This window comes from Photobacterium sp. 270122K, from assembly GCF_059941365.1.
In genome coordinates this window covers 1-57,671 of the sequence record NZ_JBPOEN010000005.1, presented here as the reverse complement: position 1 = coordinate 57,671, position 57,671 = coordinate 1, and the positions used below count along the sequence as shown (strand labels likewise).

The following is a 57,671-nucleotide window of genomic DNA, read 5'->3' as shown; positions in this document are numbered from 1 at the left end:
GAAACCGATGTACCTGCCGCCGTTGTGGTGATGTCACCGAGTGCAATTGCATTGCCTGACCTACAAGCGGGGGATGTGGTGTATGGCGAGTTAACCTTAACCAATCACGGGTTATTGCCTGCCGAAAACGTGTCGCTGGCATTGCCGCCGTCGGATGAATATGTGCAATTTTCGTTTTTGCCTTCCGCGATTCCCTCGTCATTAGCGCCTAAAGCACAAGTAACAATCCCGTATCGTGTCGTGAGTTTAAAAACCCGTGCTGACAAAGCTCATGGTGAACTGGTTCACGGTGATCCGCGCAGTAACGCAAGTTGTTCGACGTATGCACATTGTACGTTGGGGACATATCGGTTTACGTCCACCTTGTCGGTAATACGACAGGCCGAGGCAAAAGCGTGCTTTATTACCTCACCCGCCATGAACAGTGGCTGTGGTGGTTTGAGTACGGCATTAGATTCAACATCGGGTTCAACGCCAGCACAGATGCCGTTGTCGACGTTGCCCTTTGATAATCCGTTTGGCTGGTATGGTACGACCTTCGGCAATCATGTCGGCAGTGACCCGTTGCAAGGCGATTTTTCTACTCAGTTAACGCCCACTCAGCTCGAGAATAAGGGACTGCCCGGTTGCCGAAATGATGGTGATACGTGTCAACAGCGTGGGAACGGTGCGGCTGATTAACATGAAGCCCGTTGAAGTTCGTATTAAGTCCGAAAGATGACAGAGTAAGTGCGTAGCAGGATGATGATGAAAAAAAAGATCGGCCTGATCTTGGCCATGGCGACCCACCTTGTACCGACAATGGCTTTTGCTACCAAGGTCATTGAGCAGGCGCCTGCGTATAACACGGGGTTAATGCAACAACGGGTGGAAGATTTGCGCATCGCCGTTATGGGGGGCGACATCACTTGGCAACGTGAATTCAGCCAAGGACACTGGGCGTTTAACACGCAGTGGGCCAATCTGTATTATGGCAGTTTGCGTGCGGTTGACCAGAGCAAGCAGAAAGCCAAAGAGCACGCCTCGACCCATCATGATAAAACGGTATTACTGCGTAACGGGTATACCTATCGTCTAGATCGCCAAGCGGCAGGCCGTATCTACCGTTATGATGCCAATAAATATATCGAGCAAACTGACGACGGCTTTATCTGGCATAACCGCGAAGGCGACTGGATCCGTTACGATCAAAATGGACGCATTGCTGCTTATGGCCAAGGGACGCAAGTGACCGCGACGTTTGAGCATAACGCGATGAACCAATTGGTGGCGGTTAACGATCGTCATGGGCAAACGGTGTTAACGCTCGACTATGTCGATAACCGACTTGTGGCGGTGATTGACCGTGTCGGGCGTGCCGTGCGCTATCAATGGCAAGGGGCTGCGCTGGTGGCGGTGACAGACGTAAACAGCCAAGTGTGGCGATATACCTATGACAACACGTTCCTCGCGTCGCAGAACAACGATAGCAGCAAGGCTACGCACGAAAAGACGCTCAGCCCAAAGGCAGAACAACATACGCCTTACGCGTTAGCGTCGTTCACGGATCCTGAAAACAGGACATGGACTTTCATTAATGCGGTTGTTGGGGGAGAGGTCGCACACATCTGTGCGGATCGCGGCCCACAATGGCGCTTGCTGGAGCGACAGGTTGGCGGGCAGGATGATCAAAAGCAGCCGCAAACATCAATATCAACACCAATATCAACACCAACGGCAACCGGTGTGGTGACGATTGAAAAAAGCATACTGCCCGGCACCGAAAATTGTCAGGCATTCACCATACCGCGTCAAATGATCACCCAGTCGGTGACAAACCCCGATGGGCGCACCCAACGCTACGCGTATGCCTACCATCTGGCACAACAAGCGTATTACCAATTACAGATCGACGCGGCCGGACAAAAAACACAGACCTTCTATGGCAGTGACGGCGCGGTGACGCAAGTACGCATTGATGATCAGACCGTCATTCGCCGAGTGCGCCAAGGCGATACACTGTTCATTCAAGATCAGGCTGTTCGCGACAACGCCATTACTGGCAAAACTGGGCAAGATCAGGGCAGTTCCTATTTGAACACTCAAGTTCGGATAAGCCCCAAGGGCAACAACCCGCTAACAACCGTCACCTTGAATCGTTTTCAACAGCCGATCAAAGTAACCTATCCTGATGGCCGTTATACGGTGTCTGAATACCATCCACAACGTAATGTACTGACCCGACAGGTGGATAAACATGGTGTTATCACCACGTTTTCATACGATGATACTGGGCTATTGACGCAAAAGGTGAGTGCTCAAGGCTTGCCCGAGCAGAGTACGGTGGATTATCGCTACAACAGCGACAAGCTGTTGAGTCAGGCGACATATCAAGGCGGTTCGTCACACCACATCGTCAAATATGATTGGGTGTACGATCCCATGGGTAACGTGGTCAAAACTGTGATCAATGATGCCATCACATGGGAATACCGAGATTTCACGGCGACGGGACAGCCGCAGACCGTGATTGATGGTCGCGGGAAAACGTGGACGTACCGGTATGACCCTATGGGACGCCTCACGGCAGAGATTAACCCCAACAAGCACGAAAAAACGTATCAGTACGATAACGTCGGCAATTTGCGCACGATTGTGGATGAAAATCAGCTAAAAACGCAGTTTACCTACAATGGCAATGACCAGTTAGTGACGGTGATTCATCCTGACGACACCATGCGCACCTACCATTATGAGGCGGATGTGCTGGTGGCCATTACTCGTGAAGATGGTGAGCGTATCGCGGTACCGGTAGAACCCGTAGGTCACCCTCGTTTATCGGATTCGGTGGAGGGGGATCTGGATCATCGTTATCAGCACGCCTTCTTGGATACGCCGACACAGATTGTAGACGATGCCAACCGCGCGGTGGATATGGAATATGACCCGTGGGGACGGCTGGTTCGACAGGCTCGAGAAGGGCTTGGTGTTTGGACGTGGCAGTACGATGGGAATGGTAACGTGACGCGCGTTGCTGACAGCAATCGGAGCGTGATTGACTTTGTTTACGATGACGCCAATCAACTGCGCCAAGAAAAGTGGTATACCGCCACGGACTCTGCCGTTGTTCAAGATAAGCAAACTAAGTCAACGAAGGTAACGCCCGACAGTACCGTGGCGTACCGTTATGACAAAACCGGTCGCTTACGCAGTTGGTCTGTGACGACTGGAAACGCCCAAAAAGGAGCACAGCACGGCAGTATACTGGCCGGGGCCTTCACCCATGACAAGCAAGGGCGAATAACCTCAGAAACCGTCGACTTTGGGCCGTTCAGTAAACGCTATCAATACCGTTATTATGCCGACGGCATGTTACAGACCCTGATCATGCCAGATGGTCTTGAATACCATTATGACTACGATGAGCGCAATCGCCTCACGCGCATGACATTGCCGGGCGAAGGGGCGATTACTGTTCGGGGCTCTCATCACGATACCTTGCCGACAGAAGAACTGCTACCGGGCGGCGTGGTGAGAAAAACCCGCTACACAGACCAAGGCAACCCCCTGCGTGTGACGTTGGAAAATGCATATCAACAACCGATTTTGACGCTGGGTGACACGCCGTCGGTCGGGCATGCGTTGAACTCAGGGCTTTTGCGATTAGAAAGCTTAACGCAAGAAATGGCTCATAACGTGTTGGAGATGAATTATTTGTCTACCGGGCAACTCAGCCAACGAGGGGACATGACTTACCAGTATGATGCACAAGGTAATCTCATCCAGCAGCGCATCAATCATCAACATCGCGCCACGCCGCAAGACTCGCTGCAAGAGAAGACATCAGCGACACTAGAAGCGGGATCTGAACGGTTGCCAAATCGTGCATTTACCTATGATGCACGGGACCGCTTGATTGCTGTCGTCGATCATACACAAGCTAGTGAAAAACGAACCACTACACATTATCAATATGACCCGTTTGATCGGCGAGTCAGTAAGACTGTTTATAGAAAAGCGACCAATGGCAAAGCAACGGATGTGAAAACGGGCAATGGGGAGACTGTCGATGGGGAAATCATCTATTACTTGTACAGCGATGTTGGCCTGTTAGCGGAGTACGATCAAAAAGGGAATCTATTACGCAGCTACGGTTATCGTCCGACAGCTAAACAAGGCGATATGCCTCTGTTTGTTCGCGTGCCTACCCCTGATTCTAATAACCACAATGTTAATCCAAGCGCGGCGACGGGTGAGGCTGCGGCGGCAGATACTGCCACTTACTATTACTACCATGCGGATCCACAAGGCACCCCGTATGCTCTAACCGATCGTACGGGGCAAGTGGTGTGGTCACTGCCTCAAGTAGATAACCATCGACGTTCTGCAACTGAACAGGTCGTTGAAAATAATATTCGCCGCGCGGGTCGGTATTATGACCATGAAACCGGCCTGCATTACAGCCAAGCACGTTATTACGATCCAGAAACCGGTCGCTATACCACGCCGGATCGCCATGCCTTTACCACTGCTGATAATCTATACACGGAAGCGGGTGCAGCTACTGGCGTAACAGCACGTTCCACCACGCCGATGCTTGCCATGGCGAAAAATACGCGTGAACAAAACATGCATGCTGATGATGTGTTAACCGCATTCATCGGCGATGCTCATCGTCAGATGACATTGCATGCTCAGCCTTTGGGTAGGGATGCGAGGGATGTGGGTGGCGAGGCAAGCAGCCAACACCTGACAGCCTGTGCGTTGTCGTCATCTGCGAGGGCATTCACCGCTCTGTCACCGTCACCATCAACACAGGCAATAACACCGTCAACAATATCGGCACAAGCAGCGTGGTATGTCGCGCCGGAACAAATTGTGTATACCGACGCGGGTGTCACACCGATCACGGCGATTGCTGTGGGTGACCGCGTGCTGTCATTGGATAAATGGAGTGGACAGGAAAGCTACCAGCCGGTCACCGACATTTTGACGCGATCAGAACGCCAAGAATACGTGGTGTTGTCACTGGCTAACGGTGACACCGTCACGGTGAACCCAGAACAGACGTTTTATGTCTCGCCGGTTTCTCCGCTTTCTAACAAAAACAATGACAAGGTACCGGCCGCAACATGGATGAAGGCAAGTGAGTTGGCTATTGGCGATGGCCTGCATATGAAGCCAGATCACACGACGGCCGTTGTGAATGTGGCTCGCAAAATCACACATTCAACCCGTTATAGTTTGGATGTTGCCAACACTCATACGTTTTTTGTCGGTAAAAACAAGCAATTAATCGATAGAATTGCTCTAGATAGCCGTGTGTTACAGAGTACTGCGTCAGCCCCCATAGTTGTTCGGGGTGAGCCGGTTGATCGCATGGCAAGCAAAGCACAGGTGTCGTTCATTAACGTCACTCAGCATTAATCCCCTAAAAATGCCGTTTAACAAAGGATGTTATTCGTGGAATCGCAATTGACGCAATTTAAAAAGTTAGCGGTGTGTCTTCTGCTTTGTGCAGGCTCGTCTGTGCAGGCGAGCGAACGCAATCTGTGTGCCGTTGTTGAACTTGAGATCAACCAAACGCAGATCCTTGAACGGCAGGGGTTTGAAGCCGTGATGACCATGAATAACGCGTTGGATCATCAAGCCCTGAACAATATTCATATCACCCTTCATTTTATTGATGAGCAAGGTAATCCCGTGATTGCCTCCTCTGATCCGGCACACCCCAACGCAGCGTTCTTTATTCAAGAAGCCCACCTGGAAGGCATCAACGATATTGCCGGTAAAGGCCAACTGCCGCCGTCACAACAAGCCACGGCGCGCTGGCTGATTGTCCCGGCGATGGGCAGTGGCGGGCAGGTGCCAACAGGCACGCTGTATTACGCGAACGCTTCACTGTCATATACCTTAAATGATCTGCGGGAAGAGATTGCGGTCACGCCCGATTCTGTGCGCGTGCAGCCCATTCCGATGCTGACATTGGATTATTTCTTACCCCGTGATGTGCATGGGGATGACCCGCGTACGGTCGGTATTGAGCCGGTTGAACCGTTTACGGTGGGGCTGCGCGTGCGTAATAGCGGCCATGGTGACGCGCGTCAGGTGAATATTGATACCGCGGTGACAGAGATCGTCGAAGATGCCATCGGGCAGCCCGTAAACTATACGATCACCGAGAGTTTTGTCGGGGATACCGATACGAGCAATTCGTTAATGCTGGCGTTAGGCAATTTGCCCGCACAGGCCAGTGTGACAGGGCGATGGCAAATGGAAACCGCCCGTACCGCTCGCCTCCGTGGTTTTGATATGCGGTTCAGTCACGCGGATCAACACGGACGTAAATTGCCGACGCTTGTTGGGGCGATACAAACCCATGAATTACTTAAAGACGTGCTGGTGGCATCGCCCGGGCACGATCACATTACCGATTTTCTGGCTTATAAAGGCGATGTGCTGACGGCGTTTGAATCCGACGGAAACGACATCCCTGTGGTTGATCATTCGTTGCATGCCCGTCTGACTGAAATGGCCACTCCTAAGGCTTCACCTGCCGCACCACTTTCTGCTTCTGATGCGGAAGGTAGCGCTGGATATGATGCAGAGGAAGCCCGCGATATTCTGATGTTATCCGCACCTTCTGCCGAATCTGCCGCAGTATCGCCTATGGCGTTTGATGCCGACGCGATCAAGGAACAAGTCAAGGGCAACGGTGATATTAATCATGCGAAGAATAACGATGCGGGTCGTGATGAGACGAAAGATAAGCACCCTGTACTTTACACCCATCAATTGAATTTCCCGGCGGAAGCGGGGGCGACGTATGTGCGTATTCCCGATCCATTCAACGGCGAGAAAGCCATTGTGCAAGTGCTGCGCAGTGATGGTCGTTTGCTGAATCTTAAAAACGTGTGGTTTTCCAAACAGTTTAATGAAGACACCAAGGTGTGGTCGTATGATTTACACCTGTTTGATACCCAAACCCCAGGCGAATATATCCTTGATTTCAGTGACCGTACCGAGCAACCGGCTGCGCCGTTGATGCGTTATATTCCCGATATGGTCGGCCATGAAGGCGGGATGTTAGATTTTTATATTGATGCAGAAGACATCAATGATGATCCGCTGATGTTATCTGTATCACCATTGCCCCCCGGTGCCACGCTGGTGGATATCGCCAACGGCAAAGCGCGTTTTAATTGGCCGATCAAGCCTGGACAAATGGGTAACTATCCGATCATTGTGTCGGCCAGTGATGGCGAACGTTATACCAATCAGCAAGTGTTGTTAGCGGTGAACCCGAGCTATGACATTGATGGCGACGGCATGGACGACGAGTGGGAACGCAAGCACTTCATGACGTTGGATCGCGATGGCATCGGGGATTATGACGATGACGGTATCCCTGATTTTGAAGAGTTTGAAACCGGCAGCAACCCAACCTTGGATAATGGCCCGCACACCCCAACGATTACGGCACCGCTTGCCGGTGTGGTCCTTGATCCTAAAGCCGCTCTGGCGGTAAACAATGCCGCTTATGCGGGCAGCAAAGCGATCACCTATTTCTTTGAAGTCTTTACCGATGCGGGCATGACGCAGCCGTTTGTGGCGTCCGGCCCCGTGGAAGAAGGCGAGCAACAGACGTATTGGCAACCGAGCGGATTATGGACGGAAAATCAGCACTATTATTGGCGCGTTCGGGCCTTTAATGGTGATGTGTACAGTACGTGGAATTACGGCGACTTTTATCTCAATCAAGTCAATGAGGCACCAACCGTTCCGCGTTTGAATTCGCCGTTGGACACCACCAGTGTAGATAGCTTTATGCCAGTACTTAGCGTGATGAATGCTGACGATCCGGAAGGGGGCGAACTGACGTACACCTTTACCTTGTACAGTGATGAAGGATTGACGAAACCCGTCGCGCAATCCAGTGCGATTGTCGGTGACGCAACAGGCGTTACGGCGTGGCAATCGACCGAATCGTTACTGGAAGGGGCGGATTATTTCTGGCAAGTTACCGCCACCGATCCTGATAGCGCAACGGCCCATTCTGCGGTATCGCAATTTACCGTATTAAAAGCCAATGCGCGTCCGGCCATGCCGGATTTGATTGCGCCGCGTCATGGCGACGTGATCGCGCTGGATCAGGCCGGGAGCGGCTACGTGGATATCGTGGTTTCACAATCTGATGATCGTGATGGCCACAGTGTCGGTTATGCGTTTGAACTGGATACCGTGCCAACGTTCAGCTCTGCGGCAAAACGCGGTCAGCTGATTTGGCCACAAGATGATGGTGATGTGGCATGGCGTGTTGATCAGCTACAGGCCGGCCAATCGTATTATTGGCGAGTAAAAGCGGTCGATGATAATGATGCCTATAGCGATGTGCTAAACGGCCAGTTTACGGTGGAACAAGCACAAACGGCATTACGACGACCTGTCGTGAAGAATCCCGGCCATGGTGCATGGGTGGCCAGTACGGCACCGGTATTGGAATTGCAGAAGGCCGAATTCAAAGGTCTCGACCGCCCTGCGTTCCTTGAGTATGAATTTGAAGTGTATGCGGAAGGGCTGTCGGCCAGCTTGGTGACCACCAGCATGGCGGCAGAACCGACGTTTCAGGTGAATCGCGCGTTAACGGATCGCACTTGGTACCACTGGCGTGTGCGAGCGCGTGATGAAAACGGCCGTTACAGTGAATGGACCGACAAATCCCGTTTTTACGTGGATGATCAATTGGCGGATACCGCCCCGACATTGCGTTGGGTGAAACCATACTCAGATATAGAAGTGAATGTGGGTGAGCCGATCACACTGGCGTGGCGCGATGAAGATCCAGACAGCAGTGCATCGGTTGATTTGTATTACACCAACTATGCGGACAGCATCGACACACCGACGAAAGGCGATCATTTTAGTGTTAGCGGTGCGGGTTGGGTAGAAGTGAACGCCGGTGAGCAGGGGCATTATTATGTTTTGCTGCAATCGGATGTGCCTTCTCACGCTAAATGGAACATGGCCGCCCCAGTGGCCGGTTATTACGAGCTGCAAACCTATTGGCCAACGGCAGAATACGATTACCCGCAAACGGTGAGTTACACTGTCACGGATAAGAATGGCGTTGCGTCGACTGTGAATGTGCAGCCGACCGAAGGTTGGGTATCGTTGGGCGTATTCAATGTGGCAGAGGGGGCACTGACGTTGCAATTGAATGACGACCAACCGGTGAATCATGGCTTGGGGCAACGCATTATTGCCGACAACGTGCGTATGTTGCCGCTGGATTCACCAAGCCAATTGATGGTCTCGGCGTTGAATGAAGATGATCTCGACAGTCGCTACCAATGGGATACCCATTCGCTCAATCCGGGCTTGTATAAAGTCACCGCCATCATTAAAGACGATGTGCATACCGTGGTGGTGCAATCACCCGCGACCATCAAGGTGAATGAATCGGCGTATTTGCTGGTGGATGATGCCATGGTTGAGGCGTCACTGGATAAAACCGCCACACTGGATGATCGCGTCAGTGGTTTCATCGGGCATGGTTACCATGTGATGCGCCATAACGCCGATGAGCCTGCGCGACAAAGTGAATGGCGATTGCGTATTCGTGAAGATGGCTGGTATGCCTTGGCATTTCGGGACCTCCCTGGTTTTGACAATGCGGCATTAACTTTTGGCCTGTCATCCCAATACGTGAATCACACGTTATCTGCTGCGTTTTCTGGGACGCTGTCAAAGAAAGAGGCGGCGCAAGAACAAGATGCAGGCAGTGCTTCGTGGGCCTCGTTAGGGAAATACTGGCTGAAGGCCGGTTACTACGATTTGACCGCGCAATTAGATCGGCCCGCAACCGTCGCGATTGATGCGATTAAAGTGCAAAAAGTGGCGGGTGCATCTCGTCATGCGTTAAAGGTGGATAACCATTCTATTGATTTCTCGGCTTCAGGTGCTGTCGATGTGAGCCAGCAGTATGCGGGCTATCAAGGGGATGATTACGGGCTGATGTGTCCGGGTATCGAGGGGCGTGCAGCATGGGATGTGGAATTGCATCATGAAGGCTTATATGAAGTGTTCACCAATTGGTCGGCACATAAAAGTCGCGCGTCTAATGCCCGTTATACCGTGTATCACAAGGCACCGACTGTGGCTTCATCTGCCTCTGCACGTTCATCTGCCTCTGCACGTTCGTCTACCTCTCTATTGAAAAATCAGCGCGTGGGTGGCGGGGAATGGCAGTCGCTCGGCGTGTACCATTTTGATGCAGGTATGGCGACCGTCAGTGTGAACAATGACGCGGTGAATGGCTGTGTGGTGGCGGATGCGGTGAAATTTGTGAAACGCGATGCCACGGCCATCATTTTGGATAACGCGTCGGAAGCGTTTCATGCCGCATCCGGTTCATGGACAAAAAGCACCCAAGTGGCTGGCTTTGCAAAAGCTGATTATGCCTATTCCCGTTGGGGTGATGCGTATTGGCAGGCGCAAATTGCCGAAGCGGGCACCTACCGTGTGGAGGCCATGTGGACGGCAGACGATGATCGCAGCGGCTCAGTCACCTATACCTTGTCGAATGCGCAATCACGATTGGACAGCAAAACGGTGTCACAGAAATTCAATGGCGGGAAATGGCGTCACCTCGGTGAGCTGAACCTGCAACCGGGGCCATTAAAAGTCAGTATTGAGAACGATTATTTCTGGGGCGTTGTGGTGGCAGATGCGATTCGCCTGACGAAAGTGGAGTAACGGGATGAACACGATGCCCGATGTAACGAAAAAAGCCATATCACGTCCGATACCGCGTCAGATTCTGAGTATGCTGGTGGGCGTAAGTGTGAGTGTGCTGAGCTTACCTGCTAGCGCGAACGATACACCAAGCCAAACGGTGTCGAAAAACGCATTGCATCAACATGCCGACGGGCAGCAATGTGATGCGATTACGGATGATACGCCACTGAATGTATTGTTTGATTTTGTCTTACCGGTTTCCAGTCATACCGAGCGCAATCCGGATTTGTATGCCATGACAATCCCAGATAACAAGGTAAGCTGGCATGTGGTGGATATTACGCAAGGGACGTATAACATTCCGGGCACACTCCGGCTGTCACTGCGCGCTATCAAACATAAAACCTACCTGCATGACAAACCGATCTTGCTGTTAGGCAATGGCATCAATTATCACGATGTCGAAATAGAAACCGCCAAACTTAATGCGCAATTGCGTTATCCGGTAAAAATCTTGCTAGGCGGTGTGAACGCGTGGCAGGCCAAGCAACATCAAGCGCAACATGAAGAGACGCGCGAAGAGAGACCTTTCACGATACCGAGTATCACGCCGGATAAGTTTGTCGCCGAATCGGAACTGGGCAGTTGGGGCTATATCTACACGGAACAACAACTCACGTCGTTGTTTTCACAAGCGGCCTATACCTTCAATATGGATCGCTATCTTCTGATGGATCGCGCTTTGGTGACGACGATGCAAACAAAACGAGAGACAGTGCCTGACACCTTGCGTGCCGCTTTGTTTGTGCTGGAAGGGGGCTTACCGGCGCTGGAACAATACGCCATCAATCAAAGTCAGATCTTATCGCGGGTGCAACAACGGAAACGGGAAACCGGCTGTCAGCCGATGTAAGTTAATGTACGAAGTAAGAAATGCATAAAGTCGAGCGCCGAATGGTATTTCGGCGCTGACCGAGTAAGTAAGAGGCTATTGCGCTAAGGCACTCAGCTTCGTGCGCTGATAATGCTCGGCAGAATCAGAAATATCGCCGCTGTCACCGGTTGTGATCCACTTTTTGATACGGCTCGCATCGCCCAGCGGCGTCCTTTTACCGTAGGCATCCAGCGTGATCATCACGTAGTCCTGCTTATCTATGTTGGCAATCATCGCTAGACAGTGACCTGCAATATCGAGATAACCCGTTTTACTCAGGGTAATGTCCCATTTATTCCCACGCACCAATGCATTGGTATTGGTGTAGCCCAGTTTGTAACGTGGCTTTTTAAAATACGCTGTATGTACGACGGTCGTACTGAATTTTTTGATCTCAGGGTATTTGCTTGCGGCCACGATCATCTTGTGCACATCGGTCGCCGTCGAGACATTGTCGGGGCTTAAACCGGAACTGTCGACAAAATGGGTCTGCATCATGCCTAACTGCTTAGCTTTTTTATTCATCGCGGCGACAAACGCGGTGTGTCCACCGGGGAAGTTATCGGCTAACGCGGCTGAGGCCAAGTTTTCAGAAGACATTAAGGCAATACGCAGTGCTTCACCACGGGTAAGTTGTGATTGCATTCTAATACGTGAATAGCCGTTATAGATGCGCTTTTTGTCCGTAGTATCGAACGTCAACGCCTCTTTAAGTGGCAACTTGGCATCTAACACCACGATGGCGGTCATCACTTTGGTGAGCGAGGCAATAGGCATCACTACATCGGCATTTTTCTGATACACCACATTGCCGGATTTGAGTTCACTGACATAGGCACTGACTGACGCGGTTTCAATGTTGCTGGCAAGTGTCGTAAAGCTGGTGGCGCTGACGACAAGGAGGAGTAAAGTGCGAAGTGGACGAATCAAAGTGTCTCCCGTTTCAGGTAAAATGCGGCGGCTGTTATTTATAAATTCAAGCGTATCGTGATTTCAGTGTCCTCGCTAGCGCCATTCTAATTAATTGGCATTTCTATCAATAGAAACTCAAAAGAAACCTTAATCTGGAGCCGTAAACATGGAACATACCGATCTTGTTGACTACCTTGCACAGCTACCGGAATCTGACAGCAGTTACCCGTTTGGTCCGGATGCGGAGGTGTTTAAGGTCTCCGGCAAAATGTTTGCGCTGGTTGCGCACTATTACGGGGAATGGCGAGTCACCCTGAAAGGGACGCCAGTGGACAATATCTTTCTAGCTGAGCAGTTCACAGGGATCATCCCTGGCTACCACATGAACAAACAACACTGGATCACCGTTTCGCTGGAGCAAGATGTACACGGTAGCATGATCTGTGATTTAGCCAAACAGTCTTACACGCTGGTGGTCAGCAAGTTACCGAAAGGCGAGCGAACCCGCTTGCAGATGTTGGAGTAGCGTGACTTGAAATATCGGAGAGGGATATCTGTGAAACATGCATTACTTCTATTGTCACTGGCTACAGTGTCGTCATCAGCAGTCAGTGGTCAACTGACTCAATCATATTTTCAAGAGATATTCGCTTGTCAGGAGAGTGGCGATAACTCAAATGAAGCTGCTGTCACGTCGACTTGCGGTATGGTCGAAGGCTATCAGGTCGAATTGCTACAGGTTTTACCTGACATCCAAGTTGTATCGCTGATTAAAAATGATGTGAAGAGGATGAGTTGGTTACATACTGTGACCAAGGAAAATCCGTTTGTTTTACATTTTCCTCTTCATTGGTTAGTCGAAGATAAGGAACCACGTTACTTACTTACGAAGCTAGAGATGGGTAGTGAAGAGGCGCCTTTTGATTATCAGCCTCATCTTATTATAAGTCGTGTAGATTCAGATAAAATTTGTCCAGTGATGACGTTAAAAACATCAGATCTGATTGAAGCCAAACAGTATGTTATCGACCATGCCAAAACGACGCTTGCACAACGCGCTTGTATTGCATCAAGCCTCTAATGTGTCGCGTATTAGTCATGTTGTGAACATGACAGAGATGGCATTTTTGTTTGGTAGTCTTTAATGGTATTTATTTAGATTGCTTCACTTGGCGGCGGGTATCAAGGTGTTGTTTTGAATTGCTATCAAAATAGTGATTTTTCAGATTGAACGCAATCAACAATCCATCACACTTTTCGGCTGATTTTGGACACAAAAAAGGGAGTGCCATCACGACGTATTGTCGGTGATAGCACTCCCTCTTGTTTATCTTGATAGGCTTATTAGCCTTGATTCGCTACTTGGCACTCCACATCTGCGCGCCAGTACGCTCAAACTGGTAGCCACCTAACTTGTCACCTTTGCCTTGCACTTCGGTATCCGCTAAGGCTTGCAGTAATTGCTGCGGCAGGGCACGGAAGTAAATGTTTTTCGGGATCACCAACTCAAACGCTTCGGTGCACAAAGGAATAAACCCGAGGCCAAACTCCCCAGCGGTACTCTGGCTGGCGCAACCCACATCGGCTTCACCACGGGCAATGGCAGAGGCCAACTCTCGCTCACTGTGACACACACCCACAGAGGTCAACATATCGACGGTATAAGCGTGATTATGGAGCCATTCGCCTAAGGCACGCATACTGCCAGCACCCTCCTGACGCAGCGCCCAACGCCAGCGAGACGCGATTAACTCTTGTGGCATTAACGAACGGTTATTCACGCACTCGGCGATTTCTTGTGACACCACTAAACCTTGCTTACGCTCAAAGGCATGCACCAACACCCAATTCTTATGACCCGCATACTGTTGTAATAACGCAGGATGACGTAACGCGGCTTCTTCGGCATGGCCCCAATGAATGGCACACATATCCACATGGCCTTTGCTTAACATAGACAAACCCTGGCGCGTGCCGGTAGAGGTGTAACCCACTAACGCGGTACTGCCGAGCTTGTTGGCCATATCACCCACTACCATCTGTAAGAGGGGATCGTCTGAACCTGCAATCAACAAGCGATCATTCAACGCACCGTTATGGCAAGAATCGAGCAACCATTTATCAAGCATCGCCTTGGGAAATAACCATTTACCCGTCACTTTTGTTGCAGGCAGTAAACCATCATTCGCGAGGGCGTAGACTTTCTTTTCGTTTAGGTCGAGGTATTCAGCCACTTGCTTGGCATTCATGAATTCGGGAAAGGGTGAGTCCATTACGCATCACCTCGTTTTTTCGCGGCTTGGTGTGCATCGGTATCTGCATTCACTTGTTTGTCTGTCGCGGCATCGCCCTTTACGTCGAGGATAAGATTCTCGCTGCCGTTATAGATTTGGAAACGGTGGCCTTTAGCGCGGGCAATCATGGTAATGCCCAACGTCTTCGCTAACTCGTAACCCATCTGTGTGGCACCCGAACGAGACAACAGAACGGGGATGCCCATCTGCGCGACTTTAATCACCATCTCTGAGGTCAAACGGCCTGTGGTATAGAAAATCTTATCAGCGCCGGTTTCGCCTTTTAGCCACATTTCACCGGCTAGGGTATCAACGGCATTATGACGACCCACATCTTCCACAAACGATAGAATGCTCGTGTCTTTACACACGGCACAGCCATGAACGGCGCCGGCGGCTTTATAGGTTTCGTTATGATGGGTTAGCGATTCCAGTAGGCCGTATAGCATCGACTGGGTAAGGGATGGTTGTGGTAACTGGACACCTTCGAGCTTTTTCATCACGTTGCCAAACATGGTGCCTTGACCACAACCCGAGGTCACCGTCTTCTTTGACAGCTTTTTCTCAAGGCCATCAGTATTCTCGCGCGTAATGACGGCGGCAGAGTTGGTTTCCCAGTCAATGATCAGCGATTCAATGGCACTAATGTCTTCAATAAAGCCTTGGTTTTTCAAGTAACCCAGCACCAGCGCAGAAGGGCGCTCGCCCAATGTCATTAAGGTCACGACTTCTACCCAGTTCAGGTAAACCGTTAATGGGTGTTCGCAGGCGATTTCTTTCTCCATCAAATCGCCATATTCATCCATCACTTGAACTGTCATGGTTTGCTTGACCGACGAGTGGGTCTTAATGATTTTTGGCAATTGGCTCATCAAACATTCCTGCTGTAAAAAATAAAAGTATATGCCGTGCTGTAAGAGACGCGAATTCGTCGATTCGCGAAATGAGTCAGTCAGACTATTCTCTAAAGTGATCACATTCAGCCACAGAGAACGCCGTTAAGCATTATGGATAAGTGTCACGTTGCCACGATGCTGTGAAGGCTGGAGTAACGTGACGGGGCTCGGCATAGGTTGTGCTAAATCTCACTGTAAGCAAAGTTACAAGCAAAGTTCATTCCACATCTGCTTGCGCTGGTGGATGAGGCACAGAGTCAGACCCAATAACGGGGGCTGACGCAGAGGCAAGCGAGGAGACAACAACCTGACAAAGTGATGAGAAAAACCGCAGTTGGTCGTGTTGATGGTATGGATAATAAAAGTTGGCCTACTCTTTGCTTTACTCTAGCCAGAAGAGTCTTGTCAGAATACGGCGTCATGATCGCATCATGGTGGCCGTTATCGCGAGAGAGAACGCATCAACAGCTATCAATAAGCGTAAGGAGTGAGCGTGCCAGAATTACATAAAGACGAAACGGTTTGGCCTATTGCCTTCCGACTTGTCTCTGAAGAAAAGCAAATAGGACGTTGGACAACACTTTCTTGGTCGATTGAGGATGTGTGTCTCTACGATGAAGAAGAAAAAGACTTCCTTGCCGCGAAAGAAGGCGGGTACTGCCTGCCGCTTGAGTTACATAAGCATGAACGTTCTGATTATCGTTTTAACCTGAGTTCGCGTGATCCCCATTTGTTCATTGTGTGTGTAGAAGAGAATGAACAACTGTCGCCGTTACTGATCACGGCTGCGCAAGGTTTGGCAAGCGGTTACATGGACGGTGACTATCAGGTATTGCACATCACCACGCCGTTACAGGTACAGGCGTGGATGGAAGCTTATATTGGCCGCCATGGCGAGCAATTAGAATTCCGTAAGAAACGCTGTAAAGACAACAGCAAAGACAGAAAAGGGCGCTCCAGTGGCAACTAATTTCTTCCAGCGATGGTCAAGTCGCAAACTACAAGCCAGGGAAGAAAAGGCACAGGATACGCCAACGGACGCTTCATCCACACAAGACACTAGCCATTTGACGGTTGATGCGGCGAATAATGTCGCGAATGAAGTTTCACATCGTGACGTGGCGGGTGGTGAGACGCCGGCGCTTACGGCAACGAGTGCTCAAACAGATGCTACTGCAACTGATGTGACAGATACAACGACAGCAGTAGCTACCGATACCGATGAACAAGAAGCGGCTGCCTTACCGACATTGAATGATGTGGTGAATGTCTCTTTTGATTCGGGTGTGACGAATTTCATGAAAACCGGCGTTGAAAAGTCGGTAAAGAAAGCGGCACTGAGAAAGCTTTTCCATTCGGATGAATTTAATTACATCAGTGATATGGATGATCATACCGAAGACTTCTCAAACATTCCGGCGCTTGATGCCAAGGTCACCGCGCAATTGCGTGGCTGGGTAAATAAAGCGGTGGAACAGGTAGAAGGTATGCTGGATGAGGCGACATCACAGACGGCTCGCCCTGAATCGGCGGTATCGACCGTTGTGGACGATATTGATTCTGGTGTGACGTTACCTGATTCATTGGCGCAATACTGTGAAGACGGTGAATCTCTTGCTGATCAAATTACTGACCAAACTGTTGATCAAAAGACAGCCTGTTTGGAAAGCGGTCATACCGACAGCAATACAGATAACAGTACAGACAACACGAACAGTGAATCAAACCCTACATCACTGACGGTCGCGAAGTTGTAGTTGTCGTTGTCGGAAAACGGTCATCGATAAGAAAAAAGAGCGAAGTACGCAATTCAGTCGTCACGCATAGAGCGAAAAAACTGATGAAAATCTGAATTGGGACAAAAAGGGAATAATACCCTTAATATTGATCGGGACATTTTGGCGCAGTATGCATTTGATGGTGAGACAAAATGTCTCCAGCGTATGCGGTCAAACTGTCTCGTTCGGATTCTAGTTCCTTTTAGGTCATTTTATTCCGTGAAAAGTTGGATCGGTTATTGCTCTATAGAGAAGTATGAAGCGTTTTATTTTAAATTTCCGATTTAAAACAATGCGCTTCAACCGGCACTGACTAGCGGTGACGAGTAGACAGGAATAAGAATGTTAAATAGTACACTTGAAGCATATTCTGAGAGCGCTTTTGCGGATCACAATGGTCAGGCACGTTACGCGGCGATTAAAGGCACCGTGGAATTGTCGAACCTGATCCCACCAACGGTTTCTTATGAAAGCCGTGGCAATGTTGTGATCATTGGTGCAGAAGAAACGATTATCGCATTGGCGGATCAATTTTCTGGCTTGAACTCTGTAACCCTACTAGCCACAGAGAAAGCAGACGCAACACAAAAACGTGACAATCTGTATTTTGCAGCGAATGTGACTGTCAGCGGTTACCTCGGTGCCTTCGATGTTAACTGTGAAGTTGAAGGTTCACTGACAGCGGTTAATTTGGCGAAAGTTGCGATTGCGCGCCCATGTTTTGACCTTGTTGTTGATATGACAGCAGAAGGCCTGATTGCGGTAGAAATTCCTGCTCCGGGTTATTACGGCGTAGGCGCAGGTAAAGCCAAAGTCGCTGATGTGATTGATGAGTTACCCGCTATGTTGGGGACGTTTGATAAGCCGAAGTACTTCCGCCTAAATCCTGATCTTTGTGCGCATTCATCTCGTGGCATTCAAGGTTGTGATCGTTGTGTTGATGCTTGCCCTGCTGGTGCACTGTCGAGTACGGGACATTCGATTGAGATTAACCCTTACCTTTGCCAAGGCGTAGGGACGTGTGCTACGGCTTGTCCGACAGAAGCCATTACCTATGCGCTACCTGATCCTGAAAACACGCAACACTTTGTGCATCGTTTACTGACCCGTTATTTGTCTGAGGGTGGGGAAGCACCAACACTGCTTTTCTTTGGTAATCGTGATGAAGCCAAAGTGGCTCAGGTTCTGCCTACATTGCCTACCTCAGTCATTCCAGTTGCCCTAGAAGAATTGGCAACGATTGGTATTGATACATGGTTTAGTGCATTGGCTTACGGTGCGCATCAGGTTCTGCTCGCAACGAATACGGCTTATATCCCAGCAACGATTGATCGTGTTCTGCGTGATGAATTGACCATTGCGCAAACGTTCTTAACGGAAATGGGGTATGAGGCAGAGCGTATTGCCTTGTTTAACTTTGCAGATGCGGAAACCTTTACCGGTTTTGATGCGGCGCTACTTCAAACCGCCGATCGTCTGGAAGGAAATAAGCGCGCAAAACTGTTTACTGTACTTGATGCCCTTTATGCCGAAGCGTCAGTTAAACCTGCGCATTCTGCATTGTTAGAGAATGCCCCTTACGGTGGTGTGGACTGTAAAACTGACGATTGTACGTTATGTATGAGTTGTGTGGCTGTTTGCCCAACCCGTGCCTTGCATGCCATTGGTGATCGTCCTGGCCTGCTATTTGTTGAGCAAGATTGCGTGCAATGTGGCATGTGTGAAAAAGCGTGTCCGGAAAAAGTCATTACCCTAAAACCAGGTATGACTTGGGATGCGACTGCTCGTCAATCTGTACGTACTGTGCATGAAGAAGAAGCAGCATGTTGTACATCTTGTGGTAAGGCATTTGCGCCTGCATCCATGATTAAAATGCTGACTGAAAAGTTACAAGGTCACTCGCACTTCCAAGGAGAGGCACTACGTCGTGTCGCTATGTGTGAAGACTGTCGTGTTCGCGACATTTTTACCAACCTTGCCGATGATCCTGAAAGTCAGTTGAAGATGTAGGAAAGCCATTATGGAACAGCAACAAATGAATGCACAACAAGAAGAAACGTCACTGCGCGTGGATATCTACGCGATGCTTGCTCATCTTCTACGTCGCGCACCAGAACAAGATGTAATCGATTGGCTTTCTACGCTAGATGTGGAAACGAAACAACCGGCTACAACCGATATGGCTGCGGCTTGGCCTGTATTGAAATTGGCGGCGCAGAAAACCTCTGTGATTGCCCTTGAAGAAGAATATCAGGATCTGTTTATTGGTATTGGTCGTGGTGAACTGGTTCCATTTGGTTCTTGGTATCTAACCGGTTCTTTGATGGAAATGCCTTTGGCACACCTTCGTCGTGATTTGGCGCAATTGGGCTTTGCTCGCGATGAATCTGTAAAAGAACCTGAAGATCATATTTCGGCATTGCTTGAAGTGATGGCAATGCTGGTGGAAGGCGGGGATCTTCATCTACAACGTACGTTCTTCAATCGTCATCTTGCCGCTTGGGTAGAACGTCTTTGTACGGACATGAAAACCGCAAAAAGTGCCGTGTTTTATAGTGCGGTCGGGGAAGTTGCCCTACAGTTCCTGACCATTGAAAAAACACGCTTCATGGAAGTGAACTAGAATCTTTCTAATTCACTTCGTGACAATGTAACTGTTTCTCAGCGTTAGGGTCGACGTTTAGTTGACCCATAACATTTGATGAAAACGTAGCAAAAAAACATCCTGAACGCATGAAGTCATGTGAAAAATCAGGAGATACGATAAAGGAGCACGCTTTTATGAGTGAGCACAATAAACCCAATCAAAGCCGCCGCCAGTTGTTGAAAAACATTGGCCTTAGTGTGGCAGCTGGTGCTGTTGTGGCTGGTGTATCAACGGCTGTTCAAGCCCAAGAGACTCAGCCAGAAGAGAAGAAGAATGAAAAAACAACAGGCTATCGCGAAACGCAACACGTTCGCGATTACTACGAAACCTTGTAAGGCGGAGCTATAAATGAAACTGATTAAACGTTCCGACAACGTGAGCAAGGACGAAAACCAGCTAGGTATTACCCGTCGTTCCTTTATCCGAAACACGTCACTGGCTGCGGCTGGTGGTGTAGCGGGTGCAAGCATGTTTGCACCAGGTATGATGAAAAAAGCCGAAGCCGCATCGCAAGATGTGTATGACGCGCCAAAAGAAGTGAAGCGTACTATCTGTTCACACTGTTCTGTGGGTTGTGGTATCTACGCGGAAGTTCAAGACGGTGTCTGGACTCACCAGGAACCTGCTTTCGACCACCCTTTTAATGCTGGTGGACACTGTGCAAAAGGTGCGGCACTGCGCGAACACGGTCACGGCGAGCGTCGTGTGAAATACCCAATGAAGCTGGTTAACGGCAAGTGGCAGAAACTGAGCTGGGATCAGGCACTAACGGAAGTCAGCCAGCAAGTGCTGAAAATCCGTGAAGAGTCAGGCCCAGATTCCGTTTACTGGTTGGGTTCGGCGAAGCACAACAACGAACAAGCGTATTTGTTCCGTAAAATGGTTTCTCTTTGGGGTACCAACAACGTTGACCACCAGGCGCGTATCTGTCACTCAACCACAGTGGCCGGTGTAGCAAACACTTGGGGTTACGGTGCGATGACGAACTCGCTGAACGACATGCATAACTGTAAGTCTATGCTGTTCATCGGTTCAAACCCTGCAGAAGCGCACCCAGTTGCGATGCAGCACATCCTTATCGCGAAAGAGCGTAACAACTGTAAGATCGTGGTGGTTGATCCACGTCGTACACGTACTGCTGCGAAATCAGATCACTACGTATCACTACGTCCGGGTTCTGACGTTGCCTTCATCTGGGGTGTGCTATTCCACATCTTCAAAAACGGTTGGGAAGATAAAGAATTTATCCGCCAACGTGTTTGGGGTATGGAAGAAGTGCGTGCCGAAGTGGCGAAGTGGACACCAGCAGAAGTTGAGCGCGTAACAGGCGTGCCAGAAGCTGACGTTTACCAGACGGCGAAATTGTTGTCTGAAAACCGTCCTGGCTGTGTGGTTTGGTGTATGGGTGGTACTCAGCATACTACTGGTAACAACAACACACGTGCGTACTGTATCCTTGAGCTTGCACTAGGCAACATGGGTAAATCTGGCGGCGGTGCGAACATCTTCCGTGGTCACGATAACGTACAGGGTGCGACGGACTTCGGCGTACTGTCTGACAACCTTCCTGGTTACTACGGCCTGTCTGAAGGGGCGTGGAAGCACTGGTCTAAAGTGTGGGATGTTGACTACGAGTGGCTAAAAGGCCGTTTCGACCAGAACGAATACCGTGGCAAAAAGCCAATGTACAACGCAGGTATTCCAGTTTCTCGTTGGATCGATGGCGTGTTGGAAGACAAAGCGAACATCGAGCAGAACGACAACATCCGTGCCATGTTCTACTGGGGTCACGCCGTGAACTCACAGACCCGTGGTACAGAAATGCGTACTGCAATGGGCAAACTAGACATGATGGTTATCGTTGACCCATACCCAGGTGTGGCTGCGGTAATGAACGGCCGTACTGATAACGTGTACCTGCTTCCAGCGACCACACAGTTTGAGACGACCGGTTCTGTAACAGCAACAAACCGTTCTATTCAGTGGCGTGATCAGGTTATCGAGCCGCTATTTGAATCTAAGCCTGACCACGAAATCATGTACCTGCTTGCGCAGAAACTGGGTCTTTCGGATCAGCTATTCAAGCACATCAAAGTTGAAAACAACCAGCCAGTGATCGAAGACATCACGCGCGAATTCAACAAAGGTATGTGGACAATCGGTTACACCGGTCAGAGCCCTGAGCGTTTGAAAGAACACCAGAAGAACTGGCACACGTTTGATAACACCTCGCTAGAAGCGGTAGGTGGTCCTGCGAACGGTGAAACGTACGGTCTGCCTTGGCCATGTTGGGGCACGCCAGAGATGAAGCACCCAGGTACGCACATTCTTTACGATACGTCTAAGACGGTTGCACAGGGTGGCGGTAACTTCCGTGCACGTTTCGGTGTTGAGCGTAACGGTGAAAGCTTATTGGCTGACGACAGCTACTCTCTAGGCTGTGAGCTAGAAGACGGTTACCCAGAATTCACTGACAAGATGCTGAAGCAACTGGGTTGGTGGGATGATCTAACAGCAGAAGAGAAAGTCGCTGCTGAAGGTAAAAACTGGAAAACTGACCTGTCTGGCGGTATTCAGCGCGTAGCGATTAAGCACGGTTGTATCCCATTCGGTAACGCGAAAGCACGTACTGTTGTATGGACATTCCCGGATAAAGTGCCACTACACCGTGAGCCACTTTACACGCCACGTCGTGATCTATTGCCAGAATACCAGACATGGAACGACAGCGAAGCGATGTTCCGTCTGCCAACATTGTACAAGTCAATTCAGGACAAAGACGTGTCTGGCGAGTACCCAATTATCCTAACGTCTGGCCGTCTGGTTGAGTACGAAGGTGGTGGTGAAGAAACCCGTTCTAACCCATGGTTGGCTGAACTTCAGCGTGAAATGTTCGTTGAAATCAACCTGAAAGATGCGAACGACCTTGGCATCCGCGATGGCGAAATGGTGTGGGTAGAAGGCGCAGAAAAAGGCCGTATTAAAGTGAAAGCGATGGTAACACCGCGCGTTCAAGTGGGTCTTGCGTTTATTCCGTTCCACTTCGGTGGTTACTTCGAAGGTGAAAGTCTTCATAGCCGTTACCCTGAAGGTTGTGCACCGTATGTTTTAGGTGAAGCTGCTAACACGGCAACCACCTACGGTTATGACCCGGTTACTCAGATGCAAGAAACAAAAGTAACCCTTTGTAAAATCACTAAAGCGTAAGGAGTCCTTAGATGGCACGTATGAAATTTCTTTGTGACTCTAAGCGTTGTATTGAATGCAATGGTTGTGTGACAGCTTGTAAAAACGCCAACGATGAAGCGCTAGAGTGGGGCATTCAGCGTCGTCGTGTAGTAACACTTAACGACGGTCTACCGAACGAGAACTCTATCTCTGTAGCATGTATGCACTGTAGCGATGCGCCTTGTATGGCGGTTTGTCCTGCAGATTGCTTCAGCCAAACAGAAGATGGCATCGTTCAGCACGACAAAGATCTCTGTATCGGTTGTGGTTACTGCTTGTTTGCTTGTCCGTTCGGTGCGCCTCAGTTCCCGAAACAAACCGCGTTTGCTGAGCGTGGCAAGATGGACAAATGTACGTTCTGTTCTGGCGGTCCAAACACGGAACCGGGCTCAGAAAAAGAACGTATGTTGTACGGTGCAAACCGTATCGCAGAAGGCAAGCTACCAATGTGTGCGTCTATGTGTTCAACCAAGTCGCTACTGGCGGGTGATGCAGAGAAGATCTCTGACATCTACCGCAAGCGTGTGGTTGCACGTGGTGCGAAGGAAGCCGGTTGGGCAACAACTGACGATCTAGCATACGACGCAACAAAAGGCAGCAAGGCTTAATAGCCATAACCATCATCGGTGTTAAGTGTTGATTTTAACGCCGATGTATTCAGCCCGTGGCAGCTTGCTTCGGGCTGAATTGTAGATTGAGAAATACTGTTGAAAACAGTCGGGAGTTTTATGACTAAGCGAATTCAACATTGGTTTGCGATGCTGGTAACGGCATTGATGCTGACACTGTCTGTGTCAGCGTTTGCCAGCAATGAAAATAACGCAAACACGAATACTGAGCGCTTGGGTGAGTCTGTTGTGAAATCTGAAATGGCAGGTTTTGCAGGTGCTGACTATTGGCGTGCGGTGAAAGATGGTCAGGAAGGGTACACCACATCAGCATCACCAGAGCATGGTGTGTTGATCAGTGTGCCGGGCCAGACGTGGTACATCTTGAAAGAGAAGTGGATGTCTCCACTGGGTGCATTGGCCATTTTTGGTAGCCTTGCAATGGTGGGTCTTGCGTACGTTGTCGTGGGTCCATTGAAGCTGAGCAAGCCAAAAACAGGCCGTAAGATCAAACGCTGGAGCCGCTTTGATCGTGCGTTGCACTGGAGCATGGCATTCACGTTCCTGACTCTGGCATTCAGTGGTTTAACCCTCGTTTACGGCAAGCACTTTATTAAGCCTGTTGTGCCAACAGAAGTCTGGGGATGGATCATTTATGCGGCGAAGCAGTACCATAACTACATCGGTCCAATTTTTGGTGTTTTGCTGATTGCAGTGTTGGTTAAGTGGTGGCGTAAGAGCCTGTTCACCATGGTGGACATGAAGTGGTTCATGAAAATGGGCGGCATGGTCGGTAAGCATAAAGGTACCCACCCATCTGCTGGTTTCTCGAACGGTGGTGAGAAAGCGATTTTCTGGTTGCTTATCTTCTTTGGTATTTTCATCACCATCAGTGGCTTTATCCTAGACTTCCCAATCTTCGGCCAAACACGCCGTGATATGGAATTGTCTAACTTGCTGCACATGTTCTCTGCACTGATCCTGATCTGTGGTTTCATCTTCCACATCTACATCGGTCTGTTCGGTATGGAAGCGGCACTTGACGGTATGATCACCGGTGAAGTGGATGAAACATGGGCGAAAGAGCACCACGACCTATGGTATAACGAAGTGAAAGATCTTCCTGAAAACCAACCAGGTTATGATGCGGCACAAGAAGCCGATAAAAAAGGCGATACTTCGCAGAACAATGCGTAAGCCTTAAGCGAAAGCGTTAATAAACAGCAGTCCAATGGACTGCTGTTTTTTTATGTGGGTTGGTTTTGATATAACGTAACCGTAATGCACTATAATTATATTGTTATGGAATCGATTCTTGTCACCATCTGTAGTCGTTATGGGAAAATAATTGAACAAGGACAGTTCGCAAATGATAGTCTGGTGCACCATAATTTTATGTTTGTTATTGCTTATTAGACTAATGTCGTAAACAAGTAGGTTATAACCACATGAAAATAATGGTATAAAATAGAAAGAACGCTTATTAATGAAAGGACACGCGCATGCTATTTCCATATCGAAACATTGTTATTTTGACGGGGGCGGGGATTTCCGCTGAATCAGGTATCCAAACGTTCCGTGATCAAGATGGCTTATGGGAAAAGCATCGCATTGAAGATGTCGCAACGCCTGAAGGTTATCACCGTGATCCCGCCTTGGTACAAAACTTCTATAATTTGCGTCGTCAGCAACTTGAGAGCGGTACCGTCTTCCCAAACGATGCACATAAAGCGTTAGCGCGTTTAGAAAAAGAGTTAGATGGTAAAGTCACACTCGTGACGCAAAATATCGACAACCTGCATGAAGCCGCTGGCTCAGAAAATATCATTCACATGCACGGGGAATTGTTAAAAGCGCAATGCAGTTATACCGGCCAAGCTGTCGAGTGGAGTGGGGATATCGCAATGGAAGATCAATGCCACTGCTGCCAAATGCCTTCACCGATGCGCCCTAACGTGGTGTGGTTCGGTGAAATGCCCATCGGGATGGATCGCATTCACGATGCCTTGATGGAAGCGGATTTGTTCATTTCTATTGGGACGTCGGGGGCGGTGTACCCTGCAGCGGGTTTTGTACATGAAGCGGCAATGCATGGTGCACATACCATTGAATTAAATTTAGAACCGAGCGACGTACAAAGTGAGTTTGCAGAGAAACGCTATGGTCCTGCATCTGTGTTGGTGCCTGCTTTTGTGGATGAGTTGCTGGCTTAAATCCTTTTGCTTGTATCTGTAAAACAAAGAAAGCGCCTAATTTAGGCGCTTTCTTTTTATTTGTTATTTAGAACATGGCTCGTTTAAGCCATCTTCGGCGTAAAGTACTTTGCTTTAACTTGGTCGTAGATCCAATTATAAATGATGGAGTACACCAGGAAGAAAATCACAATACCGAGATCTAAAATTAACACCGTCCAGAAGTCCATCTGCAAGGCCCACATCAATACAGGAATGGTGACCACCAAGAGTCCGCCTTCAAAGCCAAAACCATGCGCAACACGCGTGCCAATGGTGCGAGATAAACGATCAGCGCCGAATATCTTGTCAAAGCCAAGGTTGTAGGCATAGTTCCAGCCCATGGCGATTAACGACAACGCAATACCGATACCACCAATCATCGCTGGGTTCTTGTCTGTAAATAGAGATGCACCTAGCATCATGATGATCAGGGCAAACACTTCAAACAAGACGGAATGTAAAATACGCTCTTTAATGGTCATAACGACTTACCACTCAATTAACTTAACGATGTTTCAAACAATGTGCGAAACGAAAAGTTCGCACTGAATCTATACGTGTAATGTATCTTTTTATATGATTATATCGAGTTAGTTATTATCAGTTTTAGTGATGGGTAAAGTATCAGGATACGTAGATTCAATCACTTATAACGGAAGTGCGTATGTATAATTTAGATCAACTCAATATGTTTGTGCTCTCTGCCAAATTAGGCTCGTTTTCGGCCTGTGCACGACACATTGGAAAGGTGCAATCAGCGGTGAGTCAGGGCATTGCTAACTTAGAGGTGGATTTGAATGTAGAGTTGTTCGACCGGACAACGCGCAAACCGGTATTAACAGAAGCGGGGCGACATTTATTTCATTTTGCAGAAGCCGTTTTGCAGCAGACGAAAGAATTAGAGTGTGCCTCTAACGCACTGACAAAACGCGAAGAGAGCCAACTGAGCATTGTGGTGGATGAAGCGTTGCAAGTAGACCGCCTATACCATATCGCAGAGAGGTTCAGTGACACCTTCACCGCAACGTCACTTCATATTTTGACCGCATCTGGTATTGACGTCAGGGATAGAGTGCTCGAAGGCAACGCCTGTATTGGTGTGATGTTGTGTGACTTTGAGACGATCCGTGAGGCTGACGTTTGCTATATAGGGAACTTGGCATTTGTTCCTGTGGTGAACCATCAACATCCTCTTGCTGATTTATCATGTGTAGAACCGATGGACTTGATTCCCTATCGACAAATTTTGGCGCGCGGTCTTGAAGACGACCAAGCCCGTTATTTTCCGGTGGTGTCACCACATGTTTGGCGGGTCACTAATCAATACAGCATGATAAAGATGATTGAGCGTGGCCTAGGTTGGGGGTATCTGCCGCTGCATTTGGTGTCAGATAAAATACAGGCGGGCACGTTGCATACATTGCCGGTGTCGTTTGATCATAAAGACTGGTCGATCCCTGTCGAGGTTGTTACGGCCAAAAATGTGACACTGGGTCCTGCGGGAACGTGGTTAAAGCAAGCGCTTAAGGCGTTGCTTGACCCGATGAACTAATAGTACACAATGAATGATAGGCAAGGTGTTCGCGTGATGACGATACGGTGCCGTTGTCTGTATGGGACACTGAAATGAAAAAAGCCTGATCAATGATCAGGCTTTTCTTTACCATAGATAAGAGGGATTATTGACCCGCTTTCAACTTCTGGTAGTACTCTTCGTAAAGAGGATTTGCGTCGCCTACGCTGTTCTGCCATTCACCCGCGTCCATTACAGATTGTGGTGGGTAGATCATCGGGTCGTTCACAAATTCTTTCGGCAGCAATTTCTTCGCTGTTGCAACTGGCGTTGGGTAGCCAATTTCAAGTGCGATTTTCGCTGCGTTTTCTGGACGTAGAAGGAAATCGATCATCTTGTGTGCCGCGTCGATGTTCTTCGCGTCTTTAGGGATCGCAATGCTATCCATCCAGAAGATTGCGCCTTCTTCAGGCCATACGATATCAATCGGCGCACCTTCTTGGCGAGCCATGTAGGCTGAACCATTCCAAAGCATACCCAGTGACGTTTCACCGGCCATGTATGGGTTAGCAGGGTAGTCAGAGTTGAATACCAATACGTTTGGCATCAGCTTTTTCAGCTCTTCGTAAGCCGCTTTGATTTGCGCAGGATCTTTGGTGTTCGCAGAGTAGCCTAGTTTACGTAGGGCAATATGGAAGAACTCACGTGCATCATCCATCATCATCAACTGGCCTTCCCATTTAGGATCCCAGAAGTCAGCCCATTTAGACACTTGTGCTTTGTTCATCATATCAGTGTTGACACCGATACCCGTCGCACCCCAAATGTAAGGGATAGAGTAGTCGTTTGTTGGGTCAAACGGCTTGTGTAGGAAGTTTGGATCGATGTCATCAAAATGAGAAAGCTTTGATTTATCAATCTTCTGAAGCATGTTCTCTTCACGCATTTTAGATACATAATACGTTGAAGGTACAATCAGGTCGTAACCGCCGCCATGCGTTTTCAGCTTAGCGTACATGGTTTCATTCGATTCATAAGTCGAATAAATGACTTTAATGCCCGTTTCTTTCGTGAACTCTTCCAGTACATCATTTGGGATATACTCAGACCAGTTGTAGAAATATAACTCGTTGTCTGCGGCTGTCGCAATGCTTGAAAACATTGCCATAGCACACATACCGCCGGCCATCAAAGAAGACCATTTTTTCATTTTTAACGCTCCTAACAAACAGGGATTTTGAGAGTGTTCTCTAGCGGTTTTTTACCGCTTCTCCTACATAATAAAAGGAAACAGAAACTTAGCGCTTCTATTTCCGGACGGGTGATAACTTGTGTAAGTCAGCACTATTATAGCAGGGTATCAACAAGTTATGACAAACAATAATTGGATTTGTCATGTTTTGTACAATATCGTTTTGTATATGCTCATATAATGCCCGATTTTATCTTGCTGAAATATTCATTAGCAGGTGCTTTACCTGTGAAGATGTTTTAGTTGTAGTGAATCCCTTTATATATTCAACGCGATATATCCAACGTGAATAAGAAAATAGATTCAAATGAGGGCGTTCAAAGAGGTTAGGATTTGAGGCAAGCATATAGGTGGGTCAGTGATACACAAAGGGCGGCGAGCAGAACAGTGGGATAGTCACGAATGTGTGAGAAAACAGAGGGGTCGAATGAGAAAAATGGACGTAACCGATTTTGTTGCCAGGATCAAAAAAGCAGCTCCGAAGAGCTGCTTTTTTAGAATGAAAATTACTGACCGGCTTTAAGCTCTAGGAAGTAGTTTTCGTAGCGGATGCTCATGTCACCCACTGAATCCTGCCACTCACCACGGTCAAGATCAGCTTGAGGTGGGAATAGAGTTGGGTTGTCTTTGTACTTCGCGTTTGATTTCTCAACCGCAGTTAGGTAACCCGTTTCTTCAGAAATTTTTGCTGCAACGTCAGGACGAAGTAGGAAGTCGATCATCTTGTGTGCCGCTTCTACGTTCTTCGCGTTTTTAGCAATTGCTAGGCTATCTACCCAGAAGATACCGCCTTCTTTTGGCCATACTAGCTCAATAGGAAGACCTTCTTTCTGCGCAGCAGCTGCAGAACCGTTCCAAAGCATACCTAGGCCAACTTCACCAGCAAGGTAAGGTGCCGCAGGGTTGTCTGAGTTGAATACAAGCACGTTAGGCATTAGCTTTTTAAGCTCTTCGTGTGCTTCGTCAATCTGCTTAGGATCAGTGGTGTTACCTGAGTAACCCAGCTTACGTAGTGCGATGTGGAACACTTCACGGGTGTCGTCCATCAACATTAGCTGGCCTTTAAGCTCAGGGTTCCATAGATCTGCCCAGCTGTCGAAATCGGCAGGGTCGTACATGTCAGTATTAACTGCAAGACCTGTCATCGCGATTACGTGCGGGATAGAGTAGTCATTATTTGGGTCAAAAGGCTTGTCCAGATAATTCTTATCAAGTTCTTTAAAGTTAGTTAGCTTTGATTTGTCGATTTTCTGTAACATGCCTTCGTCGCGCATTTTTGCAACGAAGTAAGTTGATGGCACAACCAGGTCATAACCTTTTGGGTGAGCCTTTAACTTGGCGTACATAGTCTCGTTCGACTCGTAAGTCGAATAAATCACTTTAATACCCGTTTCTTTAGTGAACTGCTCACGTAGCTCCGTAGAAATGTACGGACCCCAGTTCATGAAAACTAATTCTTCATCTGCTGCACTTGCAGCATTTGTGAACATCGCTGCAGCCATTGCAGTGCCGGTTAGAAAAGCGGACCATTTCTTCATTATATTATCTTCTCCAAAACCCTTTTAGGGTATGTATACAAAACAAGTGGCCCAAAGGGGCCACTTGCTCATTTTTTGGCATAGAGCCAATTTTTAAAGCCTGAAGCCTTATTTGGTCTTATCTCGTGCAATTAACTGCGAAGAGACGACCATTACCAGAGAAACAATTAGCATAATTGTAGCCAATGCATTCACTTCTGGCGAGATACCGACTTTAACCATTGAGTAAATTTTCAATGGTAGAATTTCATAGCTCGGGCCTGTCACGAATGAACTCACGATCACGTCGTCCAGTGATAGGGTGAAACTCAACAACCAGCCTGCGAATACAGCAGGTTTTGCCAATGGCAAAATGATTTGCTTAAGAATAACCCACTCACTTGCGCCAAGGTCGCGTGCCGCTTCAAGCATCTTCACATCAAAGCCTTTTAGTCGGCTATATACTGTTACCACAACAAACGGTAGACAGAATGTGATGTGTGCTAATAGCAGTGACAAGAAACCAAGCTCTGCACCCACAAGGATGAACAGGGCAAGTAATGAAATGGCCATTACGATATCCGGAGACATCATTACCACGAACAGCATACCGTTTACGAACTTCTTACCGCGGAACTGATAGCGGAAGAGGGCAACAGCCGTCAGGCTACCAATAATCGCAGCAGCGGTTGCTGAGAAAACGGCAATATTCAACGAGTGCCATGCTGCTTGCATCAAACTGTCATTGCTCATAAGTTGGTGATACCACTTCGTGGTAAAACCGCCCCATTTCATACCAAACTTACTGGCATTGAATGAGTTAATGATCAGAATGATAATCGGTGTATAAAGGAAGGCATACACCACAGTCATAAAACTGAATTTAAATACGCGTCCCATTATTCCAGCTCCACTTTTCGGTTGAGCAACTTACCTGCACGGTAGTAGGCGTAAAGCATCACTGCCATTGCCATCGTCAGCGCGATACTTGTCGCTGCACCAAACGGCCAATCTCGAGCATTAAGCACCTGACTCTTGATGACGTTACCGATCAGAAGGTTCTTCGCACCACCTAGCAGGTCAGACACGTAGAACATGCCCAATGCAGGAAGCAGTACCAACAAACAGCCCGCAATAATACCAGGCATTGTCAGTGGGAAAATCACCTTCACAAATGTCTGGAACTTGTTCGCACCAAGGTCTTTTGCCGCTTCAATATAGTTGTGATCCAATTTCTCGATCGCAGAGTAAAGCGGTAGCACCATAAACGGCAGCAAAATATAAACCAGACCGACCATTACTGCGTATTCGGTGTACATAATACGCAAGGGTTTGTCGATAATGTCTAGGTACATCAAGGTATTGTTAAGAATACCGCGTGTACCCAACATGATTTTCAAACCGTAAGTACGGATCAGCGAGTTGGTCCAAAATGGTACGATGACCAAAAACAACATAAACGGACGCCATTTCTCAGGCATCTTTGCAATCGCGTAGGCAAAGGGGTAACCAATCAACAAACAGAGTAGGGTAGCCACCAGCGCCATGTAGAACGAGTGCCACATTACCTTCGCATAAAGCGGGTCGAACAACCGAATATAGTTGTCCAAGGTAAAGGTCATTTCGATCAGGTTTGCATCATCTCGGGTCAGAAAACTGGTTCCGATGATCATCAAGTTTGGAATGAAGACAAACAGCAACAACCAACTTACGATGACGGTAATGATGATGTTTTGAAGATTAAGCTTCTTGTTCATCTGCAAGTACCACTTCCCAACTTTCAACCCAAGTAATGGCAACTTTCTGATCCAGAGAGTGGTCTACATCAGGATCATCTTCGTTGAAGAATTCGCTAACCATTACCGGTGCACCTGATTCCAGTTCTACAACTGAATCCAACGTCATACCTTTATAGGTACGCTCACGAATGTAACCAACAATGCCATGTGCTTCTTCGCCATTGTTAATTTCTTCGATACGGATATCTTCAGGGCGTAGCAATACTTTGACTTTGTCGCCAGCTTTCACGTCCAACTTACAGTGGATCATGGAATGACGACCTTCAACGTTAGCAAGTACACGGTTTTCATCAAGGCGTTCTTTCACTTCCGCGTCAAACACGTTGATTTCACCGATGAAGCGAGCAACGAACAAGTTTGCCGGCTCTTCGTAAATTTCACGAGGGCTACCGTCCTGCTCGATGTTACCTGAACGCATAACGATAATGCGGTCTGACATCGAAAGGGCTTCTTCCTGATCGTGAGTAACGAAGATGAAAGTAATGCCAAGTTTACGTTGTAGCTGTTTCAGCTCGATTTGCATCTGCTTACGCAGTTTGTAATCCAGTGCTGATAATGATTCATCAAGCAACAATACTTTAGGCTTGTTGACAACGGCACGAGCGATTGCGACACGCTGCTGTTGACCGCCAGAAAGTTGGTGTGGTTGGCGTGGGGCAAATTGCTCCAACTGAACCATACGCAAAGCTTCCATAACGCGAGGTTCAATCTCGCTCTCGGCCACTTTTTGCATACGAAGACCAAATGCAACGTTATCGAACACAGTCATATGCGGGAATAGCGCATAACTTTGGAATACTGTGTTTACGTTACGTTGCTCGGCGGGAATGCTTGTCACATCATTGCCAGCAATAACAACTTGACCTTCGTCGGCATTTTCAAAACCGGCAATAAGGCGTAATACAGTTGTTTTACCACAACCAGAAGGACCCAAGATGGTAAGGAATTCACCATCGTTAACATTCAGATCGAGACCAGTGATAATTTGCTTACCATCGAAGCTTTTGCTCAGCCCTTTAAGCTGAATCACCGGTGCTTTAGTAGTTTCTGCAGCGTTCAATTCTACGTGATCTCCACCCAGGGGTTTCATAGGTAATCCCCCCAACTATGAGTATGAATTTAGGGGGCGCATAATAGTCCCCTAAACGTGTAAATTAAAGCGTTTTTTTTCAATTTTTAAGATCAAATTATTACAAGCAGCGCGATGTTATAATAAATACAATATGTAATACTTGAAAAGCGCACAAAAATGCTTTTAAATCAAGATTAAAGCTTAATTATAGTCGTTGGTTGAACATTAATCATAGTGCAATAATTAGAATGTTATTTTGCCAGTATGTTTTTTCATACTATGGTGACTGATCCCATCATTCCGCAGCACTATTTCTATATCCTGTCTACCTAGCGTACAATCAACCTTATCAATGTATAAAATTTAGCGAAAAACAGATGAATAACAAAACATTCCATGTGGGCGGCTCGATTGAGAAGGCCCTGAAAGGTAAAGGTGACTTACAACCGGTCACTGTGCTACAAGAGGCATGGCGTACAACCGCCAAAAACTTCGTGTCATTCCTTCCTGCCGTCATTCTTGTCTATGTTATACAGATAGCGTTGCTACAGGTTGCATTTTACGTGCAAAGTGGCGGTGAGTGGTCGTTGCTTGATGCATTTTTGAACGAAAGTGAAGAAGTGCGTACGAGTGTATCGATGGCATTGAATTGGGCGTCACTGGCATCAAGTGTCTTAACGGCGCCACTGTTCGCCGGTCTAGCCTTAATGACGTTGAATTACGTTGTTGGGCTACCAAGCAAAATGTCGCATGTCATGAAAGGACTCTCTTTTGCATTGGTGGCCGTGATTACTGAAGTCATCACCTTTGTGATCCTTATGCTAGCCAGTCAGATCTTTCCGCCCATTGGCCTGATTCTGCCTATGTTCTTTGGTATGGCCATTATTCTAATTTGTGAAAAGCGCCTGTCACCGGTGAAAGCCATTCAATATTCCTTCATGGCTACATTGCGCAATTTCGTGCCGATTTTAGCGGTTTATATCGTCGTGGCGATTATGGCTGTTATTTCACTTGCAACAGCGGGTATTGGTTTAATTTGGACCATTCCGTTCTTTTATAATGCAAAAGCGATCATCTATCGCAATCTATTTGGTGTGACACTGCAAGTGACCACCGTCGAGAAAGGGGAAGATGATAATAATACTAACGATAAAGAGGACCCTCAGGTATTTAACGCGTGATTAGAAAAACAATAAATAATAAAGCAATTGCCATCGTAGCATTGCTTAGCGGTTTGACCGCTTGTGGGGAAAACCCTAGCTCAACAAACAATGACACTGCAGTCAGTTATGCCCAGAAAGTTAGACCTGACTTTTCGGCGTTTCAGGATGTAAAAGAAAAGAAAGCCGCTTTTTTTGATTATTTGAGACCGGCTGTTATTCATGAAAATCAGCGTATTGAGAGAGAACGTACGTTCTTGATTGCGTTGCAAGAGAAAATCAATGCTTCTGCATTGATTGCTGGCGATGATCATGAATACGCCGTAAAACTGGGTAATGTGTATAAACAGCCACTGGCAGGTGACACTGTCACTATGGATTGGTTGTCTATTATGCTTAACCGTGTTGATGTTCTGCCTGAATCTTTGGTGCTGAGCCAAGCCGCTAATGAATCAGGTTGGGGGACATCACGCTTTGCCGTCGAGGGTAATAACTATTTTGGTCAATGGTGTTATCGTAAAGGCTGCGGGTTAATACCGAATGCACGTAATGCAGGGGCAGCCCATGAAGTGGCTATTTTTGAAACGCCGTACTTGGCAGTGCAGGGGTATTTCATGAATGTGAATACACACCGAGCTTACCAAGAATTGCGTGATATTCGTACGGCGTTACGTGTAGGAAATAAGCCGATCGATGGCACAACATTGGCGAAAGGATTAACCCAATATTCAGAACGTGGTCATGCGTACGTAGAAGAAATTCAGGCCATGATCCGACATAACAATCAATACTGGCTCCAAGGATAAAGGATGAAGTTACCCCATTGGTTTCTTGCTGGTTTAGTCGCGAGTACCTCGTTGTATGCAAGCACGGCGTTGGCGCAAAATATTGATATGCGTTACAGCACATTGTTTAGCAAACTGAAACAAAACGTGGAGGAAGGCCATGATGACGTCAAGGTGGCTTTCTTCTTGCTCGACCAGCGTGATGGCAGCGTATGTGATGTGCATAAAGGCTGGATGCGTAAAGATGAACATTATGAAGCGCTAATCATCCCTGAAAGCAATGAGCTTGATATACCGGTCGATAATAACCTGCGCCAAGCGAACCCGGATGTGACGTTTGTGATTGATGAGGGAATTACTTGTGATGTTTCTATGCAGGTGATTGCCAGTGATCACTTTGATACGTCAATCACACAGGCGGATGTCGCGAGGTTAACGCCTCAAATGCAACTGATCTTGTCCGATCTTGGTGGGATGTTCTCTGACTGGTTTATGCCTGAGGTGGAAGGGGTGGTTGTTCATTTATCAGCGACACCAACACAACCGATTGAGCTAACCAATGGGACGGCATTGACCGTAACGGATAATAAAGCGGTGTTGAAATTGGCTGATCTGGCAAGTGCCGAAACAGTTAATTTCCCATCTGCTATCGTTAAAGTGACGCCTTGGCTTCCTCGCGATTAGAGCATCTTATATAGCGGTCTTCCTATACCGAATTTTCCTATCAAACCCAACCCGAGCCCTTTGTGCTCGGGTTTTTTATTGCCTAAAGCGGCAATTACCCTGCCAAAAAGAAGGCATCAATCATGGGGAATTCATGCTGCTTTTACGGAGAAAGGGAGAAAATAGTCGGTTTTATCTCAAAAAATGTGCTTTTAATTCGTGCGAAATGTAACAAACCATGATTCATCGCAAGTCATTTTGTTGCTGTAACCCCGATACTTTCCTCTCATAATGATTGAATTAGCACTGTATGAGTGGGATATGGAACAATTAATTGAGCGTTTTCTTCGTTACGTCCGTTTTGAAACGCAATCAAACTCAGCCAATGCCCACTGCCCAAGTACTGAAGGGCAGCGCGTATTAGCTCAACAATTGAAAGAAGAATTGATCGCTCTGGGTTTGTCAGATGTCGATCTGGATGACAGTGGCTATCTGATGGCTCGCTTACCTTCAAACGTTGATCATGATGTGCCTGCTATTGGTTTTATCGCCCACATGGACACGGCACCTGACGCATCAGGAAAAGATGTGAAACCGCAAATCGTTGAAAACTACCAAGGTGGCGATATTGCATTGGGTGTTGGCGATGAAGTGCTTTCTCCTATTCAATATCCGGATTTAAACCGTCTACACGGCCACAATATCATTACCACTGACGGTACAACGCTGTTGGGTGCGGATAACAAAGCCGGTATTGCTGAAATCATTACTGCGATGGCGGTATTGAAAGCGAATCCAGAGATCAAGCACGGCGATATCTGCATCGGCTTTACGCCGGATGAGGAAATCGGTCGTGGTGCCGATCAATTTAACGTAGCTAAGTTTGGCGCACAGTGGGCTTACACCATTGATGGCGGCCCTGTGGGTGAATTGGAGTATGAGAACTTCCATGCTTCTTCTGCTTTTGTTACCTGCCATGGCGTGAATGTGCACCCAGGTACGGCAAAAGACAAAATGATCAACGCCATGAACATTGCTGCGCAATTCCAAATGATGATGCCTGCACAGGAAACCCCAGAATGTACAGAAGGCTACGAAGGCTTCTTCCATTTGGTTTCTATGGACCCAAGCGTGGCGAAAACTCAGTTGCACTACATACTGCGTGATTTTGATGCGGATAGCTTGGCGCGCCGTAAAGCGTTAATCCAAGAAAATGTGGATGCCCTTAACCAGCGTTTAGACAAAGGGCGTGTGAGCGTTGAGATTGTCGATAGCTATGCGAACATGCGTGAAATGGTTGTGCCGCACCCTCACATCATTGAGTTGGCCAAGCAGGCCATGATTGATTGCGATGTTGAACCGGAAATTAAGCCGATCCGTGGTGGTACGGATGGCGCGCGTTTGTCCTTTATGGGGCTACCTTGTCCAAACATCTTCACCGGTGGTTATAACTTCCATGGTATACATGAGTTCATTACGGTGGAAGGGATGCAGCAAGCGGTGCAGGTGATTGTCAAGTTGGCAGAAAACACGGCGTTGCATTACAAAAAATAACGACGTTAAGTTATCAGCACTATCTCTGTATTAACATTGAAGCGACAATAAAAGTAAACGCTCTGATTGAATGTCAGGGCGTTTTTGTTTGTGGCCACCAGCGGCAGTGGTTGATAAAATGGTTGGGAAAAACGTAGACTCAGTCTTTATCGTATAGCTTGGCTTGATCTTTCACTTCTGGGTGTTTTTCAATTTCGCCGACAATCCAATTGTTCAGATGTTTTACGATGGCAGAAATGGCATGTGTTTTGGTGCCTTTTTCATCGTCACTGATATCCAGTGGTTGCTTAGGATGCATACCGGTCTGATCTTCTGCGATATGTACCCAGTCTGGGTGCCAATAAAAGCTGTGACCTTCATCGGTGATCCAGTTATGCACCCCACAAGATTCCCCTGTGTAATTTAAATCTTTTGCTTCGTATTTCATCTTACGGTTCCTCATCGCATTTCTCATTCAAGTATATACCCCAAGAGAATGAAAGATGTGAGGTGAGTACCATCTTGAATGCAACGTATTGAGATGTAACGGAGACAACAGCTACAGGGGCTATTACTGATGAACGTGTTTCCCCAGTCAGCGTGTGACTGGGAAAATACGTGAAGGTGTAAGTCTGAAATTGTAAGCCCGAGGGTGTAAGCCAGAAGCTAGCCTAAGTAGCGGGCAATCAGATGATTTTTGAAATGCTCGGCATTGAGTGCTTCACCCGTTGCATCAATGAGCAACTTGTCGGTGTTGACCAGAGAGGCACGTTTCCACACATGACGATCCAGCCAATTGAAGATAGGTTGGAAATTACGCTCACGGATCAGGTTGTCCGTGTTCATCTCTTTACGCATCGCAGACATGAACTGCGCGGCATACATCGCCCCTAAGGTGTAAGACGGGAAGTAACCAAAGCTACCAAAGGTCCAGTGAATGTCTTGCATGCAGCCATCCGTGAAATTCCCTTTGGTGTTCAAGCCGAGGTACTCATGCATTTTTCTGTCCCACAACTCGGGGATATCCGCCACTTCAATGCGTCCTTCCACCAGATCACGCTCGATTTCATAGCGAAGAATGACGTGTGCAGGGTAGGTGACTTCATCGGCATCGACACGAATATAACCCGGTGCGACACGGGTATTCAGTAGCGTCAGGTTTTCTGGCGTCAGCGCCGGATCATCGATACGATTGAACGTTTCAGCGGCTAATGGCGCTAAAATATCGATGAAGTGCTCGCTCCGAGAGAGCTGCATTTCAAAGAACAGGCTTTGTGATTCATGGATACCCATAGAACGGGCTTTACCCACCGGTAACCCAGCCCATTTTTGTGGTAAGCCTTGCTCATAGCGAGCGTGGCCCGTTTCGTGGATCACACCCATCAGCGCAGAGGTGAAATCAGCCTCATCGTAACGAGTAGTAATACGCACATCGGTCGGTACACCACCACAGAAGGGATGCATGCTGACATCTAAGCGGCCATGGTGAAAGTCAAAGCCCAGCTTTTGCATAATATCGAGGCTGAGTGTCTTTTGTTCTTCTGTCGGGAAGGGGCCGAGCGGCTGAATAACCTGATCATGGGTTTGCTTGTCTTGGATTTGTGCAATCAATCCCGGCAACCAGCTTTTCACATCCGAGAATAAAGCATCCAAGGTGGCACTGGTCATCCCTGGTTCATACAAATCAAGTAGGGCGTCATAGCGGCTCAAGCCCGTGGCTTCTGCGCGGATTTGCGCTTCCTGACGCGTGAGCTCAACCACTTTCTGTAAGTTCTCACTGAATCCTTGCCAGTCATTATTGCCACGCTGTGTACGCCATGCATGCTCACACTGAGAACAGGCCAAAGACTTCTCTTCAACAAGGCTAGCTGGCAGCACATTGGCATTACGCCAATGGCGCTTCATTTCATTTAAGCTGGCTTTTTCTTCTTGAGAGAGGGATTCACGTTGGGCGAATTCAAACCACTCTGCAAGGTAGGGCGCGGTGGCTAATTCATGGGCCATAACGGCTAATTCTGCCATGGCTTCAGAGCGTGCAGTATTTCCACCTTCTGGCATCATCGCGGCTTGGTCCCAACCGCAGATGGCGCCTAAATGTTCGAGCTTAGAGAGCTTTTTATGATGTTGTTCTAATTTTTGATAGAAAGTCATTATCAATCCTTTATGTTGACTCATATCGGCACTGAAAATACCAGTGTATTGATGCATATTGGTATTTTACAGTAGTAAGCATTGCAATCTTTTAACGAATACGCAACACCTAATGAGCCAGCCCAATGCATTTGTGATAAAACCCAGTGAAAACAGGCCGTGCGTCTGAAACCTGCGTTGAAAATCACACTTCCAGTGAAGTGAGTTGTAACGAACCTTACAATAACGTAAGACTTCGTAAAGGTCACAAGATTTACTGTTTGTCTTGGATATACTGCTTTTAAACTCTATGGCTTTAGAAATTCACCATTGACGGCGAGTAATATGAAGAAAAAATGGAATGCCCCTTTTCGCACGCTAGTCGCGGGCACCGCATTGTTCTCGGTGACAGCGTTTGCTGCGCCCACGGTTATCCCTGATGCCCCTGAACTGGGCGCAAAAGGCTATGTGTTAATGGATTACCATACCGGGAAAGTCTTGGTAGCAAGAAATGCCCATGACAAGCTTAATCCGGCCAGCTTAACCAAACTGATGACCAGCTATGTGGCTGGCCAAGAAATGAAAAGCGGCAACATCAATGAAGATGACTTGGTGGTGATTAGCCGCAATGCCTGGGCCCGTAACTTCCCGGATTCATCGAAAATGTTCATTGAGGTTAATACCGAAGTGAACATGATGGATCTGTATCGTGGCTTGATCATTCAGTCAGGTAATGATGCCAGTGTGGCCATTGCTGAACACGTTGCCGGTTCAGAAGGTGCGTTTGTTAGCCTCATGAATTCTTGGGCGAAAAAGCTAAAGATGGATAACAGCTCTTTTGCTAACCCTCATGGCTTAGACAGCAATGATTTATACAGTACGCCATATGATATTGCGTTGCTTGGGCGGGCATTGATTACAGATTTACCGAATATCTATTCGCTCTACAGCGAACGTTCGTTTACTTACAACGACATCACGCAGCGAAACCGTAACGGCTTGTTGGGTGACCGCAGTTTGAATGTTGACGGTATGAAAACCGGCTTTACCAGCGGTGCGGGCTATAGCTTGGCGAGTTCGGCCACTGAAGGTGACATGCGCTTAATTTCGGTCGTCATGGGCTCAAGCAGCACAAAAAGCCGTGAGGCGGAAAGTAAGCAGCTATTGAATTACGGTTTCCGTTTTTTTGAAACGGTATCGCCACATAAGAAAGGCGATGAGTTGCTTGAAGAAAAAATCTGGATGGGCAACGCCGATACCATTTCGCTTGGAACGAATGCTGATAGCTACGTGACGGTGTCACGTAATGATGCAAAGAAGATGAAAGCGACCGTTTCTATAAACAGTGATTTGATGGCGCCAATCAATAAAGGCGATGTGGTCGGTAAGATCTTCTATCAAGTTGACAGTACCGATGTCGCGGAAGTGCCTTTGGTGGCGTTAGAGTCTGTTGAGCAGGGGGGCTTGTTTAGCCGTTTAGTGGATTACATCAAGATGTTCTTTTTGAGCTTATTCAACTAAGACCGTGTAGATTCCGAATACATACAGATAGAAAAAGAGCCGCATGATGCGGCTCTTTGTATTTTAGGGGTTAGCGGGATACGGATCAGTTGATCTGAACGATATCCAATTGTTCGCCAGGAACAAATTCACCCACTTCGTCACTTGCCGCTGGAGCAACAGGGATCTCTTGCTTATCAAAAGCAATATCGCCGCCGTCAATTGCACCAGAATCTTTATCAATGCTCTTGAAATCAAACAGATTGAAGTCAGCAAGGTGAGAGGGCACAACGTTTTGCATTGCAGTGAACATCGTTTCGATACGGCCTGGGTGGCTTTTATCCCAACCGCGAAGCATTTCTTTAATCACTTGACGCTGTAGGTTCGGTTGAGAACCACATAGGTTACAAGGGATGATAGGGAAGTTCTGCATCTCGCTGAAACGTTCGATGTCCTTCTCGCGGCAGTATGCCAGCGGACGGATCACAACGTGCTCGCCATTGTCAGAAACCAACTTCGGTGGCATGCCTTTCATCTTGCCGCCGTAGAACATGTTTAGGAACAAGGTTTCTAGCATGTCGTCGCGGTGGTGACCCAGTGCAATTTTCGTTGCACCAAGTTCTTTCGCTGTACGGTACAAAATGCCACGACGAAGGCGTGAGCAAAGTGAACAGGTGGTTTTACCTTCAGGCACTTTCTCTTTAACAATTGAGTAAGTATCTTCGTTCACGATTTTGTATTGAATGCCCAGTGAATCAAGGTATTCAGGCAAAATGTGGTCAGGGAAGCCGGGTTGCTTTTGGTCAAGATTAACCGCAATTAGCTCAAAATTAACAGGTGCATTGCGCTGTAGGCTGCTCAGGATGTCTAGCATCGTGTAGCTGTCTTTACCGCCAGAAAGGCAAACCATAATGCGGTCGCCTTCTTCAATCATGTTGAAGTCTGCAATCGCGTTGCCGACATTACGGCGCAGTTTTTTCTGCAGCTTGTTAAAGTTGTACTGTTGCGCTTTGGTCAAATCTTGAGTATCGCTCATTCTCAATCTCTCTTTGAAAAACAGATCTTGCCGTGATGCGTGGTATCACCACATTCTGTTTGTTCAGAAATAAGGGACTTTTGCTACCGTGATAGATCCGGCAGAAAGTTAGTGGCGTGTATGATACGGATTAGCAACGTAGATGCTAGTATCTTTTGATATAAAACCACGAATTTAGATTAAAAAAGTAATATAGAGACACAGAGAGCGATGAGAGAAACCGTGATAAATACTCTGTCTATTGCCATCTCTCATCGCGCAAAGCGAGACAGCAGCGAGGGGCAATGGCTTGAGAGGGCTTGATGAATGTGACATGGTGTTAAAAATTGCATGACGTACACGGACAGAACATGAAATCCCTTCCATGAACACGCGTGGCTATTGGCATTGAAAAACAGATAGCTATAATCAACCTCAGTGAAATAAGGAGAGACGACACCCATGTTCCCATCAATGCCATCTTATTCCGGCACCGTATTGAAACCGGCGATCATTTTACTCTCCGCGCTGCTACTTTCCGGGTGTTCTGCTATGCAAGCAGAAGCTTTGGGCTTACGCAGCAGCAAGGTAACCAAAACGCCGCAGCAAATGAGCAATATGGAAATTTGTGACACGTATGCGTATGGACGTAAGGCGACACATACGCGTGCAGCCATTGCAAGCGAGTGGACCAAGCGCGGGATCAACCGTAAATATTGCGATAAAATCAAAAAGCAGTGGTACGTGACAACAACGGTAAAAGCCTTGGCGAACGCAGAAGAAAAACCGCGTAGTAAAAAAGTTCAGCCGGTGAAGTCTGTACAATTCTGATCGTGATGCGATAAAGCGTGATTAGCCGATGATGATTAAAAGAGAAGCCTCTAGTTAGAGGCTTTTTTCGTTATTGAAACGCTGTGGAGGTCGGCTTCTTCAATACATATTGTGCATGACGCGATATGTTACACACAGGTAACGTAACATAGCGGTGATTTACAAATTCGGACTTAATGGACTGATGTAACCTTCGGGTTTTAAGGCTAATAAGTCACAATTTAGGCTATCAATGGTGTGCTCAGCGGTGTTGCCAATGAAAATAGCAGATAGACCTGTACGTCCTGTTGTCCCTAGAATCACTAATCCCGCATCCAAATCTTCCGCTACTTGTGGAATGATGTCTTCCGGTAACCCTTCCAACACATGCGTTTGTTCTTCGGGTAAACCGTGTTGATGACGTAATGCTTTCATGGACTTCAAATGGTGCCCACGAACAGCATCGGTATACGATGCTGGGTCAAACTCTGGCAATTCAATGGTGATATTCACCGGTGTGGCAGGGTACGCGTTAACAAGGTGCACTTCTGCGCCGAGCAGCTCTGCCATGTCTTTCGCTTCATCCACAATAGAATTATTTAATTGTTCGTGCGTTTCATCATCAGCAGCAAGGTTAACACTTGCCAGCACCTTGCCGTTAGCAGGCCAAGAGTGGGCTTTCACCATCAATACCGGGCACGGACATTTGCGCAGAAGGTGCCAATCGGTAGGTGTGAAAATAACAGAACCAATTTTGTCATGGTCATGTGTTGCTTTGATGAGCAGATCATGATGCTTGCTGAAGACTTCTGCGATAGCCGCTTCGTAAGGGCGGTTATGCCAAACGACGGTGATCTCAATTTCGATCCCATCATCCACATACGGGCGAATAATATCTTTAATCCATTCTTCGCGCTGCATCACCACACCACGGCGCATCGCTTGGCGCTCGTCGGCGGATAGCATGGAGGTCATCTCGTAGGAGAAATCATAAATCGCCAGGAAAATGGTGATGGTGACATCATCAGACACGCGTGCGATTTGAACAGCACGTGATAGTGCGGGTTGCTTGTCTTGCGCTGGATCAGCGACGACGAGAATATTCTTATACTTGGTCATAATTGCCCCCTTACACAAACAGTGTTGGCACAGTAAACCGCTTCTCTTTCTCGTACTTTACTCTTAGGTTTTCTTTGGTAAGAGTTCAGAAGGGCTTCAGTAAATCAACACGTTAACATCGCTACGGCGTGTTAAATACTATCGATTCAATAGTTATAACATTAACGCATAATGTAACGTCAGGGGAGGGGTTTTGTTCTTTAAATTCAAAAAAAGTGATATAGCTCAAGGCATATACCACTTTTTTAGAAGATACTTCGATGCATCAACGGTTAGGCGATAGTGTTTTTATTTACACCAGCCAGTTTTGCAAGTTCTTCATGATCAAGGATTGTGATGTACTTTCCTTTTACGCTTAACATCTCTGACTTTTGGAAACGGCCCAATAAACGACTGATCGTTTCAACCGTTAAGCCAAGGTAGTTGCCGATGTCACCACGCGTCATCGTTAAGCGAAATTCTCTCGGCGAGAAGCCACGCTGAGAAAAACGCAGAGAAAGATTATAAAGGAACGCCGCTAAACGCTCTTCTGCATTCTTTTTAGAAAGCAGCAGGATCATTTCTTGGTCACCCTTAATTTCGTTGCTCATCAGACGCATGATTTGCTGACGTAGCTTTGGCATTTTCCCTGACAGATCATCGAGAATTTCAAAAGGGATCTCACACACCATTGACGTTTCAAGAGACTGAGCGAAACTTGGATGCATCATTTCGTTGATGGCATCGAAGCCCACAAGATCCCCAGCAAGGTGGAAGGCAGTAATTTGCTCATCACCTTGTTCCGTAATGGTGTAGCTTTTAATGGTGCCTGAACGGATCGCGTACAGTGATTTTAGCTCATCACCGGCTTTAAAAAGCTCTTGTCCTTTTTGGATTGGCTTTTTACGTTCAATAATTTGATCCAGTTGATCTAACTCAGACTCATTTAACGTAAATGGAATACACAACTGACTGATACTGCAATCCTGACAATGGATCGCACACCCGCCAGATTGGATACGTTTGGTTGTAAGTTTGTCTGAAATCATAAGCCTGTCTAACCAATTTGATGTAGGTCAATATTTTAACATAATATGAATCATTATGACGAGTATTAAAAATGACTACATTATTTGTTTGATTGCGATATAACCAGTATGAACCCCATAGGCCAGTAACAGCAAGGCACTCGCACGCTTTAGGTAAAGGTTGCGCAACCATTTTTGCAGTTGTTGTGCCATGCTACCGACCGCAATCATCGCCGGTAAGGTACCCAAGCCGAACGCCAACATCACACCCGCACCCGCGACGGCACTGCCGGATACGGCCGACCATGTCAGTGTTGAATACACTAAACCACACGGCAGCCATCCCCAAAGTGCCCCGAAGGGTAACGCCGCAAATGGCGACCGCAGTGGCAGCAATGATTGTGCAGCGGGTGATAATCGGCGCCATAACCCTTGGCCCAAGCGTTCAATGTGACTGATCCCTTGCCACCATTGGCCAATATACAATGCCAATACTATCATCATCACCGCCGCCACTAATCGCAGTGCCACCAGTGATGACGTGTATCCACCGTAGTTTGCAACGCCTGCAAATGCACCACCAATCAGGGCGCCGGCAATCATGTAAGAGAACAGGCGACCGGCATTATAACAAAGCAAATAGGGCCAACGCCGTGTTTGCTGATCGCCGGGCATGCCCAATGTGACAGCCGCTGCGACACCGCCACACATACCCAAACAATGACCCGCGCCCATTAGGCCAATCACAAACGCGGCGTAGAAATCAACGTTCATGGGGGCCGATGCCTGTTGTTCGACGCTCGGCTGAGTGATCGGATGTATGCTCTGCTGTTGAAGAAAACGGCGTTTTTGTTGATGCACCCGGTTGAGATTCATTTTCATCAAACAGAATGTCATAGCCTTGGCGTTCAAGATCTTCGAACTGTTCAGAGCGAACCGCCCATAGGAAGATGCCGACCGCAATGCAGACAAAAATGATCGCAATAGGTATTAATAAGTAAAGACTAGACATTATCTTTTAATAACCTTAAAGAATTTGACACAACAATGATCGAGCTTCCCGACATACCGACCACGGCGATATAAGGTGCCACAAAGCCCGCGACGGCTAAGGGAAGGATGATCAAATTATAACCCAGAGACCATGCCAGATTCTCTCGAATGATTTTACGGGTTTTCAGTGCGAGTTTTCTTGCCTGTAGAATACGAGAAAGATGATCGCCCAACAGCACCATGTCGGCGGAAGATTTCGCGACATCGGTACCACCGCCCATCGCGACGGACAAGTGGGCACCGGCGAGTACTGGCGCATCATTGACGCCATCTCCAATCATTAGGGCGATTTTTTCTTTCGGTAATCCACGTAAATAAGCCAGTTTGCCTTCAGGTGACGCGCCTGCAACTAATTCGTTCACGCCCAACGCGTTGGCGACGGTATTGGCGGACGAGGAATGATCACCCGTCAACATGGTGACATCAATACCTGCGGCTTGAAATTGCTGGATAAGCTCTGCACTGTCATCACGAATAGGGTCATCCAATAAAAACGCAGCGACAAGTTGGTGATCGCAACTCAGCCATACTTGATAACGTTCATCACAGTCTAAAAGTTGTTGTTCGCGATGCGGGTGTTCCGCTAACACGAAGTCGGCTTTGCCGATCCGCCATTCCTGTCCATTTCGCCAGCCCTTTAAGCCACTGCCGATGATGTTTTCTACGCTTTCAAATTGAAAATCAGTGTGTCTAAACGGACTGAACGCACGGGCAATGGGGTGGTTGGCAAAGCGCTCCAGTTCCGCGGCGGTGGCCAGCATATCTTCACGTTTCCATCTAGGCGCAGCTTGTGTGTCGACAAGGTGGGTCTCCATGAGCCGCACGTTGCCTTCGGTTAATGTGCCCGTTTTATCAATCACCAATTGGTTCACGTTACACAGAGTTTCAAGCACATGCCCACGGCGTAGCAGAATGCCCAATCGGCCGAGGCTAGAGGTGGAACAAGTCAGTGCAGTGGGTGTCGCTAATGAAAGGGCACACGGGCAAGTTGCCACTAAGACTGCCAAGGTGATCCAAAGGGCATCCTCTGGACGATGTTGATACCAGTACAACCAGGTACAGGCAGAGATAACAAGAATGGCAGCCACAAAGTAGCGCGCCACAATGTCAGCAATCTCAGCCACTTTGGGTTTTGAGCTTTGGGCTTCATCTTGCAGGCGCACAATGTTGGAGATCAATGAATGATTGCGATCATGTGTGACTTTTAAGGTAATGTTGCCGTCGCCATTGATGGTACCGGCAAAAACACGATCCCCTTCAATCCGTGCAACAGGCATTGGTTCACCAGTCAGCATGGATTCATCGACAGCCGTTTGACCTTGTAGGATCTCGCCATCTGCGGGCAAGCTCTCGCCGGGTAAAACCGTGACAACGTCACCTGCTTTTAATGTCTTTGCCGCAACCTGTGAGCCGTCAGCAAGGGTTGCCATTGCCGGCACCAGTTTTAACAAATTAGCACTGGCGGCCGCGGCTTGGCGTCTTGCGCGCATTTCCAAAAATCGCCCCAAGAGAAGGAAGAAGGTGAACATGGAAATGGATTCAAAAAACACTTCGCCTTTTTCCATCACGGTGGCATATAGGCTGGCAATATAGGCGAACAGGAGAGCAATCGAAACGGGCACATCCATACCCAGGGTGCGTGCACGTAAGTTACGCCATGCATTCAGGTAAAACGGCAATGCGGAGTAAAGCAGCACAGGCGTAGCAAAAATCAAACTGACCCAACGTAGGTAGTTTTTGAATTCAGCATCGAGATCGCCAAAAATTTCGAAATATAACGCCACAGCCAGCATCATGACCTGCATGGTGGCAATACCCGCTATCCCTAATCGATACAGATAGTTTTTCATGGTGCGGTGGTATTGCTGCTCTTGCGCATCGGCTTCAAACGGTGCGGCTTTATAGCCTAAACGGTGGATCACACTGAGTAAGTGACTCAATTTCGTCTGTTCAGGATCCCACACTAACAAGGCGCGATGTGTGGTGGTATTAACGCGGATCGTCACGACGCCCGCTTCACGCTTGAGCTGTTTTTCAATCAGCCACGCACAAGCGGCACAAGAGACTCCGTCTAAAGAGAGAGAGGCTTCTTTGTGATCTGCATTATCGCGAACAAACTCTTGCTGAATTTCTTCGTGATCGTAGAGCAGTAGAGATTGAAGTTGTTGCGGGACTAAATCGGCTTTTTCCGCGGGGGCGGTACGAAATTCATAATAAGAGGTGAGGCCGCTGGCAACGATGGTCTGTGCGACCGCTTCACAGCCAGGGCAACACATGTCGCGTTGATGGCCGAGGATTTCTACTTGGTGATGGTAATCCTGAGGAACAGGATCACCACAGTGATAACAGTCTTTTGTCATTCCTTACTCTGCCCGTACAACGAAATCGGGGAGGATGTCGGCAGGTTTACACGACCTTGCAACATCCAGTCGCCATTAAAGGGTTCTACTTCGACAAACCATGGACCGGCTAATTGGTTTGTGGATGCAAAGCGATAATTACCTGAAAGATCGGCACTCATCATTTGGGTGAAATCTTTATCAGGCAATGTGCGGTGAGTGAACGTCACGCGTAAATTAGGGTAGGTGGTCAACTCCCCTTTATTGAACATGATGGCGATATCGTTATCTTGCACTGAAACCTTCGCTTTCAGTTGCAATGCATCTGCCACCCTAAGACGAGAGAGGTCTAAGTTGATGGCCTTGCCTTTTTTGTAATAGTCCTCGGCAACGAGGTCAACGTGGTTTTGAGAGAAAATATAGACAGCCGTTAAGCTGTAACAGATTGATGTTGCAGGGATGGCAAAAACGAACCAAGGCCAAAACTGCTTATACCATGGCTTACCCATATTGATTACCCTTGAAGCGGTGAGGAAACTGCCCCCGATGAACAGGGGCAGGTATTATGTCTCAGCCTACACAATGACGTTGTGACTGAGTGCGCGTTGAACGCATCGTGTTTTGTTGCGAGTGAGGCTATTTGTTGGTGTCGTTGCTGAGGCTCCAAACATAGGCGGAGATAACTTGGATTTTCTCTTCACCCAAAATATCTTTCCATGCGGGCATAACGCCTTGGCGACCATTGATAATGGTGGATTCAACAGCACTGCGCGAACCGCCGTATAACCATGTGTTATCGGTAAGATCCGGCGCACCGAAGGCAGGGTTTCCTTTACCATCGGTTCCGTGACAAGCTGCACACACAACAAACTTTTGCTTACCGGCAGCAGCTTCTTTAGCATTCACTTTTCGACCCGACATGCTCAGTACATAGCTTGTCACTTCCGTCACACCGTCAGCACCCAGCGAATCAATCCATGCAGGCATAACACCCACACGACCTTCCATGATGGTGGTCTTGATTGATTCAGCTTCACCGCCGTACAACCAGCCGCCGTCGGTTAGGTTAGGGTAGCCAAGTTGGCCGCGCGCATCAGAAGCATGGCATTGCGCGCAGTTCTGCAAGAACAGGCGTTGACCGACTTTCAGTGCTTCTTCATCTTGCGCGATGTCAGTGATAGGGCGAAGGTTGTTTCCCGAGGCATCGTAGGCAATACGTTTGAAGGTTTCACCAAACTCCGCATTCGCTTCATCCAACTCACGGGCATACTGATCCAGACGCTTTTCACTGTGCGCATTCGCAATAGAGGCATTCGACTCTTGCAATGAACGCACGGTTTGATCTGAACTCTGCCAGCCAAGTACACCTTTAAAGTTGCCAAGACCGGGGAAAAGTACAAGGTAAACCACACTGAAAATAAGGGTGCCCCAAAACATGTAGGACCACCATTTCGGTAGTGGGTTGTTAATTTCACGAATACCGTCGTATTCGTGTCCCATATCTTCACCTTCTGCGACACCCATGGTGTCACGACTACACCAAACCAACAGGGCGGCAACACCGATCAACGTCGCAATAGTGATGATTGATATCCATAGACTCCAAAACGTAGTCATGCTTCCTTGCTCCTGTCGTTTTCTCTGGTTGCCACATCGTTGTCTTCATCGGCAAACACCAAATTAGCCGCCTCTTCAAAACGGGATGTCTGACGCTTACTGTATGCCCAAACGACAATACCGATAAAACTGCTGAACAACACAACCGTCCAAATGCTATGAATAGTGCCAATATCCATTGGGATCTCCTTATTTCATTGCATGGCCGAGTGACTGTAGGTATGCAATAAGTGCATCCATTTCAGTCTTGCCTTTCACTGCTTCGCCGGCATTCGCCACTTGTTCATCGGTGTATGGCACACCAAATTGATTCTTAAAGATGGCGAGTTTCTTAGACGTTAATTCACCGTCAAGCACGTTCTCTTCTAACCAAGGAAAGCCCGGCATGTTCGATTCAGGTACAACGGCGCGAGGATCACGTAGGTGAACGCGGTGCCAGTCATCAGAATAACGACCGCCAACACGGGCCAAATCAGGCCCTGTACGTTTCGAGCCCCACAAGAATGGATGCTCCCAAACACTCTCACCCGCAAGTGAGTAGTGGCCATAACGCTCTGTTTCAGAACGGAATGGGCGGATCATCTGGCTATGACAGACATTACAGCCTTCACGGATGTAAATATCACGGCCTTCCATTTCTAGCGCGGTATAAGGGCGAAGGTTATCAACCGGTTCGGTTGTTTGGTCTTGATACAACAGTGGGGTAATTTCAACCAGCGCACCAAAGCTGATTGCAACGACAATCAGGATGGCTAAAAGGCCGACATTTTTTTCTACAATTTCATGACGATTATTTGCCATTGTCGGACTCCTTATGCCGGTTGCTCAGTAAGTTTTAGACTTTCTTTCGGTGCAGCAATGGTCTTATAGGCGTTATACGCCAGCAAGAACATGCCAGAAAGGAAGATCAAACCACCAATAAAGCGGACAATATAGAACGGGTAAGACGCCTGCAGTGATTCAACAAAGCTGTAGGTTAACGTGCCGTCGGTATTGACTGCGCGCCACATCAGGCCTTGCATCACACCCGAAATCCACATCGCAACGATATACAGTACGGTACCGATTGTCGCTAACCAGAAGTGAACGTTGATTAAGCGAATAGAGTACATGCGTTCTTGACCGAACAATTTCGGAATCAAGTGGTAGATCGCACCGATGGAAACCATCGCAACCCAACCTAACGCACCCGAGTGTACGTGACCGATGGTCCAGTCCGTGTAGTGAGAAAGAGCGTTAACCGTTTTGATTGCCATCATCGGTCCTTCAAAGGTCGACATGCCGTAGAACGACAAGGACACTACAAGGAAACGAAGAATAGGGTCGTAACGCAATTTATGCCATGCACCGGATAAGGTCATGATACCGTTGATCATACCGCCCCAAGAGGGAGCGAATAATACCAATGACATCACCATGCCAAGTGACTGCGTCCAATCAGGCAGTGCGGTGTAATGAAGGTGGTGAGGACCGGCCCAGATGTAGAGAGAAATGAGTGCCCAGAAATGGACAATCGATAGACGGTATGAGTACACCGGGCGACCTGCTTGCTTAGGGACGAAGTAATACATCATCCCTAAGAAGCCTGCGGTTAGAAGGAAACCGACAGCATTGTGTCCGTACCACCACTGCACCATAGCATCCACCGCACCGGAATAAGCCGAGTACGACTTACCCATAGATACCGGGACGGCTAAACTGTTCACAATATGAAGTACAGCGACCGTTAAAATGAAGGCACCAAAGAACCAGTTTGCAACATAAATGTGCGATGTGTTTCTTTTTATCATGGTACCGAAAAAGACGATGGCATAGGCAACCCAGACAACAGCAATGGCGATATCAATCGGCCACTCCAGTTCTGCGTATTCTTTGCCCGAAGTCCAACCCATCGGCAATGAAATTGCGGCGGATAGGATGATGGCTTGCCAACCCCAGAAGGTAAACGACGCTAATTTGCCACCAAACAACCTGGCTTGACAGGTACGCTGTACTACGTAATAAGACGTAGCAAATAACGCACTCGTACCGAAGGCGAAAATCACTGCATTGGTATGCAGGGGACGCAAACGGCTGTATGTCAACCAAGGGGTGTCAAAGTTAAGTGCCGGCCACACCAGCTGAGCGGCAATTAATACACCAACGCCCATTCCAACAATTCCCCAAAGTATGGTCACTAAGGTGAATTGGCGAACGACCGTATAGTTGTAGTTTTGTTCAAGCTGCTTTACTTGGCTCATGTTGCTGCTTCCAATTTATTTGTCAACTACACTCTCTTTCCTTGTGCGAACAACAAGTTGTCGCAATGCCACCCAAAGCTTATGAAATTGTTGCAACGATTTTTCTCACCGCTCAGCAATTACATTGCTATTTTGTTGTAAAAGTGGCATTTTCAACGACATATACTATATGTTTTGGCATATGAATGACAGGGTCAAGCCCACACATTGTTTACGGTTAAGCAACATTTATGTGAAAAATTTGACCTCTGTAACACGGGAAGCACAAAAAAACATGGCTGCAGAAAAGCTCACTAAAGGGCGTTTTATTCAAATTCTCTTCTTAATGGCGGTACTTATTACCGCATTTGTATGGAGAACAATCACCTATAAAGAGGAATCAACCACAGATTCCAGTACCTTTACATGCTTGTTAACTGCAGATAGTTGTATAGATCAGACGGGAAAAAAGCGTGAAAATATCTCTCTTTCACCGCTGCCTGCGACGGCAAATACAGCACTTGTCCTACAAGTTGATAACACAGATGTTAAACCGAGTGCGGTTGTCGAAGGCGTGTCGATGTTCATGGGCACGATCCCGGTCACTTTCGAGCAGACGTCAACAGGTTGGAAAGGCACATTTACTGTGCCAGAGTGCACACATTCACAGATGCAGTGGGGGGTAAATATCACTCAAGGCGACGAGGTGATTATTGCAAAGTTCACCGTTGAAAAATAAATAAAATGAATGTGTTAAATTAACTCATTGTGATTTGTAGGGGTTTAATGTCTAAACCCCTTTTTTTGTGGTGTAAATGCGAGATTATTCCTGTGAGTACAGCTTTTTTCGCATGCCTTTCCGTAATATATTGCTATTCGCGATAGATCATCTTCGTTGTCATACCGCCGTCTACCACAAAATTTTGCCCGGTAATAAAACCCGCTTCTTCAGAAATTAAGTATTTAACTAATGACGCAATGTCATCAGGCGCACCGACGCGACCCACGGAATGCTGCTGATGATCAACATCACGTAGCGGTTCATCGGCCACATCAATCCAGCCGGGCGAGATACAATTTACCCGTACATCTGGCCCTAAACTGACCGCCATCGAATGCGTGAGTGCAACAATCCCGCCTTTTGAAGCGCTGTAGGCTTCTGTATTCGGTTCAGATTGCAATGCACGCGTCGAACTCATGTTCACGATCGATCCTCTTTGCTTACGCAAATGAGGTAAGCTGTATTTTGTGACGAGCATTGGCGCGGTTAGATTAACCGCGATGACTTTTTGCCAATAGGCGATATCCAACGTTTCCAAGGGGGCATTGTAAGGGTCAGCAATCGCCGCATTGTTAATCACACTGTCGAGTCGACCGTGATGCTTAATCACACTCTCAATGAGTGTCTCTACCTCTGATTCTACTGAGACATCGACGTGTTTAAATCGGATTAATGGGTTCTCTGTGACAAGGTGTTCACCTGCATCTTTATTCAGATCGGCAACGATGACGGTCATGGTTTTAGAGAGGGTATTTGCAATCCCTTTTCCTATGCCATTGGCTCCGCCGGTAATCAATACAACGTGCTTTGTTATCGCTTCCATATTGCGCTCATCAATGTTGTGTAAACTCGTTTGGTAAACTGTCATTAACGTACTTTTCGCTAATAACTTTAATGATATATAGCAAAAAACGTTTAGACAGTTCTGAACTCATAACAAAAAACGACTATGATGATGGAAAATATAAACAAAACATATTGTTCCAATGGATATAGCCACAAGCTTTTCATCAAACTCATCATCATCTGGCGCGATTGCACAGGCGATTGCTTTGCTACAGCAAAAAATCACTAACCCAAAATTGATCTTGGTGTATTTCTCCGAGAACTATGAGGTTGATACCTTCCAGCAGGCGCTCACGGCCGCGTTTCCTTACTCGCAAATTCTCGGATGCACCTCATGCCAAGGTGTGATGACAGATGACGGTTATCATTTTGGTACAGGGGTCGCTTTGTGGGCGATCTCTGATTATAACGGGGCTTATGGCAGCGCCATCGTTTCCAGCCATCGCCCTAAATATGAGATGGCCAAACAAGCGTTATTAAAAGCGATTGCCAATAGCGGCCGTTCTGGCGAGTTACCTTCATTGATCGTTTTGCATGCCAGTCCAGGGGATGAAGAAGAGGTGATCCGAGGCATTAATGATGAATTAGGCATCTCTGTACCCATCATTGGTGGCAGTGCGGCGGATGATTATATTCTTGGCAATTGGCAGATTTTCACCCATGAACAAACGTGTCAGGAAGGCGTGGGGCTAAGTGTTATATATCCGTCATGTTTGGTTAGTTATTCATTTCACTCAGGATACGCAAGCACTGGATTACATGCTGTTGCAACACGGGTTGAGGGCAGAGAACTGCTGGAACTAGATGGTCGCCCAGCGATAGAAGTCTATGAAGAGTGGATGAATACGCGTCTTAGCCAAGGGGTCAATTTAGCCAAAAGCAGCAGTTTACACCCGCTTGGTCGGGTTGTGGGTCATGTTCACGACATGCCATATTTCAAACTGGCACACCCAAGAGAGATCACGCAACGTGGTGGTATCAAGCTTTTCGCCCGCATTAATAAAGGTGAGAGCCTTTATTTTATGAAGGGAACGGATGAACGTTTGATCACGCGAGCGGGTCGGGTAGTGGATGCCGCTTGTAACATTTATTCAGAAGATAGCCAGTTAGAACCGATTGGCGGCATTACTATTTATTGCGCCGGATGTATGTTGCGTGTGCAAGATCGCATGCATGAAGTGGCTGGCCATGTGAACGATGCAATGCACAACGCCCCGTTTGTTGGCCCGTTCACATTTGGTGAGCAAGGACAGTTTGAAGGCGGTGAGAATGCACATGGTAATTTAATGATCTCTGCCGTTTTGTTCCATAAGGATTAAGTCATGGCGAACTATGAATCTGAAAAACTTCAAGAAACCTTGCTTGATCTTATGCGGACGAAAGAACGCGAAAAACAACTGCGTGATGAAAACACCGCCATTCTTGCGGGCATGGCCGCAATGGCGGGCGCAAACACAAAACGACAAGTATTCAATAGTTTACTCTCAGTTCTTCGCAAATATATTGGGTTTGAACATGCGTTAGTATTAACGCGTGAAGATGAAACTGCACCGTTACAAGAGTTAGTCACCACATGCCGTTTCTTTGAATCAAGCGTATGGCCGATCGGAAGTACATTTATCCGTTCGATGCACGGGGAAAGTATCGCACTGTTTGACCCTAAACAGGTTTCTGAATTTAAAACATTGCCTAATGAACAATTGGAACATTGCCAATCAGTGTTATTAACGGGGGTGAAGGTCAGTTCAGGCGATGCGTTATTGTTATTTTTCCATTCAGAGAAAGGACAGTTTTCACCAAATTGTCGCCGAGTGTTAGAACGTTTTCGACCGTTACTTGAACGCGCCATCATCGATATTGATTACCGCGAGCGTTTACAATCGCTTGTGACGATCCGAACACAAGAGCTTACGCACAGTCAGCAGCGCTTTAAAGATTTTGCGAGAACGGTCGGGGATTGGTTTTGGGAAGTTGATCCTGATTACCGCTTTACCTACATTTCATCACCACATTTAGCCAATCATGTGATTGATACACATAGCATACTGAATATTTTTCCTGACCAACCAGAATTTGCAGCATTGCTCGAAAACGTGTTGTCTCAGCGAACAACGTTTGAAGACTTCGAATGGCAGCTACCCAAAAGTGAAGGCGGGTTATGGATCAACTTCAGTGGCACGCCATATTTTAATAAACATGGCGAACTCCTTGGGTTTCGTGGCACAGCCAAAGACATCACGTACCGAAAGAAACGTCTGGAAGAATTGCAAGAAGCACGCAAGCAAGCGGAAACCGCGAATAAAGCGAAATCAGAATTTCTTGCGATGATGAGCCATGAAATTCGCACACCGTTAAATGCCGTCTTGGGCTTGATGGACATACTGGCTGATTCCGGATTGGATCAACAACAAAGCACGTGGGTGAACCAGATGGATCAGTCTGCACAATTGCTGTTGACCATCATTAATGACATTCTTGATTTATCACGTATAGAGTCAGGAAATTTCGAATTGTTCAATGCCGAGATGGCGTTATCAAGCAGTTTGGATTTAGTGGTAACTCAATTAAAAGAACAAGCGAACAGAAAGCATATCCAACTTGAAACAGTGGTGAGTGCCTCGGTGCCCGAAACCATCATGGGTGATAAAAACCGAATGTCTCAAGTGTTGTTCAATCTTGTGGGTAACGCGATTAAGTTCACCCATGAAGGCAGCGTGCATGTGGATGTCGATGTCGTCAAAAACAACTTACACATTGCAATTACGGATACTGGCATTGGGATTTCGCCGGAAGCACAAAAAACATTATTCAATCCGTTTATACAAGCCGATGGCAGCATTACACGACAATTTGGCGGCACCGGTTTGGGGTTAGCCATTAGCCAACACTTAATTAAAAAAATGGGTGGACGCATATTGCTGAAAAGTCAGTTGGGTGTGGGAAGCTGCTTTACTGTGATAATTCCGATCATTGAAGCGAAGCCTCTAGATATTCAACCTGATGAACAACCACAGTGTGTGTTGAATAGCACGCCGATGAACATCTTGGTGGCGGAAGACAGCCCGACAAATCAATTAGTGGCCAAGCTCATGCTGGAAAAACGTGGGCATCAGGTGAGAATTGCCAGCAATGGGCATGAGGTTATTGAAATGGCCAATCAACATCTTGGCGAGTTTGATTTGATCTTCATGGATATCTCGATGCCGGGCATGGACGGTATCTCAGCCACAAAAGCGTTACGCGCCAGCGGTGTGAGTTTGCCAATCATTGCGTTGACCGCGAACGTTATGAAGTCAGATCAAGAGGAATACTTCAATGTGGGCATGAACGGTTTCTTGGCCAAGCCGATCTTGGCCAAAGAACTCGACAACATTCTGAGTCAATTTAGGATAGCGACAAACACGCACTGAGTTCGAGTGTCAGATCAAAAGACATAAGGCTTGGTGATACCAAGCCTTGTAATTAACACCATGTTTTGAAGTACTAGGCAAACTGACCATTTGCCGAAGGACTTAAAAATAGGTGTTAATTACCTATTTTATGGTAAATAGCCAATACTGTTAAATACAATAATAATGCCGATGTCCTGGCAGAGAGTGAGGGAGAGCAATGGCAAGTGGATTTCATCAACTGCCTGTTATTTATGGATTTAGCACACCTTATTTAACATAATATACATAATACGCACTGAGGT

At 47.5% G+C, this 57,671-nt stretch carries 48 protein-coding genes (1 of these 48 running past the window's edge); 25 read left to right on the top strand and 23 right to left on the bottom strand.

The features are described from left to right. The 4 genes in view from ACSF8W_RS10810 to ACSF8W_RS10795 are tightly spaced (at most 60 nt apart) and all read left to right on the top strand, a layout consistent with a single transcriptional unit that may run on beyond the window. A protein-coding gene (locus ACSF8W_RS10810; RefSeq protein WP_500847351.1) for a fibronectin type III domain-containing protein crosses the window boundary here: on the top strand, positions 1 to 681 show its final stretch. Its footprint begins 5,400 nt before the window's first position; 681 of the gene's 6,081 nt are visible here — the last part of the coding sequence; the start codon falls outside the window, past its left edge; its stop codon occupies positions 679 to 681. A 60-nt stretch (positions 682 to 741) separates the two neighbouring features. Then, a complete protein-coding gene (locus tag ACSF8W_RS10805) occupies positions 742 to 5,406 on the top strand; it encodes a polymorphic toxin-type HINT domain-containing protein (RefSeq protein WP_500847350.1) in 4,665 nt (1,554 codons plus the stop codon). Between the two features lie 36 nt (positions 5,407 to 5,442). After that, the gene (locus ACSF8W_RS10800) at positions 5,443 to 10,734 is read left to right on the top strand and encodes a golvesin C-terminal-like domain-containing protein (protein ID WP_500847349.1); all 5,292 of its coding nucleotides are present in this window, start codon (positions 5,443 to 5,445) and stop codon (positions 10,732 to 10,734) included. 4 nt (positions 10,735 to 10,738) lie between these two features. Then, a complete protein-coding gene (locus ACSF8W_RS10795) occupies positions 10,739 to 11,629 on the top strand; it encodes a hypothetical protein (protein WP_500847348.1) in 891 nt (296 codons plus the stop codon). 75 nt (positions 11,630 to 11,704) lie between these two features. On the opposite strand, the gene pbpG is transcribed toward ACSF8W_RS10795, so the two are convergent. Further along, a complete protein-coding gene (pbpG, locus tag ACSF8W_RS10790) occupies positions 11,705 to 12,580 on the bottom strand; it encodes a D-alanyl-D-alanine endopeptidase (RefSeq protein WP_500847347.1) in 876 nt (291 codons plus the stop codon). Positions 12,581 to 12,728: 148 nt separating this feature from the next. Here pbpG and ACSF8W_RS10785 point away from each other — a divergent pair, with 148 nt between their 5' ends. Further along, positions 12,729 to 13,088 (top strand): MmcQ/YjbR family DNA-binding protein, encoded by a 360-nt coding sequence (locus tag ACSF8W_RS10785; protein ID WP_500847346.1) that lies wholly within the window; start codon positions 12,729 to 12,731, stop codon positions 13,086 to 13,088. Between the two features lie 30 nt (positions 13,089 to 13,118). Continuing rightward, positions 13,119 to 13,643, top strand: coding sequence for a hypothetical protein (locus ACSF8W_RS10780; protein WP_500847345.1), 525 nt, complete (start codon positions 13,119 to 13,121; stop codon positions 13,641 to 13,643). Between the two features lie 277 nt (positions 13,644 to 13,920). Here ACSF8W_RS10780 and ACSF8W_RS10775 read toward each other — a convergent pair whose 3' ends face one another. Together ACSF8W_RS10775 and fdhD are read right to left on the bottom strand one after the other, a co-directional pair. Next, complete coding sequence (locus ACSF8W_RS10775; RefSeq protein ID WP_500847344.1) at positions 13,921 to 14,835, bottom strand: substrate-binding domain-containing protein; 915 nt, start codon at positions 14,833 to 14,835, stop codon at positions 13,921 to 13,923. Next, positions 14,835 to 15,728, bottom strand: a complete 894-nt coding sequence (gene fdhD, locus ACSF8W_RS10770) for a formate dehydrogenase accessory sulfurtransferase FdhD (RefSeq protein WP_500847343.1) — start codon at positions 15,726 to 15,728, stop codon at positions 14,835 to 14,837. The genes ACSF8W_RS10775 and fdhD overlap by 1 nt, the downstream gene beginning before the upstream one ends. Before the next feature lie 517 nt (positions 15,729 to 16,245). On the opposite strand from fdhD, the gene ACSF8W_RS10765 reads away from it, so the two are divergent. The 9 genes from ACSF8W_RS10765 to cobB all read left to right on the top strand — a co-directional run bounded on the left by ACSF8W_RS10765 (position 16,246) and on the right by cobB (position 26,226). Continuing rightward, positions 16,246 to 16,722, top strand: a complete 477-nt coding sequence (locus tag ACSF8W_RS10765; protein WP_500847342.1) for a DUF3305 domain-containing protein — start codon at positions 16,246 to 16,248, stop codon at positions 16,720 to 16,722. Beyond that, positions 16,712 to 17,509: a DUF3306 domain-containing protein gene (locus tag ACSF8W_RS10760; RefSeq protein ID WP_500847341.1), complete on the top strand. Its 798-nt coding sequence runs from the start codon at positions 16,712 to 16,714 to the stop codon at positions 17,507 to 17,509. The genes ACSF8W_RS10765 and ACSF8W_RS10760 overlap by 11 nt, the downstream gene beginning before the upstream one ends. 363 nt (positions 17,510 to 17,872) lie before the next feature. After that, positions 17,873 to 19,540, top strand: coding sequence for a 4Fe-4S dicluster domain-containing protein (locus ACSF8W_RS10755; protein ID WP_500847340.1), 1,668 nt, complete (start codon positions 17,873 to 17,875; stop codon positions 19,538 to 19,540). Positions 19,541 to 19,550: 10 nt separating this feature from the next. Then, complete coding sequence (locus ACSF8W_RS10750) at positions 19,551 to 20,153, top strand: TorD/DmsD family molecular chaperone (protein ID WP_500847339.1); 603 nt, start codon at positions 19,551 to 19,553, stop codon at positions 20,151 to 20,153. Positions 20,154 to 20,311: 158 nt separating this feature from the next. After that, positions 20,312 to 20,512: a twin-arginine translocation signal domain-containing protein gene (locus ACSF8W_RS10745; protein WP_428477490.1), complete on the top strand. Its 201-nt coding sequence runs from the start codon at positions 20,312 to 20,314 to the stop codon at positions 20,510 to 20,512. A gap of 13 nt (positions 20,513 to 20,525) precedes the next feature. Continuing rightward, a complete protein-coding gene (locus ACSF8W_RS10740) occupies positions 20,526 to 23,384 on the top strand; it encodes a formate dehydrogenase subunit alpha (RefSeq protein ID WP_500847338.1) in 2,859 nt (952 codons plus the stop codon). 11 nt (positions 23,385 to 23,395) lie between these two features. Next, the gene (fdh3B, locus tag ACSF8W_RS10735) at positions 23,396 to 24,013 is read left to right on the top strand and encodes a formate dehydrogenase FDH3 subunit beta (RefSeq protein WP_500847337.1); all 618 of its coding nucleotides are present in this window, start codon (positions 23,396 to 23,398) and stop codon (positions 24,011 to 24,013) included. 120 nt (positions 24,014 to 24,133) lie between these two features. Then, positions 24,134 to 25,210: a formate dehydrogenase subunit gamma gene (locus ACSF8W_RS10730; RefSeq protein ID WP_500847336.1), complete on the top strand. Its 1,077-nt coding sequence runs from the start codon at positions 24,134 to 24,136 to the stop codon at positions 25,208 to 25,210. 305 nt (positions 25,211 to 25,515) lie between these two features. After that, positions 25,516 to 26,226, top strand: coding sequence for a Sir2 family NAD+-dependent deacetylase (cobB, locus tag ACSF8W_RS10725; protein WP_500847335.1), 711 nt, complete (start codon positions 25,516 to 25,518; stop codon positions 26,224 to 26,226). An 83-nt stretch (positions 26,227 to 26,309) separates the two neighbouring features. On the opposite strand, the gene ACSF8W_RS10720 is transcribed toward cobB, so the two are convergent. Continuing rightward, positions 26,310 to 26,729: a PACE efflux transporter gene (locus ACSF8W_RS10720; protein ID WP_500847334.1), complete on the bottom strand. Its 420-nt coding sequence runs from the start codon at positions 26,727 to 26,729 to the stop codon at positions 26,310 to 26,312. A 182-nt stretch (positions 26,730 to 26,911) separates the two neighbouring features. Between ACSF8W_RS10720 and ACSF8W_RS10715 the strand changes: the two genes are divergently transcribed. Next, positions 26,912 to 27,799, top strand: coding sequence for a LysR family transcriptional regulator (locus tag ACSF8W_RS10715; RefSeq protein ID WP_500847333.1), 888 nt, complete (start codon positions 26,912 to 26,914; stop codon positions 27,797 to 27,799). Between the two features lie 127 nt (positions 27,800 to 27,926). Here the strand turns inward: ACSF8W_RS10715 and ACSF8W_RS10710 are convergent, their stop codons facing one another. The 5 genes from ACSF8W_RS10710 to potA form a co-directional block, all read right to left on the bottom strand. Next, positions 27,927 to 28,970: an extracellular solute-binding protein gene (locus ACSF8W_RS10710; protein WP_428477482.1), complete on the bottom strand. Its 1,044-nt coding sequence runs from the start codon at positions 28,968 to 28,970 to the stop codon at positions 27,927 to 27,929. Between the two features lie 548 nt (positions 28,971 to 29,518). Beyond that, positions 29,519 to 30,550, bottom strand: coding sequence for an extracellular solute-binding protein (locus ACSF8W_RS10705; RefSeq protein ID WP_500847332.1), 1,032 nt, complete (start codon positions 30,548 to 30,550; stop codon positions 29,519 to 29,521). Between the two features lie 108 nt (positions 30,551 to 30,658). Further along, the gene (gene potC, locus ACSF8W_RS10700) at positions 30,659 to 31,429 is read right to left on the bottom strand and encodes a spermidine/putrescine ABC transporter permease PotC (protein WP_428477480.1); all 771 of its coding nucleotides are present in this window, start codon (positions 31,427 to 31,429) and stop codon (positions 30,659 to 30,661) included. Beyond that, complete coding sequence (potB, locus tag ACSF8W_RS10695) at positions 31,429 to 32,286, bottom strand: spermidine/putrescine ABC transporter permease PotB (protein WP_500847331.1); 858 nt, start codon at positions 32,284 to 32,286, stop codon at positions 31,429 to 31,431. Before potB ends, potC begins: the two co-directional genes overlap by 1 nt. Next, positions 32,270 to 33,388: a spermidine/putrescine ABC transporter ATP-binding protein PotA gene (gene potA, locus ACSF8W_RS10690; RefSeq protein WP_500847549.1), complete on the bottom strand. Its 1,119-nt coding sequence runs from the start codon at positions 33,386 to 33,388 to the stop codon at positions 32,270 to 32,272. The genes potB and potA overlap by 17 nt, the downstream gene beginning before the upstream one ends. A gap of 389 nt (positions 33,389 to 33,777) precedes the next feature. On the opposite strand from potA, the gene ACSF8W_RS10685 reads away from it, so the two are divergent. The 4 genes from ACSF8W_RS10685 to pepT all read left to right on the top strand — a co-directional run bounded on the left by ACSF8W_RS10685 (position 33,778) and on the right by pepT (position 37,562). Next, positions 33,778 to 34,581 (top strand): DUF2189 domain-containing protein, encoded by an 804-nt coding sequence (locus ACSF8W_RS10685; RefSeq protein WP_500847330.1) that lies wholly within the window; start codon positions 33,778 to 33,780, stop codon positions 34,579 to 34,581. Continuing rightward, positions 34,578 to 35,366: a glucosaminidase domain-containing protein gene (locus tag ACSF8W_RS10680; protein WP_500847329.1), complete on the top strand. Its 789-nt coding sequence runs from the start codon at positions 34,578 to 34,580 to the stop codon at positions 35,364 to 35,366. The genes ACSF8W_RS10685 and ACSF8W_RS10680 overlap by 4 nt, the downstream gene beginning before the upstream one ends. Positions 35,367 to 35,369: 3 nt before the next feature. Beyond that, the gene (locus ACSF8W_RS10675) at positions 35,370 to 36,029 is read left to right on the top strand and encodes a DUF2987 domain-containing protein (protein WP_500847328.1); all 660 of its coding nucleotides are present in this window, start codon (positions 35,370 to 35,372) and stop codon (positions 36,027 to 36,029) included. A 300-nt stretch (positions 36,030 to 36,329) separates the two neighbouring features. Next, positions 36,330 to 37,562, top strand: a complete 1,233-nt coding sequence (gene pepT, locus ACSF8W_RS10670; RefSeq protein WP_500847327.1) for a peptidase T — start codon at positions 36,330 to 36,332, stop codon at positions 37,560 to 37,562. A gap of 139 nt (positions 37,563 to 37,701) precedes the next feature. Here pepT and ACSF8W_RS10665 read toward each other — a convergent pair whose 3' ends face one another. Together ACSF8W_RS10665 and ACSF8W_RS10660 are read right to left on the bottom strand one after the other, a co-directional pair. Continuing rightward, a complete protein-coding gene (locus ACSF8W_RS10665) occupies positions 37,702 to 37,989 on the bottom strand; it encodes a hypothetical protein (RefSeq protein WP_500847326.1) in 288 nt (95 codons plus the stop codon). Positions 37,990 to 38,207: 218 nt separating this feature from the next. Next, complete coding sequence (locus ACSF8W_RS10660) at positions 38,208 to 39,692, bottom strand: carboxypeptidase M32 (RefSeq protein WP_500847325.1); 1,485 nt, start codon at positions 39,690 to 39,692, stop codon at positions 38,208 to 38,210. Between the two features lie 324 nt (positions 39,693 to 40,016). Between ACSF8W_RS10660 and ACSF8W_RS10655 the strand changes: the two genes are divergently transcribed. Next, positions 40,017 to 41,192 carry a serine hydrolase gene (locus ACSF8W_RS10655; RefSeq protein WP_500847324.1) on the top strand — a complete coding sequence of 392 codons (1,176 nt, stop codon included), beginning with the start codon at positions 40,017 to 40,019 and terminating at the stop codon, positions 41,190 to 41,192. A gap of 85 nt (positions 41,193 to 41,277) precedes the next feature. Here ACSF8W_RS10655 and ttcA read toward each other — a convergent pair whose 3' ends face one another. Then, positions 41,278 to 42,207 (bottom strand): tRNA 2-thiocytidine(32) synthetase TtcA, encoded by a 930-nt coding sequence (ttcA, locus tag ACSF8W_RS10650; protein WP_500847323.1) that lies wholly within the window; start codon positions 42,205 to 42,207, stop codon positions 41,278 to 41,280. Between the two features lie 441 nt (positions 42,208 to 42,648). Here ttcA and ACSF8W_RS10645 point away from each other — a divergent pair, with 441 nt between their 5' ends. Continuing rightward, positions 42,649 to 43,017, top strand: coding sequence for a hypothetical protein (locus ACSF8W_RS10645; protein WP_500847322.1), 369 nt, complete (start codon positions 42,649 to 42,651; stop codon positions 43,015 to 43,017). Positions 43,018 to 43,176: 159 nt separating this feature from the next. On the opposite strand, the gene uspE is transcribed toward ACSF8W_RS10645, so the two are convergent. The 10 genes from uspE to ccoN all read right to left on the bottom strand — a co-directional run bounded on the left by uspE (position 43,177) and on the right by ccoN (position 52,371). Further along, entirely contained in the window at positions 43,177 to 44,115 is a 939-nt protein-coding gene (gene uspE, locus ACSF8W_RS10640; RefSeq protein WP_500847321.1) for a universal stress protein UspE, read from the bottom strand. Positions 44,116 to 44,387: 272 nt separating this feature from the next. Next, positions 44,388 to 45,143, bottom strand: a complete 756-nt coding sequence (fnr, locus tag ACSF8W_RS10635; protein ID WP_036832058.1) for a fumarate/nitrate reduction transcriptional regulator Fnr — start codon at positions 45,141 to 45,143, stop codon at positions 44,388 to 44,390. Positions 45,144 to 45,218: 75 nt separating this feature from the next. Continuing rightward, positions 45,219 to 45,896, bottom strand: a complete 678-nt coding sequence (locus tag ACSF8W_RS10630) for a sulfite exporter TauE/SafE family protein (RefSeq protein WP_500847320.1) — start codon at positions 45,894 to 45,896, stop codon at positions 45,219 to 45,221. Continuing rightward, positions 45,886 to 46,134, bottom strand: a complete 249-nt coding sequence (gene ccoS, locus ACSF8W_RS10625) for a cbb3-type cytochrome oxidase assembly protein CcoS (protein WP_500847319.1) — start codon at positions 46,132 to 46,134, stop codon at positions 45,886 to 45,888. Before ccoS ends, ACSF8W_RS10630 begins: the two co-directional genes overlap by 11 nt. Continuing rightward, the gene (locus tag ACSF8W_RS10620) at positions 46,127 to 48,535 is read right to left on the bottom strand and encodes a heavy metal translocating P-type ATPase (RefSeq protein WP_500847318.1); all 2,409 of its coding nucleotides are present in this window, start codon (positions 48,533 to 48,535) and stop codon (positions 46,127 to 46,129) included. The genes ccoS and ACSF8W_RS10620 overlap by 8 nt, the downstream gene beginning before the upstream one ends. Continuing rightward, positions 48,532 to 49,023 (bottom strand): FixH family protein, encoded by a 492-nt coding sequence (locus ACSF8W_RS10615; RefSeq protein ID WP_500847317.1) that lies wholly within the window; start codon positions 49,021 to 49,023, stop codon positions 48,532 to 48,534. The genes ACSF8W_RS10620 and ACSF8W_RS10615 overlap by 4 nt, the downstream gene beginning before the upstream one ends. A 127-nt stretch (positions 49,024 to 49,150) precedes the next feature. Beyond that, a complete protein-coding gene (gene ccoP, locus ACSF8W_RS10610; RefSeq protein ID WP_500847316.1) occupies positions 49,151 to 50,131 on the bottom strand; it encodes a cytochrome-c oxidase, cbb3-type subunit III in 981 nt (326 codons plus the stop codon). Then, positions 50,128 to 50,310 carry a cbb3-type cytochrome oxidase subunit 3 gene (locus tag ACSF8W_RS10605; protein WP_428477462.1) on the bottom strand — a complete coding sequence of 61 codons (183 nt, stop codon included), beginning with the start codon at positions 50,308 to 50,310 and terminating at the stop codon, positions 50,128 to 50,130. Before ACSF8W_RS10605 ends, ccoP begins: the two co-directional genes overlap by 4 nt. A 10-nt stretch (positions 50,311 to 50,320) precedes the next feature. After that, positions 50,321 to 50,932 carry a cytochrome-c oxidase, cbb3-type subunit II gene (ccoO, locus tag ACSF8W_RS10600; protein ID WP_500847315.1) on the bottom strand — a complete coding sequence of 204 codons (612 nt, stop codon included), beginning with the start codon at positions 50,930 to 50,932 and terminating at the stop codon, positions 50,321 to 50,323. 11 nt (positions 50,933 to 50,943) lie between these two features. Further along, complete coding sequence (gene ccoN, locus ACSF8W_RS10595; RefSeq protein ID WP_500847314.1) at positions 50,944 to 52,371, bottom strand: cytochrome-c oxidase, cbb3-type subunit I; 1,428 nt, start codon at positions 52,369 to 52,371, stop codon at positions 50,944 to 50,946. Positions 52,372 to 52,603: 232 nt separating this feature from the next. Here ccoN and ACSF8W_RS10590 point away from each other — a divergent pair, with 232 nt between their 5' ends. After that, positions 52,604 to 53,089 carry a hypothetical protein gene (locus ACSF8W_RS10590; RefSeq protein ID WP_500847313.1) on the top strand — a complete coding sequence of 162 codons (486 nt, stop codon included), beginning with the start codon at positions 52,604 to 52,606 and terminating at the stop codon, positions 53,087 to 53,089. Positions 53,090 to 53,222: 133 nt separating this feature from the next. Here ACSF8W_RS10590 and ACSF8W_RS10585 read toward each other — a convergent pair whose 3' ends face one another. Beyond that, on the bottom strand, positions 53,223 to 53,954 hold the full coding sequence (locus tag ACSF8W_RS10585; protein WP_500847312.1) for an SDR family oxidoreductase: 732 nt from the start codon (positions 53,952 to 53,954) through the stop codon (positions 53,223 to 53,225). Positions 53,955 to 54,117: 163 nt separating this feature from the next. Here ACSF8W_RS10585 and ACSF8W_RS10580 point away from each other — a divergent pair, with 163 nt between their 5' ends. After that, the gene (locus ACSF8W_RS10580; protein WP_500847311.1) at positions 54,118 to 55,296 is read left to right on the top strand and encodes an FIST signal transduction protein; all 1,179 of its coding nucleotides are present in this window, start codon (positions 54,118 to 54,120) and stop codon (positions 55,294 to 55,296) included. 3 nt (positions 55,297 to 55,299) lie between these two features. Then, positions 55,300 to 57,387 (top strand): PAS domain-containing hybrid sensor histidine kinase/response regulator, encoded by a 2,088-nt coding sequence (locus ACSF8W_RS10575; RefSeq protein ID WP_500847310.1) that lies wholly within the window; start codon positions 55,300 to 55,302, stop codon positions 57,385 to 57,387. Positions 57,388 to 57,671: the final 284 nt, after the last annotated feature.

What these genes read in the sequence shown, in the direction of transcription:
- ACSF8W_RS10655 (WP_500847324.1), top strand. Translation starts at nt 40,017, where the DNA reads ATGAAGAAAAAATGGAATGCCCCTTTTCGCACGCTAGTCGCGGGCACC.
- ACSF8W_RS10645 (WP_500847322.1), top strand. Translation starts at nt 42,649, where the DNA reads ATGTTCCCATCAATGCCATCTTATTCCGGCACCGTATTGAAACCGGCG.
- ACSF8W_RS10660 (WP_500847325.1), bottom strand. Translation starts at nt 39,692, where the DNA reads ATGACTTTCTATCAAAAATTAGAACAACATCATAAAAAGCTCTCTAAG.
- ACSF8W_RS10615 (WP_500847317.1), bottom strand. Translation starts at nt 49,023, where the DNA reads ATGGGTAAGCCATGGTATAAGCAGTTTTGGCCTTGGTTCGTTTTTGCC.
- ACSF8W_RS10705 (WP_500847332.1), bottom strand. Translation starts at nt 30,550, where the DNA reads ATGAAGAAATGGTCCGCTTTTCTAACCGGCACTGCAATGGCTGCAGCG.
- ACSF8W_RS10575 (WP_500847310.1), top strand. Translation starts at nt 55,300, where the DNA reads ATGGCGAACTATGAATCTGAAAAACTTCAAGAAACCTTGCTTGATCTT.
- ACSF8W_RS10720 (WP_500847334.1), bottom strand. Translation starts at nt 26,729, where the DNA reads ATGACCATTAAAGAGCGTATTTTACATTCCGTCTTGTTTGAAGTGTTT.
- ccoN (WP_500847314.1), bottom strand. Translation starts at nt 52,371, where the DNA reads ATGAGCCAAGTAAAGCAGCTTGAACAAAACTACAACTATACGGTCGTT.
- ACSF8W_RS10750 (WP_500847339.1), top strand. Translation starts at nt 19,551, where the DNA reads ATGGAACAGCAACAAATGAATGCACAACAAGAAGAAACGTCACTGCGC.
- fdhD (WP_500847343.1), bottom strand. Translation starts at nt 15,728, where the DNA reads ATGAGCCAATTGCCAAAAATCATTAAGACCCACTCGTCGGTCAAGCAA.
- ccoS (WP_500847319.1), bottom strand. Translation starts at nt 46,134, where the DNA reads ATGTCTAGTCTTTACTTATTAATACCTATTGCGATCATTTTTGTCTGC.
- ACSF8W_RS10740 (WP_500847338.1), top strand. Translation starts at nt 20,526, where the DNA reads ATGAAACTGATTAAACGTTCCGACAACGTGAGCAAGGACGAAAACCAG.
- fdh3B (WP_500847337.1), top strand. Translation starts at nt 23,396, where the DNA reads ATGGCACGTATGAAATTTCTTTGTGACTCTAAGCGTTGTATTGAATGC.
- uspE (WP_500847321.1), bottom strand. Translation starts at nt 44,115, where the DNA reads ATGACCAAGTATAAGAATATTCTCGTCGTCGCTGATCCAGCGCAAGAC.
- ACSF8W_RS10755 (WP_500847340.1), top strand. Translation starts at nt 17,873, where the DNA reads ATGTTAAATAGTACACTTGAAGCATATTCTGAGAGCGCTTTTGCGGAT.
- ACSF8W_RS10775 (WP_500847344.1), bottom strand. Translation starts at nt 14,835, where the DNA reads ATGGACTCACCCTTTCCCGAATTCATGAATGCCAAGCAAGTGGCTGAA.
- potB (WP_500847331.1), bottom strand. Translation starts at nt 32,286, where the DNA reads ATGAACAAGAAGCTTAATCTTCAAAACATCATCATTACCGTCATCGTA.
- ACSF8W_RS10580 (WP_500847311.1), top strand. Translation starts at nt 54,118, where the DNA reads ATGGATATAGCCACAAGCTTTTCATCAAACTCATCATCATCTGGCGCG.
- potC (WP_428477480.1), bottom strand. Translation starts at nt 31,429, where the DNA reads ATGGGACGCGTATTTAAATTCAGTTTTATGACTGTGGTGTATGCCTTC.
- ttcA (WP_500847323.1), bottom strand. Translation starts at nt 42,207, where the DNA reads ATGAGCGATACTCAAGATTTGACCAAAGCGCAACAGTACAACTTTAAC.
- ACSF8W_RS10785 (WP_500847346.1), top strand. Translation starts at nt 12,729, where the DNA reads ATGGAACATACCGATCTTGTTGACTACCTTGCACAGCTACCGGAATCT.
- ACSF8W_RS10730 (WP_500847336.1), top strand. Translation starts at nt 24,134, where the DNA reads ATGACTAAGCGAATTCAACATTGGTTTGCGATGCTGGTAACGGCATTG.
- ACSF8W_RS10715 (WP_500847333.1), top strand. Translation starts at nt 26,912, where the DNA reads ATGTATAATTTAGATCAACTCAATATGTTTGTGCTCTCTGCCAAATTA.
- fnr (WP_036832058.1), bottom strand. Translation starts at nt 45,143, where the DNA reads ATGATTTCAGACAAACTTACAACCAAACGTATCCAATCTGGCGGGTGT.
- cobB (WP_500847335.1), top strand. Translation starts at nt 25,516, where the DNA reads ATGCTATTTCCATATCGAAACATTGTTATTTTGACGGGGGCGGGGATT.
- ACSF8W_RS10805 (WP_500847350.1), top strand. Translation starts at nt 742, where the DNA reads ATGATGATGAAAAAAAAGATCGGCCTGATCTTGGCCATGGCGACCCAC.
- ACSF8W_RS10685 (WP_500847330.1), top strand. Translation starts at nt 33,778, where the DNA reads ATGAATAACAAAACATTCCATGTGGGCGGCTCGATTGAGAAGGCCCTG.
- ACSF8W_RS10630 (WP_500847320.1), bottom strand. Translation starts at nt 45,896, where the DNA reads ATGAACGTTGATTTCTACGCCGCGTTTGTGATTGGCCTAATGGGCGCG.
- ACSF8W_RS10585 (WP_500847312.1), bottom strand. Translation starts at nt 53,954, where the DNA reads ATGGAAGCGATAACAAAGCACGTTGTATTGATTACCGGCGGAGCCAAT.
- ACSF8W_RS10605 (WP_428477462.1), bottom strand. Translation starts at nt 50,310, where the DNA reads ATGGATATTGGCACTATTCATAGCATTTGGACGGTTGTGTTGTTCAGC.
- ccoO (WP_500847315.1), bottom strand. Translation starts at nt 50,932, where the DNA reads ATGGCAAATAATCGTCATGAAATTGTAGAAAAAAATGTCGGCCTTTTA.
- ACSF8W_RS10620 (WP_500847318.1), bottom strand. Translation starts at nt 48,535, where the DNA reads ATGACAAAAGACTGTTATCACTGTGGTGATCCTGTTCCTCAGGATTAC.
- pepT (WP_500847327.1), top strand. Translation starts at nt 36,330, where the DNA reads ATGGAACAATTAATTGAGCGTTTTCTTCGTTACGTCCGTTTTGAAACG.
- ACSF8W_RS10710 (WP_428477482.1), bottom strand. Translation starts at nt 28,970, where the DNA reads ATGAAAAAATGGTCTTCTTTGATGGCCGGCGGTATGTGTGCTATGGCA.
- ACSF8W_RS10675 (WP_500847328.1), top strand. Translation starts at nt 35,370, where the DNA reads ATGAAGTTACCCCATTGGTTTCTTGCTGGTTTAGTCGCGAGTACCTCG.
- ACSF8W_RS10665 (WP_500847326.1), bottom strand. Translation starts at nt 37,989, where the DNA reads ATGAAATACGAAGCAAAAGATTTAAATTACACAGGGGAATCTTGTGGG.
- ACSF8W_RS10745 (WP_428477490.1), top strand. Translation starts at nt 20,312, where the DNA reads ATGAGTGAGCACAATAAACCCAATCAAAGCCGCCGCCAGTTGTTGAAA.
- ccoP (WP_500847316.1), bottom strand. Translation starts at nt 50,131, where the DNA reads ATGACTACGTTTTGGAGTCTATGGATATCAATCATCACTATTGCGACG.
- ACSF8W_RS10795 (WP_500847348.1), top strand. Translation starts at nt 10,739, where the DNA reads ATGAACACGATGCCCGATGTAACGAAAAAAGCCATATCACGTCCGATA.